Origin of the sequence: Pseudomonas sp. Pc102, from assembly GCF_018408275.1 — a bacterium.
Taxonomy (GTDB): Bacteria; Pseudomonadota; Gammaproteobacteria; order Pseudomonadales; family Pseudomonadaceae; genus Metapseudomonas; species Metapseudomonas tohonis.
In genome coordinates, this window is sequence record NZ_AP021905.1 from 5640689 (window position 1) to 5697302 (window position 56614).

Annotated in this window: 51 protein-coding genes and 1 pseudogene (2 of these 52 cut by a window edge); 23 read left to right on the forward strand and 29 right to left on the reverse strand. The window is 67.1% G+C overall.

Going from position 1 to position 56614, the window contains the following annotated elements:
* The 12 genes from deoD to PHLH3_RS25895 all read right to left on the reverse strand — a co-directional run.
* Positions 1–75 carry the start of a purine-nucleoside phosphorylase gene (deoD, locus tag PHLH3_RS25845; protein ID WP_213626308.1) on the reverse strand. The gene continues 639 nt to the left of window position 1, outside the view, so 75 of the gene's 714 nt are visible here — the first part of the coding sequence; it begins with the start codon at positions 73–75; its stop codon lies beyond the left edge, outside the window.
* Positions 76–1314: a phosphopentomutase gene (locus tag PHLH3_RS25850; RefSeq protein ID WP_213626309.1), complete on the reverse strand. Its 1239-nt coding sequence runs from the start codon at positions 1312–1314 to the stop codon at positions 76–78. It abuts the gene before it with no gap.
* A 9-nt stretch (positions 1315–1323) separates the two neighbouring features.
* On the reverse strand, positions 1324–1500 hold the full coding sequence (locus PHLH3_RS30535) for a hypothetical protein (RefSeq protein WP_244862942.1): 177 nt from the start codon (positions 1498–1500) through the stop codon (positions 1324–1326).
* Complete coding sequence (locus PHLH3_RS25855; RefSeq protein ID WP_244862943.1) at positions 1461–2630, reverse strand: thymidine phosphorylase; 1170 nt, start codon at positions 2628–2630, stop codon at positions 1461–1463. The genes PHLH3_RS30535 and PHLH3_RS25855 overlap by 40 nt, the downstream gene beginning before the upstream one ends.
* 1 nt (position 2631) lies before the next feature.
* Complete coding sequence (deoC, locus tag PHLH3_RS25860) at positions 2632–3411, reverse strand: deoxyribose-phosphate aldolase (protein ID WP_213626310.1); 780 nt, start codon at positions 3409–3411, stop codon at positions 2632–2634.
* Between the two features lie 53 nt (positions 3412–3464).
* Positions 3465–4727, reverse strand: coding sequence for a NupC/NupG family nucleoside CNT transporter (locus PHLH3_RS25865; RefSeq protein ID WP_213626311.1), 1263 nt, complete (start codon positions 4725–4727; stop codon positions 3465–3467).
* A 47-nt stretch (positions 4728–4774) separates the two neighbouring features.
* Entirely contained in the window at positions 4775–5188 is a 414-nt protein-coding gene (gene cdd / locus PHLH3_RS25870; RefSeq protein ID WP_173179212.1) for a cytidine deaminase, read from the reverse strand.
* Positions 5189–5268: 80 nt separating this feature from the next.
* A complete protein-coding gene (locus tag PHLH3_RS25875; protein WP_213626312.1) occupies positions 5269–6981 on the reverse strand; it encodes a bifunctional metallophosphatase/5'-nucleotidase in 1713 nt (570 codons plus the stop codon).
* A 20-nt stretch (positions 6982–7001) separates the two neighbouring features.
* Positions 7002–7640, reverse strand: a complete 639-nt coding sequence (locus PHLH3_RS25880; RefSeq protein WP_173179208.1) for a MotA/TolQ/ExbB proton channel family protein — start codon at positions 7638–7640, stop codon at positions 7002–7004.
* A 64-nt stretch (positions 7641–7704) separates the two neighbouring features.
* Positions 7705–10053 (reverse strand): TonB-dependent receptor, encoded by a 2349-nt coding sequence (locus PHLH3_RS25885; protein ID WP_213626313.1) that lies wholly within the window; start codon positions 10051–10053, stop codon positions 7705–7707.
* Between the two features lie 61 nt (positions 10054–10114).
* Positions 10115–10873, reverse strand: a complete 759-nt coding sequence (locus PHLH3_RS25890; RefSeq protein ID WP_213626314.1) for a TonB family protein — start codon at positions 10871–10873, stop codon at positions 10115–10117.
* Between the two features lie 4 nt (positions 10874–10877).
* A complete protein-coding gene (locus PHLH3_RS25895; protein ID WP_173179202.1) occupies positions 10878–11285 on the reverse strand; it encodes a biopolymer transporter ExbD in 408 nt (135 codons plus the stop codon).
* A 443-nt stretch (positions 11286–11728) separates the two neighbouring features.
* Here PHLH3_RS25895 and aphA point away from each other — a divergent pair, with 443 nt between their 5' ends.
* On the forward strand, positions 11729–12376 hold the full coding sequence (gene aphA / locus PHLH3_RS25900; RefSeq protein WP_213626315.1) for an acid phosphatase AphA: 648 nt from the start codon (positions 11729–11731) through the stop codon (positions 12374–12376).
* Here aphA and PHLH3_RS25905 read toward each other — a convergent pair.
* The 6 genes from PHLH3_RS25905 to PHLH3_RS25930 form a co-directional block, all read right to left on the reverse strand.
* Positions 12370–13266 carry a ChaN family lipoprotein gene (locus PHLH3_RS25905; RefSeq protein ID WP_213626316.1) on the reverse strand — a complete coding sequence of 299 codons (897 nt, stop codon included), beginning with the start codon at positions 13264–13266 and terminating at the stop codon, positions 12370–12372. The two genes, aphA and PHLH3_RS25905, sit on opposite strands and share 7 nt — an antisense overlap.
* Positions 13267–13287: 21 nt before the next feature.
* Entirely contained in the window at positions 13288–14055 is a 768-nt protein-coding gene (locus PHLH3_RS25910) for a heme ABC transporter ATP-binding protein (RefSeq protein ID WP_213626317.1), read from the reverse strand.
* Positions 14055–15092 (reverse strand): iron chelate uptake ABC transporter family permease subunit, encoded by a 1038-nt coding sequence (locus PHLH3_RS25915; RefSeq protein WP_213626318.1) that lies wholly within the window; start codon positions 15090–15092, stop codon positions 14055–14057. The genes PHLH3_RS25910 and PHLH3_RS25915 overlap by 1 nt, the downstream gene beginning before the upstream one ends.
* Positions 15089–15988, reverse strand: coding sequence for an ABC transporter substrate-binding protein (locus tag PHLH3_RS25920; protein WP_213626319.1), 900 nt, complete (start codon positions 15986–15988; stop codon positions 15089–15091). Before PHLH3_RS25920 ends, PHLH3_RS25915 begins: the two co-directional genes overlap by 4 nt.
* An 86-nt stretch (positions 15989–16074) precedes the next feature.
* Positions 16075–17139 (reverse strand): ChuX/HutX family heme-like substrate-binding protein, encoded by a 1065-nt coding sequence (locus PHLH3_RS25925; RefSeq protein WP_213626320.1) that lies wholly within the window; start codon positions 17137–17139, stop codon positions 16075–16077.
* A gap of 19 nt (positions 17140–17158) precedes the next feature.
* Positions 17159–17797 (reverse strand): energy transducer TonB, encoded by a 639-nt coding sequence (locus PHLH3_RS25930; protein ID WP_213626321.1) that lies wholly within the window; start codon positions 17795–17797, stop codon positions 17159–17161.
* Positions 17798–18119: 322 nt separating this feature from the next.
* Between PHLH3_RS25930 and PHLH3_RS25935 the strand changes: the two genes are divergently transcribed.
* Together PHLH3_RS25935 and PHLH3_RS25940 are read left to right on the forward strand one after the other, a co-directional pair.
* A complete protein-coding gene (locus tag PHLH3_RS25935) occupies positions 18120–20312 on the forward strand; it encodes a TonB-dependent hemoglobin/transferrin/lactoferrin family receptor (RefSeq protein ID WP_173179186.1) in 2193 nt (730 codons plus the stop codon).
* Positions 20313–20392: 80 nt separating this feature from the next.
* Positions 20393–20710, forward strand: a complete 318-nt coding sequence (locus PHLH3_RS25940) for a Rieske (2Fe-2S) protein (RefSeq protein ID WP_213626322.1) — start codon at positions 20393–20395, stop codon at positions 20708–20710.
* Here PHLH3_RS25940 and sfsA read toward each other — a convergent pair.
* Together sfsA and PHLH3_RS25950 are read right to left on the reverse strand one after the other, a co-directional pair.
* A complete protein-coding gene (sfsA, locus tag PHLH3_RS25945) occupies positions 20707–21414 on the reverse strand; it encodes a DNA/RNA nuclease SfsA (RefSeq protein WP_213626323.1) in 708 nt (235 codons plus the stop codon). The two genes, PHLH3_RS25940 and sfsA, sit on opposite strands and share 4 nt — an antisense overlap.
* On the reverse strand, positions 21411–22592 hold the full coding sequence (locus PHLH3_RS25950) for a pyridoxal phosphate-dependent aminotransferase (protein ID WP_213626324.1): 1182 nt from the start codon (positions 22590–22592) through the stop codon (positions 21411–21413). Before PHLH3_RS25950 ends, sfsA begins: the two co-directional genes overlap by 4 nt.
* A gap of 192 nt (positions 22593–22784) precedes the next feature.
* Here PHLH3_RS25950 and dksA point away from each other — a divergent pair, with 192 nt between their 5' ends.
* The 11 genes and pseudogenes from dksA to pgi all read left to right on the forward strand — a co-directional run bounded on the left by dksA (position 22785) and on the right by pgi (position 35373).
* Positions 22785–23228: an RNA polymerase-binding protein DksA gene (dksA, locus tag PHLH3_RS25955; protein WP_173179178.1), complete on the forward strand. Its 444-nt coding sequence runs from the start codon at positions 22785–22787 to the stop codon at positions 23226–23228.
* A gap of 54 nt (positions 23229–23282) precedes the next feature.
* The gene (gene gluQRS / locus PHLH3_RS25960; protein ID WP_173179176.1) at positions 23283–24170 is read left to right on the forward strand and encodes a tRNA glutamyl-Q(34) synthetase GluQRS; all 888 of its coding nucleotides are present in this window, start codon (positions 23283–23285) and stop codon (positions 24168–24170) included.
* A 71-nt stretch (positions 24171–24241) separates the two neighbouring features.
* Positions 24242–24418, forward strand: coding sequence for a hypothetical protein (locus tag PHLH3_RS25965; RefSeq protein ID WP_003095129.1), 177 nt, complete (start codon positions 24242–24244; stop codon positions 24416–24418).
* Positions 24402–27356 (forward strand): sensor histidine kinase, encoded by a 2955-nt coding sequence (locus tag PHLH3_RS25970; RefSeq protein ID WP_213626325.1) that lies wholly within the window; start codon positions 24402–24404, stop codon positions 27354–27356. Before PHLH3_RS25965 ends, PHLH3_RS25970 begins: the two co-directional genes overlap by 17 nt.
* 23 nt (positions 27357–27379) lie before the next feature.
* Positions 27380–28804 carry a sigma-54 dependent transcriptional regulator gene (locus PHLH3_RS25975; RefSeq protein WP_213626326.1) on the forward strand — a complete coding sequence of 475 codons (1425 nt, stop codon included), beginning with the start codon at positions 27380–27382 and terminating at the stop codon, positions 28802–28804.
* Positions 28805–29487: 683 nt separating this feature from the next.
* Positions 29488–30887: pseudogene (locus PHLH3_RS25980) on the forward strand (polynucleotide adenylyltransferase PcnB).
* A 2-nt stretch (positions 30888–30889) separates the two neighbouring features.
* Positions 30890–31402, forward strand: coding sequence for a 2-amino-4-hydroxy-6-hydroxymethyldihydropteridine diphosphokinase (gene folK / locus PHLH3_RS25985; protein ID WP_213626327.1), 513 nt, complete (start codon positions 30890–30892; stop codon positions 31400–31402).
* 103 nt (positions 31403–31505) lie between these two features.
* Positions 31506–32306, forward strand: a complete 801-nt coding sequence (gene panB, locus PHLH3_RS25990; protein WP_173179166.1) for a 3-methyl-2-oxobutanoate hydroxymethyltransferase — start codon at positions 31506–31508, stop codon at positions 32304–32306.
* Positions 32303–33163, forward strand: coding sequence for a pantoate--beta-alanine ligase (gene panC, locus PHLH3_RS25995; RefSeq protein ID WP_213626328.1), 861 nt, complete (start codon positions 32303–32305; stop codon positions 33161–33163). Before panB ends, panC begins: the two co-directional genes overlap by 4 nt.
* Before the next feature lie 82 nt (positions 33164–33245).
* Positions 33246–33626 carry an aspartate 1-decarboxylase gene (panD, locus tag PHLH3_RS26000; protein ID WP_003457244.1) on the forward strand — a complete coding sequence of 127 codons (381 nt, stop codon included), beginning with the start codon at positions 33246–33248 and terminating at the stop codon, positions 33624–33626.
* An 82-nt stretch (positions 33627–33708) separates the two neighbouring features.
* Entirely contained in the window at positions 33709–35373 is a 1665-nt protein-coding gene (pgi, locus tag PHLH3_RS26005; RefSeq protein ID WP_111260147.1) for a glucose-6-phosphate isomerase, read from the forward strand.
* A gap of 48 nt (positions 35374–35421) precedes the next feature.
* Here the strand turns inward: pgi and PHLH3_RS26010 are convergent, their stop codons facing one another.
* Positions 35422–36411: a helix-turn-helix domain-containing protein gene (locus PHLH3_RS26010; RefSeq protein WP_213626329.1), complete on the reverse strand. Its 990-nt coding sequence runs from the start codon at positions 36409–36411 to the stop codon at positions 35422–35424.
* A 122-nt stretch (positions 36412–36533) separates the two neighbouring features.
* On the opposite strand from PHLH3_RS26010, the gene PHLH3_RS26015 reads away from it, so the two are divergent.
* The 9 genes from PHLH3_RS26015 (at position 36534) to PHLH3_RS26055 (ending at position 48397) form a co-directional block, all read left to right on the forward strand.
* Positions 36534–37619, forward strand: coding sequence for a DJ-1/PfpI family protein (locus PHLH3_RS26015; RefSeq protein WP_213626330.1), 1086 nt, complete (start codon positions 36534–36536; stop codon positions 37617–37619).
* 107 nt (positions 37620–37726) lie between these two features.
* Entirely contained in the window at positions 37727–39664 is a 1938-nt protein-coding gene (gene acs, locus PHLH3_RS26020) for an acetate--CoA ligase (protein WP_173179158.1), read from the forward strand.
* Positions 39665–39741: 77 nt separating this feature from the next.
* Positions 39742–40617, forward strand: coding sequence for an oxygenase MpaB family protein (locus PHLH3_RS26025; RefSeq protein ID WP_213626331.1), 876 nt, complete (start codon positions 39742–39744; stop codon positions 40615–40617).
* An 88-nt stretch (positions 40618–40705) separates the two neighbouring features.
* On the forward strand, positions 40706–41887 hold the full coding sequence (locus PHLH3_RS26030) for an acetyl-CoA C-acetyltransferase (RefSeq protein WP_213626332.1): 1182 nt from the start codon (positions 40706–40708) through the stop codon (positions 41885–41887).
* 143 nt (positions 41888–42030) lie between these two features.
* Positions 42031–43050, forward strand: a complete 1020-nt coding sequence (locus PHLH3_RS26035) for a class I SAM-dependent methyltransferase (RefSeq protein ID WP_213626333.1) — start codon at positions 42031–42033, stop codon at positions 43048–43050.
* A gap of 100 nt (positions 43051–43150) precedes the next feature.
* Positions 43151–46096 (forward strand): DUF748 domain-containing protein, encoded by a 2946-nt coding sequence (locus tag PHLH3_RS26040; RefSeq protein WP_213626334.1) that lies wholly within the window; start codon positions 43151–43153, stop codon positions 46094–46096.
* Between the two features lie 127 nt (positions 46097–46223).
* Complete coding sequence (locus PHLH3_RS26045) at positions 46224–46547, forward strand: DUF2845 domain-containing protein (protein WP_111260155.1); 324 nt, start codon at positions 46224–46226, stop codon at positions 46545–46547.
* Between the two features lie 61 nt (positions 46548–46608).
* Positions 46609–46905, forward strand: a complete 297-nt coding sequence (locus PHLH3_RS26050; RefSeq protein WP_111260156.1) for a DUF2845 domain-containing protein — start codon at positions 46609–46611, stop codon at positions 46903–46905.
* Positions 46906–46942: 37 nt separating this feature from the next.
* Entirely contained in the window at positions 46943–48397 is a 1455-nt protein-coding gene (locus tag PHLH3_RS26055) for a rhomboid family intramembrane serine protease (RefSeq protein WP_213626335.1), read from the forward strand.
* 82 nt (positions 48398–48479) lie between these two features.
* Here PHLH3_RS26055 and PHLH3_RS26060 read toward each other — a convergent pair whose 3' ends face one another.
* The 8 genes from PHLH3_RS26060 to infB all read right to left on the reverse strand — a co-directional run.
* Positions 48480–48677 carry a CsbD family protein gene (locus PHLH3_RS26060; protein ID WP_021217892.1) on the reverse strand — a complete coding sequence of 66 codons (198 nt, stop codon included), beginning with the start codon at positions 48675–48677 and terminating at the stop codon, positions 48480–48482.
* A 57-nt stretch (positions 48678–48734) separates the two neighbouring features.
* Positions 48735–49088 (reverse strand): BON domain-containing protein, encoded by a 354-nt coding sequence (locus PHLH3_RS26065; protein ID WP_173178960.1) that lies wholly within the window; start codon positions 49086–49088, stop codon positions 48735–48737.
* A gap of 200 nt (positions 49089–49288) precedes the next feature.
* Positions 49289–50701 carry a hypothetical protein gene (locus PHLH3_RS26070; RefSeq protein WP_213626336.1) on the reverse strand — a complete coding sequence of 471 codons (1413 nt, stop codon included), beginning with the start codon at positions 50699–50701 and terminating at the stop codon, positions 49289–49291.
* A 98-nt stretch (positions 50702–50799) separates the two neighbouring features.
* Complete coding sequence (pnp, locus tag PHLH3_RS26075) at positions 50800–52908, reverse strand: polyribonucleotide nucleotidyltransferase (RefSeq protein WP_213626337.1); 2109 nt, start codon at positions 52906–52908, stop codon at positions 50800–50802.
* A gap of 168 nt (positions 52909–53076) precedes the next feature.
* Positions 53077–53346, reverse strand: a complete 270-nt coding sequence (gene rpsO, locus PHLH3_RS26080; RefSeq protein ID WP_111260160.1) for a 30S ribosomal protein S15 — start codon at positions 53344–53346, stop codon at positions 53077–53079.
* Between the two features lie 93 nt (positions 53347–53439).
* Entirely contained in the window at positions 53440–54357 is a 918-nt protein-coding gene (gene truB, locus PHLH3_RS26085) for a tRNA pseudouridine(55) synthase TruB (RefSeq protein WP_213626338.1), read from the reverse strand.
* Positions 54358–54359: 2 nt separating this feature from the next.
* Complete coding sequence (gene rbfA / locus PHLH3_RS26090) at positions 54360–54749, reverse strand: 30S ribosome-binding factor RbfA (protein WP_173178968.1); 390 nt, start codon at positions 54747–54749, stop codon at positions 54360–54362.
* 108 nt (positions 54750–54857) lie between these two features.
* A protein-coding gene (gene infB, locus PHLH3_RS26095; protein WP_111260163.1) for a translation initiation factor IF-2 crosses the window boundary here: on the reverse strand, positions 54858–56614 show its 3' portion. It continues 766 nt past the right edge of the window; the window shows 1757 of its 2523 coding nt (coding positions 767–2523); its start codon lies off the right edge, out of view; it ends in the stop codon at positions 54858–54860.

A 56614-nucleotide genomic window follows, 5' to 3' on the forward strand; every position in this document is an offset into this window, starting at 1 on the left:
CCGCAGCGGGTCGCCCGGCATCAGTACGGTTTCGGCGAAGTCGCCCGCCAGGGCGGTGATATGGGGAGTGGCCATCTAGGGATTTCCGGATTCAGGGTTGAGGAAGGACTCGCCGTGGGTGCAGGCCGGCAGGTCGAAGAAGCGGGCCAGGCTCTGGCCGATGTCGGCGAAGCTGCCGCGCTCGCCCAGGCTGCCGGGCGTGATGCCGGCACCGAAGGCCAGCACCGGGACGTGCTCGCGCGTATGGTCGCTGCCCGGCCAGCTCGGGTCGCAGCCATGGTCGGCGGTGAGCACCAGCACATCGCTCGCCTGCATCGCCGCCAGCAGCTCCGGCAGGCGGCGGTCGAAGGCTTCCAGCGCCAGCGCGTAGCCGGCGATGTCGCGGCGGTGGCCGAAGAGCATGTCGAAATCGACGAAGTTGGCGAACACCAGGCTGCGCTCCGGCGCTTCGGCCAGGGCCTGCAAGGTCGCCTCGAACAGCGCCTCGTTGCCATCGCCCTTGTACAGTCGGCTGATGCCCCGGTGGGCGAAGATGTCGCCGATCTTGCCCACCGCGAACACCTGGCCGCCCGCCTCCACCAGCCGGTCCAGCAGGGTCGGCGCGGGTGGCGGCACGGCGTAGTCGCGGCGGTTGCCGGTACGGCGGAAATCGAGGGCACGGGTGCCGACGAAGGGTCGCGCGATCACCCGCCCGATGTTCCAGTCATCGCACAGCTCGCGGGCGATCTCGCACACCTCGTAAAGCCGCTCCAGGCCGAACGCCTCCTCGTGGGCGGCGATCTGGAACACGCTGTCCGCCGAGGTGTAGCAGATGGGCTTGCCGCTCTGCAGGTGCGCCTCGCCCAGTTCTTCGAGAATGGTGGTGCCCGAGGCGTGGCAGTTGCCGAGGATGCCCGGCAGGCCGGCGCGCTCGATCAGCGCATCCAGCAGCTCGGGCGCGAAGCTGTTCTCCTTCTCGGCGAAATAGCCCCAGTCGAACAGCACCGGCACACCGGCCATCTCCCAGTGGCCGGACGGCGTGTCCTTGCCACTGGACAGCTCGCGGGCATGGCCGTGGGCGCCGATGGCGGGCGCCCCGGGATCGAAGCCCGGTGGGTAAGCGCCCGCGCTGGCCGCCGCCGCATGGCCCAGCCCCAGCCTCTCCAGGTTTGGCAGGCGCAAGGGGCCGCGGCGCAGCGGACCGTCCGCCTCGCCCCGGGCGCAGGCCTCGGCGATGTGCAGCAGGGTGTTGGCACCCTGGTCGCCGAAGCGCCCGGCATCGGCAGTGGCGCCAATGCCGAAGGAGTCGAGGACCAGCAACAAGGCTCTGCCCATGGCCCGCTCCTAGTAACGCCGGCCGATCAGCTCGGCGACACTCGCCTCGCCGTCGCCCAGCCGATAGGCCGCACGCAGGGCCGCCGCCGCACGCTCGGCGCTGGCGGCATCCCGCGCATGCACCAGCCCCAGCGGCTGCTCATCCCCTACCCGCTCACCGGGCAGCGCCAGCGCGCTGAAGCCCACGGCCGGGTCGACCTCATCCTCCGGGCGCTTGCGCCCTCCCCCAGGGCGACCACCGCGAGCCCGACGGCGCGGGTATCCACCGCCTGGACGATGCCGCCGCGTTCGGCGTGCACCGGGTGCACCACCGGCGCCCAGGGCAGGTGGCGCCAGGGCTCGCGATGCAGGCCACGGGGGCCGCCCAGGGCATCCACCATCTGGTTGAAGCGCTGCAACGCAGCACCGTCGCGCCAGGCCTGCAGCAGGTGCGCACGGGCCTGGGCGCAGTCCTCGGCCAGCCCGGCCGCCACCAGGGTTTCCTCGGCCAGCACCAGGGTCACTTCCCACAGGCGCGGGCTGCGTACCTCGCCCTTGAGCAGGGCCAAAGCTTCCTCCACCTCCAGGGCGTTGCCGGCACTGCGGGCCAGCGGCTGGTTCATATCGGAGATCACCGCGCGGGTGCGCACGCCGGCGCCATTGGCCACCGCCACCAGGCTGCGCGCCAGCAGGTCGGCCTGCTGCGGGTCGCTCATGAAGGCGCCGTTGCCGCTCTTCACGTCCATGATCAGCACATCGAGCCCGGCCGCGAGCTTCTTCGCCAGGATGGACGCGGTGATCAGGTCCACCGACTCCACCGTGCCGGTGACATCGCGGATGCCATACAGGCGCTTGTCGGCCGGCGCCAGGTCGGCGGTCTGGCCGATGATGGCGCAGCCCACCTCCGCCACCACCGTGCGCAGGCGCTCGGGGTCAGGCCGGGTGCAATAGCCGGGGATGCTTTCCAGCTTGTCCAGGGTGCCGCCGGTGTGCCCCAGGCCGCGCCCGGAGATCATCGGCACGTAGCAGCCGCAGGCCGCCAGCAGCGGCGCCAGCACCAGGCTCACCAGGTCGCCCACGCCACCGGTGGAGTGCTTGTCCACCACCGGGCCGGGCAGCTTCCACTCCAGCACCTGGCCGGAATCGCGCATGGCGGTGGTGAGGGCGATGCGCTCCTCCAGGCTCATGCCCTTGAGCAGCACCGCCATGGCGAAGGCCGCCACCTGGCCCTCGCTGAGGCTGGAATCGCTGATGCCTTCGACGAAGCGGCGGATATCCTCACCCGCCAGCTCCAGCCCATCGCGCTTGCGGCGAATCACTTCCTGCGCCAGCCACATATCAGTAACCCTCCGGCGCGGCAGCGGGCTCGGCCTGGCCGAGCACCCGCAGCAAGTCGCCGAGCAGGCTGGAGGCACCGAGGCGCAGATGCCGGGCATCCACCCAGCCCAGCCCCAGCTCACCGGCCGCCAGCTCGATGTAGCAGCGCGCATCGGCCAGGGTACGAAGGCCTCCCGCTGGTTTGAAACCCACGCGGCCTCCCGTCTCGCGGATCGCCCCGAGCATCAGCGCAGCCGCCTCGGGCGTGGCATTGACCGCCACCTTGCCGGTGCTGGTCTTGATGAAATCCGCCCCGGCCGCGATGGCGTCACGGCTGGCCTGGCGGATCAGCGCCAGGTCGCCCAGCTCGCCGGTCTCGAGGATCACCTTGAGCAGCACCCGCTCACCGCACGCGGCCTTGCAGGCGGCGACCATCTCGCGGCCGCGCTCGGCATCGCCGGCCAGCAGCGCGCGGTAGGGGTAGACCAGGTCCACCTCGTCCACGCCATCGAGCACCGCCGCAGCGGTCTCGCGCACGGCGGCGGCGATGTCATCGGCGCCCTGGGGGAAGTTGGTCACGGTGGCGATGCGCAGGTCACCGGCGCCCAGCGCCTCCAAGGTACGGCGGGCGAAGCCGATGAAGCGCGGGTAGATGCACAGCGCTGCCACTCGCCCCTCGGGGGTCAGGGCGCGCCGGCACAGCGCGGCGATGGCCGCCTCGTCGTCATCGTCGTTGAGCGAAGTCAGGTCCAGCAGGCCGATGGCCATCCGGGCCAGTTCGGTATCCGTCAATTGCGTCATTCGGAACATTTCCCCAGGGGCGCGGATTCCGGCGCCCCATTGCAGTGATTCGATCAGAGCGAAACGAACAGTCCGGCCAGAGCCGCACTCATCAGGTTAGCCAGGGTGCCGGCGATCATCGCGCGAACCCCGAGTCGGGCCAGGTCCTTGCGCCGGTTGGGCGCCATCACCCCCATGCCGCCCAGCAGGATGCCGATGGAGGACAGGTTGGCGAAGCCGCACAGGGCGAAGGTGACGATCACCTGGGTGTGGGCGCTGAGCACCTCGACACCGGCGGCCGACGCCTGGATCGGATTGATGTAGCGGGCGAAGTCGACATAGGCGACGAACTCGTTGAGCACGATCTTCTGCCCGATGAAGCCGCCGGCCTGGATCGCCTCCGCCCAGGGCACGCCGAGCAGCCAGGCCACCGGGGCGAAGGCGTAGCCCAAGAGCAGCTGCAGGGTGACGCCGGGGTAGCCGACGAAGCCGCCGAGCCAGCCCATCAGGCTGTTGAGCACCGCCACCAGGGCGATGAACACCAGCAGCATGGCCCCCACGTTCAGCGCCAGCTGCAGGCCGCTGGAGGCACCGGCGGCGGCGGCGTCGAGCACGTTGGCCGGGCGGTCGTCGGCGTAGCCTTCGATCAGGTCCGGGCGGTCCTGGGGCGTCTCACTCTCGGGCTCCATCAACTTGGCCATGAGCATGCCGCCGGGCGCCGACATCAGGCTCGCGGCGATCAGGTACTTGAGATCAACGCCGAGGCTGGCGTAGCCGATCATCACCGAGCCGGCGGTGGAGGCCAGGCCGCAGACCATCACCGAGAACAGCTCGGAGCGGGTCATGTGCGGGATGTAGGGGCGCACCACCAGCGGCGCCTCGGTCTGGCCGAGGAAGATATTGGCGGTGGCCGAGAGCGACTCGGTGCGGCTGGTGCCCATGGCGCGCTGCAGGGCGCCACCGATCACCGAAATGATCACGTCCATGATGCGCAGGTAGTAGAGCACCGCGATGAAGGCGCTGAAGAACACGATCACCGGCAGCACCTTGATGGCGAAGACGAAGCCGCCGCCACCGAACAGATCGAACATCTTCGTGCTGTTGAGACCGCCGAAGAGGAAGTCGATGCCCTTGGTCGCACTGTCCTCCAGGCTGCTGACCACATGGGACATGGCCGCCAGGGAGTTCTGCCCCCAGGGCACGTAGAGGACGAAGGCGGCGAAGCCCGCCTGCAGCACGAAGGCCGTGCCGACGGTGCGCAGGTTGATGGCGCTGCGCTTGGAGGACAACAGGTACGCGATTACCAGCAACATCAGGATGCCGAGCATGCCGATCATGAAATGGATTCCCCGGAAGAAGGTGCGTCGTTGTTCTTGTCGTTGTTCTAGAGGGCGAAGGCGCCGGGCAGCAGCTCGTCGACGCGCCACAGGCGGGTCGACCCCGGGTCGCTGCCGCAGCAGATCACCGGGCAGTCGGCCTCCATCAGCTCGCTGATCACCTGTCGGCAGGCGCCGCAGGGACTGATCACCGGCACTTGCGGGGCGAACACCAGCAAGGCCTTGAAGCTGCGCGGCGCATGGCCCTGGCTGATGGCGGCGAACAACGCGCTGCGCTCGGCGCAGTTGGTCAGCCCGTAGGAGCCGTTTTCCACGTTGCAGCCGAGGACCACCTGGCCGTCATGGGTGAGCAGCGCCGCCCCGACGGGGAATCGGGAATAGGGGCTGTAGGTCCGTGCCGCAGCCTCGATGGCCTGGGGCAACAACCGCTCGCACAGAGCGGATCGAGCAACATCGTTCATGGGTACCGTCCGGGACTCTGGGTCGCCTTCTTTATGGCTATCGGGCGCCCGTCATGCGGGCGCCTCCTTGTCGCAAACCGCTATTCCCGCTGACTGACCGCAACCTCCACACGGCGGATACGCCCCGCGCCCTCGGCCTCGCCCGCCGGCGTGCCGGCCTGGTCCCGGGCCACCAGGTAGTCGATCAGCGCGTCCAGGTCGGAGATGCCGCTGTCGCGGTGCTCCGTCCCTTCGCGGAACAGGCTGAAGCCGTCGCCGCCCTCCGCCAGGAAGGCGTTGGACACCACGCGATAGCGCCCATCCGCCAGCACCGGCTGGCCGTCCAGGCGCAGGCTGTCGACCAGCACGCGCTGCCCGGCCGGCCTGCCCGCATCCCACTGGTAGGTGAAGGACGAGGAAACCTGCAGCGGTGTGAAGCCATCCCCGCCCCGCCACTGCTGTTCCAGCAGCGCCACCAGCTGGGTGCCGCTCAGGGTCAGCAGGTGCAGGGTGTTGTTGAAGGGCTGCGAGCCGGCCACCTGGGAGTAGCTGACCGTCTCCAGCCCCGGCTCCAGTGCCAGGTCGCCACGGATGCCGCCGGGATTCATCAGCGCAAGCTGTGCGCCCTGCGAGCGGGTCGCGGCGAGCTGCGCATCGGCGATCAGGTCGCCCATGGCCGACTCGCCCGCCTCGTTCATTTCGCGACGCACCTCGGGGGCCGCCAGGCGGGCGATGGGCCGCGCCAGCACCACGGCGCTGCGCGCCTCGATCTCGCCCTGCAGCGCGGCGAGCTTCTCGTCCGGCGCATAGCGCGCCGGGTCGGCCAGCAGATTGCGGGCCTCGACGCCGGTCACCTCGTGCGTGCCCGGCGTCACCTCCAGGGTGAGCTGGGTCAGCAGGTGGCCGTAGGAGGCGCCCTGGGTCACCGGCAGCCTGCCCACCCGGCACAGGTAGCCCTGGTGGCTGTGGGCGCTGATCAGCAGGTCCACCGCCGGGTCCAGGCGCTTGGCGACCTCGACGATGTCCCCACCCAGTTGCTGGCAGGCGGGCGCATCGAAGGGCTCCGGCGTGCTGCCGCCCTGGTGCACCACGGCGACGATGGCGTTGGCACCGGCAGCCTTGATCTCGGGGATCAGCGCGTTGATCGAGTCGGCCTCGTCGCGCACCTCCAGCCCGGCCAGGCCACTGGGGCGGACCACGCTGGCGACGTCCCGCAGGATGGCGGCGACGAAGGCCACCTTGACCCCCTTCACCTCCTCGATGCGATAGGCCGGCAGCAGCGGCTTGCCGCTGGCGCTGTCCACCAGGTTGGCGGCCAGGTAGTCGAACCCGGCCCCCTCGTACTCACCCCGGAAGCGGCAGGCCTTGTCCGGGCGCGGCGACTCGCAGCCGCCGTTGATCTGCCGCAGCAGCTCGGTCTTGCCCAGGTCCAGCTCATGGTTGCCCACGGCGGTGAAGCGCAGGCCCATGGCCTTGAGCGCCTCCAGGCTGGGTTCGTCGGCCCACATGGCGGAGATCGGCGGGCTGCCGCCCACCAGGTCGCCGGCGCCGATGAACAGCAGCTGCGGGTCCTGCTTGCGCAGCTCCGCCAGCATGCCGCCGAGCGTGGCGATGCCGCCGGCGTTCACCGAGAGCGTCTTGCCGGGGTTGGCCGGGTCCGGGTAGCGGTAACTGCTGCCCTGGATGTAGCCGTGGAAATCGTTGATCGCCACCAGATTCACCGCCACCGGCTGCGCGGCTTCCTGCCCGCAACCGGCCAGGCCGGCGAGCAGGAGGACGCCCAGCATGCGGCTGCGGGCAAGGGAACGGGACATGCGTGACTCCCCTGCGCGCATCAGGCCGGCTGCAGCTGGCCGCTGGCGACCGGCGCCGCCGTGCGGACCACGGTACCCATGCCGGCGCGCAGCAGGAGGATCTTCAGGTGGTCGGTGATGCGCTCGACGCGGTCCTGGAAGTGGTTGTGGAAGATCATCGCGACCAGGGCGATGGCGATGCCCAGCGCAGTGGCGAACAGCGCGGTACCGATGCCCTTGGACACTTCGCCCGGGTCGGATACGCCGGCCTCGGCCAGGGCACGGAAGGTGTCGATGATGCCGAGGATGGTGCCCAGCAGGCCCAGCAGCGGCGCCGCGGTGACCACGGTCTCGAGGATCCACAGGCCGTGCATCAGCTTGCCGCGGGTGGCGATGTAGATGGATTCGCTGAGGTCTTCGAGATCCTTGTGCGAGGTGACCGCGCCCTTCTGCTCGAACAGCTGGTCGATCATCTCCAGCGGCAGGCTGCGGCGGCCATTGAGCGCGGCCGGCAGCTCGTCGATGCCGTGCATGCTCGGCACCAGCGCCGCTTCCAGCTTCACCGCCTGGCGCAAGCTGTAGGCGAAGAAGATGCCGCGCTCCACGGCGATGAAGGCCGCCAGGGCGGCGGCGCCGTACATCACGTAGAAGGTGATGTCGTGCAGCAGATCCATATTCATGTGGTACCTCCAGCGAACTCAGGTGTGCCGGAGGGCCCGAAGGCCCTGCGGACTTCGGGGTGGATTAGAAGGAGCCTTCGAAGCTGACCGAAACGGTGCGTTCCTCGCCGATGGTGTAGTACGGCGAGCTGCCGAACGCCGAGGCACTGCCCTGCGAGTAGGTCACGGCGTTGAACTGGGTGGTGCGTACGCCGGAGAGGTATTCCTTGTCGAACAGGTTGTTCACCGACAGGCGCACGGCCGCGCTCTTGAGCGCCGTGCCCTGCACCGGCAGGTGCACGCCCAGGTTGAGGTCGGCGATGGCGTAGTCGGGGATGCTTTCGTCGTTGGTCAGGTCGCCGTACTGGCGGCTGACGTACTTGCCGACGATGTTCCCGTAGTACAGGCCGTCGTCGTAGCCCAAGCTCAGGTTGAGCATGTTCTTCGGCACGCCGGCGACGGTCTTGCCCTCGGTGGGCAGGTCCACGCCGCGGTAGCGCACGCTGTCCTTCTGCTCGGCCTCGGTATAGGTGTAGGAGGCGTAGTAGTTGAAGTTGTGCGGCAGCAGGCCGCTCCACTCCAGCTCCAGGCCCTGGTTGACCACGTTGCCGACGTTGAGCATCACGTAGTCGCCGGCCTCGTCGCGGCTGGAGACCTGGCGGTTCTCGAAGGTCAGGTAGAACAGGGTGGCGCTGAGGGCCATGTCCTCGACCGCGTAGCGCCAGCCGAACTCATGGTTCCAGCTCAGTTCGGGTTCGAGGCTGATGGAGTCGCCCTTGTTGTAGAGCACGTAGTTCGGCGGCGTGCGCATGTTGCGGGTGAGGTTGTAGAAGACCTGGTTCTCGTCGTCGAGCAGGTACTGGGCGCTGAAGCTCGGCAGCAGCTCGTGGTAGGTCTTGTTGCGCTTCTCTTTCTTCTCGGTGAGGCTGCCGCGGTTGTCGCCCTTGCGCTCGGAGTAGTCATAGGCGATGCCGGCGGTCAGGGTCAGGTCCGGGGTCACCGACCAGACGTCCTGGGCGAACAGCTTGTGCGCCGGGGTCACGGTGAAGTAGTTGCGACCCTGGATCACGTTGCCGTTGGCGTCGCGCGCCTGCTCGGAGTCGTGGTAGCCGGCCCAGATATCCACCGGCTTGCCATCGGGCGTGAGGGGCACGAAGGGCTGGGTCTGGCGCTGGCGGGCGCGCTCGTACCAGTAGCCGGTGCTGAAGCTGTGCTCGTCGTTGATGTCCCACTTGATGCTGGTGTTGATGCCGGGGCGCCAGGTCTCGGTGATCGAGGGCCGGTAGTAGAGGCCGCTGTTGGGCGTGCCGTCGGCGTTCAACTGGCCCGATGTCGGCAGGTTGCCCAGGTCGTAGTTGCCACCGGTGTTGCTGGTGCCGCGGTTCAGCGAGTAGGGACCGGTGAAGCTGCCGAAGCTGCCGCCGTTGGCCCAGTAGTAGTAGGGCGCCACGGTGAGCAGCACGTCGTCACGCAGTTGGAAGCGGCCGGTCAGCGAGGCGGTGACGTTCTCGAAGGGGTTGCGCATCAGCACCGAGTAGCCGGTGCCGCGGGTCACGCCGTTCACCGAGCTGCCGCTCCCGGTCATGATCTTGCCGTTGCTGTTGAAGCGCGGGTCGTCCAGGTAGTCGAAGTCGCGGCCGTAGGTCTTGAATTGGGCCTTGCTGGGGTTCGAGTAGTTGTAGTTTTCCTGCTTGTGGTAGTTGATCACCGCATTCAGGGAGTTGCCTTCGCCATCCTCGAACAGGCTGTTGAGGGTGACCTTGTCGGCACGCAGCACGCCTTCGCCGCGCCACTTGTCCCCCTCGGTGTGGGACGCCGAGATGTAGTTGCTGAAGCCGTTGTATTGGCCGGTGTTCAGGCGCACGAAGGTCTTGCGCAGGTTGTTGCTGCCGAGGGTCTGCTTGCCGAAGACGCCGAAGTCCTTCTCGGGACGCAGGGTCACCAGGCCGATGTTGCCGCCGGAGGAGCCGATGTGCGGCGCGTCGATCTCGGAAGACCCCTGGGTGGCGAACACTTCGCCGAGGTTCTCCGGGTCGCCCAGAAGGTTCGGGTAGAGGTTGTAGTTGCCCGAATCGTTCACCGGGATGCCATCGAGGGAAACGCCGACCTGATCGGAGTTCATCCCGCGCATGGTGAAGTTGAAACCGCTGAGGCCGCTGGAGTCGTCGCTGGAGACGTTGACCCCTGGCGTGTACTTGAGCTTGTCGATGGCGTTGCCGGTGGCGGTCATCTTCTCCAGGGCTTCCTTGGTCACGGTAGAACGCGACTTCGGCGCGCTCTCCACCACCATCTGGCCATTGCCCAGGTTCTGCCCGGTGACCTTCACCTTGCCCACGTCAACGGAACTGCCGGACTCGTCAGCCGCCAGGGCCGCCATCGTCCATCCCCCCAGGCCAGCGGCCAGGAACATTGCAAATAACTTATTAAACTTCACGGACCAAACTCCTCGATAAAAAGGAACGCCTTCGTTTATTTGATTAGTTATGGGTACTTGATCACTCGACGTTGTAACTAAAGGTCGCGGTAAATCGCTGTTTGTCTTTTCCCTGGAAGGCTTCGCTCGGGAACGGCGAAACTTTTTCCAATCGACGCAAACTTGTTTGTGCAGCCTTGTTCAGCAACATGTTCGTTGCCTTGCTTTCAATGCCCGCATCCAGGACATTCCCCACTCGGTCCACCAACAGCCAGACCACCACGTTGCCTTCGGGGCGCTGCAACGACGCCTCGCGACCACGCGGGTATTGCTTGTACTTCTCCAACTCCTTGCGCAGGGCGGCGGTGTACACGCCCTCCAGTGCCGCGCTGTCGACGCGCGGCTGCGGCGGTGCCACCGGCACGCTTACCGGGGCCGGCGCGGGCGTCGGGGCCGGTGCGGCCTTGGCCACCACGGGCGGCGCGGGCTTGGGCTCCTGCTTGACCACCTGCGGCCTGGGCTTCTCGACCTGCTTCACCACAGGCTTGGGCACCGGCTTGGGAACGGGCTTGGGCTTCGGCGGCTCGATCACCACCGGCTCCTCGACCTCGGGTTCGGGCAGCGGCTCGGGTTCCGGCGGCGGCGCTTCCACCAGGGGTTCCGGCTCGGGTGGAGGCGGCAGGAAGTCGGCCGGGTCCACCAGCGCGACTTCCACGGCGCTGTCGTCGTACCTGGGTTTCATCTGCAGGCTCTGCGAACTGGCGGAATAAACGAATACGAGCAGCAGGCAAGCCGCCGGCACACACGCAATGAACTTGCGAGTTCTATAGATAGGAAACATGGCGTCAGGATTTGCGCGTGGCGATGGAAACGGAAGAGAAGCCATTGCCCTTGAGCAGGTCCATCACCGCCACCAGGCGTTTCACTTCCACGCCCTGGTCGCTGTTGATGATGATGACCAACTTCTCGGCCGAACTTTCCAGCGACTTCAATTGTTCGACCAGCAGGTTCTCGCTCACATCCTGGCCATCGAGTTGCAGCTTCTCGTCAAGCCCCAGGGTGATCACCGCCTTGTTCTGCGGTTTCAGTTGCTGGGCATGGGCAGCCGTCGGCAACTGGGTCTTGATGCCCACGGCGGGAATCACGTTGAGACTCACCAGCACGAAAAACACCAGCAGGAACATCATCACATCGATCATCGGGATGATCTCGATGTGGGCCTTCTTCTTCTTCGCAACGTCCCAGCTACGCATGAGGACACAACCTCCCACAGTCATCAGCGAAGGGCGGCCGCAACCTGCCCTCATTTGATCCTGACCATCAACGCAGGATTGGCGCGAATGATGGCGAGTTCATGTAACGCTTTGATGACAGCACGGAGCGTGCCAGAAACTGACTTCACAATCAGTATTGAAATAAGCGTTTGATTTGCATGGCCCGCAGCAGAGGCTCCTGGCCGCTGAGTGTCGATCAGGTCAAACCTGTGGATGCCCCAATCTGGCGACTTCCAGGAAAAGCCCGCACCAAGTTGTCTCAACAGACAGGATCAGACGGACATCGTCCGACAATTTATCAACCTGTCATCTCCGTCAGGTTTCATGAGGGCCGCCGCAGCCGGCGCCGGAAGCCCTTCCGGGCCCGTGGCGGCATGCCGGTTGCTAGCCAACCGACGAGCAACCCATCGACGGAGTACGCAATGCGCAAGACGATCCACGCCCTGGCCCTGGCCGTAGCGACAACCCTCCCTGCCGCCTTGCTGGCGGGGGAAATACTGCCTTCGGAGGTGCACTGGGTTTCGGTCGAGGAGATAGGCGAGAGCCTGTCGGGGCGCACGCCCATCAGCGTCGGTTTCGATATCGACGACACGCTGCTGTTTTCCAGCCCCTGCTTCTACCACGGCAAGCAGAAGTACTCGCCAGGCAGCGACGCCTACCTGCACGACATGCGCTTCTGGCAGGAAACCAACGGCGGTTGCGACCGCTACTCGCTGCCCAAGGAGGTCGGGCGCAGGCTGATCGAGCTGCACCAGGCCCGCGGCGACCGTATCTTCTTCATCACCGGCCGGCCGAGCACGCCCGGGGAGAAGCTCAGCGAGATCCTCCAGCAGACCTTCGCCATCAAGGCGATGAACCCGGTGATCTTCTCGTCCGGCCCGGAGAAGGCCGCATTCATCCGCCAGCAGGGCATCGCGCTCTACTACGGCGATTCGGACAGCGACATCCGCTCGGCGCGGGACGCCGGCATCCGTGGCGTGCGGGTGATGCGCGCCGCCTCCTCGACCAACCAGCCGCTACCGGAGAACGGCGCGCTGGGCGAGGAAGTGATCATCGACTCGGATCACTGAGCCGCCTTCATCTGCTCGCGCAGCTCGGCGCAGTGATCCCTGGCCGGCAGCGCGGCGGTGTACCAGACGTAGTCGGCACTCCCCGGCTCCACGGTCTTGCCGGCCTCGGCGAGGATCAACACCGCACTGCCCTCCCCCGCACCGAGATCGGCCAGGTGCAGCGGCACGCCCAGGTCGCGGCGTACGTGGAAGGCCCCGGCGAACAGCAGCGCCGGTTGCGGGGCGGCCACCAGGCGCTCGGCCATGCGCCGGTCGCGTTGCTGCTGCACGGCGAGCATGGCCGGGAACTGGTTCTCCGGCAGCAGACCGCAATGGGACTCGCGGATCTGTTCGCGCAGGGCGTCCTGGACGGTGGCCGTGGTCGAAGCCCGGCCACTCAATGCCGGCTGCTCGCCATAGATGCGCATGATCTCGCTGCGATCCAGGTTCGCCGCCAGCAGCGGGTAAGGCCGGGGCAGCGCATGACGGACGATCGGGCCGTACAGCGCCCAGTCCCAGTTCTTCTGCCAGGCCAGCGCACTTTCCAGCTCACCTTCGCCGGCGCCGGAACGGATGCGTGCGTGCACCGCATCCACCTTGGCCTGCTGGTCGGGGTTGAGCATCTCCAGCAGCAGGCTGCCCTGGCTGCGGCGGCTCTCAAGTGCCTGCAGGAGCCAGAGCTGCAGGGCATGGTGGTCGGGGTTGTCGTGCTGCTCGCCGACCAGCACGCGCGGCGCCTCGGCGAGGCGGTCGAGCAATTGCCTGGGGCTCAGGGTCTCGCCACTGCGCAGGTCGCGGATGACACCGAGATCGGCATGCTGGCGGGCCTCCGGGCTCTGCCACTGCGGCAAGGGCGGGGCGGACTGGCAAGCCGCCAGGGAAGCGATGACGAGCAGTAGAAGCAGGCGCATGGATGGACTCCTCGGGTTCGTTCAGCGCGCGACGATCAGTGGATGCCCGCGTTCCGGGTGGCGCTGCACCAGCACGTCGAGGCCGAACACGGCCTTCAGCGGCTCGGGTTGCAGCACTTCCTCGGGCGTGCCCAGCACATGGGGGCGCCCGTCGCAGAGCAGCAGCAGGCGGTCGCAGTAGCGCGCCGCCAGGTTCAGGTCATGGAGGATCACCAGCACCGCCGCGCCGCGCCCGGCGAAATCACGCACCGCTTGCAGGGTGGTGTGCTGGTGCAGGGGGTCGAGCATCGAGGTGGGCTCGTCCAGCAGCAGGTTCTGCCCCTGGGCGCCCGGCCACAGTTGCGCCAGCACCCGCGCCAGGTGCACGCGCTGGCGCTCGCCGCCGGACAGCGCGAGGTAGCTGCGCCCGGCCAGGTGCGCGGCATCGGCCGCCTCCAGGGCCTCACGGATGATCTCGGCATCCCGCACCCGCCCCGTCGCGTGGGGCAGGCGCCCCATGCCGACCACTTCCTCGACACGGAAGCCGAAGCTCAGGGTGGAGCTCTGCGGCAGCACTGCCAGGCGCTGGGCGCGCTGCGGGCCGGTCCATTCGGCGAGCGGGCGGCTCTCCAGGCCGACATGGCCGGCGGCCAGGGCCAGCTCGCCGCTCAATGCGCCGAGCAGGGTGCTCTTGCCCGCGCCGTTGGGGCCGAGCACACCGAGCACCTCGCCAGGGCGCAGCTCCAGGTCCACGCCCGCCAGCACCACGGTGCTGCCACGGTGCACTTCCAGCTGTTCGACACGCAGCATCAGTGACGCCCCCGTAGCAGCAGATAAAGGAAGAAGGGCGCGCCGATCAGCGCGGTGACGATGCCGATGGGCATCTCCGCCGGCGCCAGCACCAGGCGCGCGGCCAGGTCGGCGAACAGCAGCAGGCTGGCACCGGCCAGTGCCGAGGCCGGCAGCAGGACGCGGTGGTCCGGGCCCGCGACCAGGCGCACCAGGTGCGGCACCACCAGGCCGATGAAGCCGATCAGGCCCGCAGCGGCCACCGCGGCGCCGACGCCCAGCGCCGTGCACAGCACCAGCTCGCGCTTGAGCTTCTCCACCTCGAAGCCCAGGTGACGCGCTTCGGACTCGCCCAGCAGCAGCGCGTTGAGGGCCCTGGCCCGACGCGGCAACCACAGCGCCACCGCCCCGGTGATCAGCAGCAGCGGCCACAGCCGTGCATAGCTGGCACCATTGAGGCTGCCCAGGTTCCAGAAGGTCAGGGTGCGCAGGGTGGCGTCATCCGCGAGGTAGGTGAACAGGCCGATGCAGGCGAAGGCCAGGGCGTTGAGGGCGATGCCGGCGAGCAGCATGGTCACCACGCTGGTCTGCCCGTCGCGACGGCCGAGGCGGTAGACCAGCGCCGTCACCCCCAGGCCACCGGCGAAGGCGCAGGCGGACAGCAGGTAGGGTGCGATGTTCTCCGACAGCCCGCCGATGGCCGCGCCACCGACGATGGCCACCGCCGCGCCCAGGGCCGCACCGCTGGACACGCCGACCAGGCCGGGGTCCGCCAGCGGGTTGCGGAACAGGCCCTGCATGGCCACGCCGGACAGCGCCAGAACCGCGCCGACGGCGAGGCCCAGCAGGGTGCGCGGCAGGCGGATCTGCCCGAGGATCAGCTCGGCCTGTTCCAGGCCTTCGGGTGCGAGCGGCATACCCGCCAGGCGCAGGGCGGCACGCAGGGTGTCGCCCAGGGGCAGGCTCACCGGGCCGAGGGCCAGGGACAGCCAGAGGGCGAGCGCGAGCAAGGCACCCAGGACGATGAACAGGGGGCGCGAATGTACAGCTGGGGTCATGGCTGGTTCTGGCTATTGGCGATCAGGGCCGGTGCCTGAGGATAAAAGCCCGCGGACAGCGCGGCCACCCCATCCGGCAGGCGCGGGCCGAGGCCGCCGACCAGCAGGGTCGGGTCCAGCGGCAGCAGGCGGCCCTGCTTGCCGGCGCGGGTCATGGCCAGCGCGGGGTTCTGCTTGAGCAGTGCGGCCTTGGCTTCCTCACCCTCCAGGCGGCGGTCGGCGAACACCACCACGTCCGGGTCCAGCGCCGCCAGTGCCTCGCTGGAGATGGCCTTGTAGCCAAGGTGATCGGTGATGTTCCGGCCACCGGCCTGCTCGATGATCCAGGCGGCGGCGGTGTCCTTGCCGGCGGCCATGGGGCTGCTGCCGGCATGGCCGAGCAGCAGCAGGACGCGCGGCGCCTCGTGGGTGCGCCGGGTCTCGGCGACCCACCTGGCCTGCCGCTCGAAGCGCTGGCTGTAGTCGGCGAAGACTCGCCGGGCGCGGGCCTCGTCGCCCAGCAGGCCGCCGATCAGCCCGAGATTCTTCTCCAGCACCGGCAGCTCGGCCCTGGACGGCAGCGACTCGATGCGCACACCGGCGGCCTTGACCTGTTCGATCACCGGCGGCGGACCCATTTCCTCAGTGCCCAGCAGCAGGTCCGGGCGCAGCGAGAGGATGCCCTCGGCGGCCAGCTGACGCTGGTAGCCGATGCTCGGCAGCGACTTCAGCGAGGCGGGGTGGAGGCTGGTGGTGTCGACGCCCACCAACTTGCTCTCGCCACCCAGCAGCACCACCCATTCGCTGAGGGAGCCCCCAGCGCTCACCCAGCGTTGCGGCAACGGATCGGCGGCCAGCGCCGCATGGTTCAGGAACAGACCGGCGCACAGGCCGGCAAGGGAAACAGCGACACGCATCCAGGGACTCCTCGGGATTCAGGCGGAACGACGCCCCGGCATCGGCGGGGCGTCGCGGTGATCGGTGCGGTGCGACCGACCTGGCGTCAGAGCGCCGGGGCGCTCTCGGCCAGGGCGCGCCAGTCCTCACGCTCGGGGATGCCCGGCTTGCGCGCGCCGAACAGTTGCAGCACCAGCTCGCCCTCGGCATCGAAGGCTTCCCAGCTGGTGATCACGCCGTCGCTGCTGGGCTTGCGCACGCGCCACAGCTCGGTCACGCCCGGGGTCTTCAGGTGCAGGTTGAACTCGGGGTCGAGCACGTTGAACCAGGTGTCCATCCATTTCAGGTTCTGCACCGGGCCGCTGTGGATCTGGATGCAATGGCGGTTGCCGACGAACACCATGATGGGGATCTGCTTCTCGCCCGCCGCCTCCAGCAGGCGCGGCAGTTCGGCGGTGTCCAGCTGCTCGGCCCACTCGCTGCCGGCCAGGCGCAGGGCCTGGGTGCGGGCCGCGCCATGCTTCTTCAGCAGGGCGAAGAAGTGGTGGGTGTCCTTGAGGGCGGACCAGCCTTCACGCAGCCCGGCGACGTCGATCTCGGCATCGGGTTTGACCGGCTCGGCGACGGGCAGCGGCTGCAGGTCCAGCTCGGCGCTCTGCTCCTCGGCACGGAAGCGCTCCACCAGCGGCGCCCAGGCGGCGACTTCGCTGCGCTCGGTGAGGAACACCTTGTGCACGGCCACGCCCTGCCTGTCGAAGATCTGGATGCTGCGCTGGGTGCCGCGCGGGGTTTCCTCGGCCACGGCGAACACGCTGGACCAGCCACCGAGGAACAGGCGCAGGTCGATGTCGGCGGACACCACCAGGCCCATCTGCCCGTTGGCCATCACCGACACCTCGCGGTACACGCCCTTGCGCTCGTGCACGCAATGCTCGTTGCGGGTCAGCGCCATGATGTGGCCCAGCTCGCCCAGGGCGGGCAGCAGGGTCGCCCACTCGGGGCGCAGGCGCACGGTGTCGACGCCCAGGCGGCTCGCGGTGAGCTCGCCCTCGCTCACGGCCAGCCGCTCGGCGGCGTCGCGGGCACGCAGGCGCGGCTCTTCGCCACGCAGGTCCTGCCAGGCCCGGTAGAGCGCAGGGGCGGAAGTGGCGGTCTGGGTCTCGGCAGTCATGGGTCTCACTCCTTCAGGATCAACGGCTCGCCGTAAGGGCGAATTCAATGGGTATTCTCACGCGGCTCGGCACCGGCTCGCCGTCCTGGACCTCAGGACGGAAGCGCCAGCTGGCGACCGCCTTCATGGCCGCTTCGTCGAGGCTCTCGATGCCCGACGAGCGCAGCAACTTCATGTCACGCAACCCGCCGCGCTCATCCAGGCGCACCTCCACCAGGACCACGCCCTGCTGGTTGCGTCGGCGCGCCTGGGCCGGGTAGATCGGCGGCCTGGGCGGAACGAGGAAGGACGGCTGGTCACTGACCACCTCGGCCTTCGGCAGCCTGGCGGCGACGGCGACCGGCTGGCTCGCCAGCGCCGGCGGGGCTGTGCTGGGCGCCGGCGCTGCGGCCTTCGCCACGCTCGGCGCGGTGCCGGGCCGAGGTTGCGGGCGCGGCTGCGGCCTGGGCTCGCTGCGGACGAGCTTGGCGACGGGCGCTTCCGGGCTCGCCTGGCGCGGCTTGACGGCAACGGGCCTGGCTTCCACGACGGGGCTGCTCTTCGGTTCCACCTTGCGGGGCGGCGGTGCCGCGAGCACCACCGGCTCGGCCGCGGCCGCTGCAGGCTCGACGAGACCGACCAGGTGCACCACCTCCGCCCGGGGCTCTCCCTGGGCCATGGCCGGCTCCGCCCGCAGGTCGTGCAGGAGCCATGCGAGCCCCGCATGCGCGACGAGCGACAGGGCGAGGCAAAGTGGAAGACGTGGCATTTTCCGCCCCAATTATCTAAATGCAAATCCATTTGATAATTGTTTGCATTTGTCTGTCAACGTCATTATGTTTTGCGCCGATGCCAATCTGCGATCACCAGAGAGGCCGGCGAAAAGCGATGGTCGGGATGACCCTCCGCAAAGGCACCCGTGGCATGACGCCCGTGGCTGGTAGCCACCCCAGAAGTGCCTGGCCGGTCCCTGGTTGCGCCTTGAACCCGGGAGTCCATCCATGCCGCTTCGCCCCCCCTTCGCCCGCCGCCCCTGGCTGGCCCTGCTGCTCCTGTCGCCCTCCATCGCCCTGGCGGCGGAAAGGACCGCGACCCAGTTCGACACCGTCACCGTGACCGCCACCCGTAGCGAGCAGACCCTCGATGAAGTGCCGAACACGGTGTCGGTGATGACCGAACGCGAGATCGACCAGAAGAACGTGAAGAACATCCAGGACCTGGTGCGCTACGAGCCGGGCGTGTCGGTCGGCGGGACAGGCAGCCGCTTCGGCCTGTCCGGCTTCACCATCCGGGGCATCGGCGGCAACCGCGTGCTGACGCAGGTGGACGGCGTGAGCATGCCGGATACCTTCTCCTTCGGCGGCTTCCTCAGTGCGCAGCGCGACTACGTGGACCCGGACACCCTCAAGCAGGTGGAGATCATCCGCGGCCCGGCCAGCTCGCTGTACGGCAGCGATGCCATCGGCGGTGCGGTGAGCTTCCTCACCAAGGATGCGGCGGACTACCTGGACGAAGGCGATGACGCCTACGCCCGCCTGAAGACCGGCTACGACGGCTCCGACGACAGCTGGCTGCGCAGCACCACCCTCGCCGCCCGCCAGGGCGACCTCGACGGCCTGGTGCACATCGGCCGCCGTACCGGCCAGGCCCTGGATACCCAGGGTGGCACCGGCGGTATCGGCGCGACCCGCGAGAAAGCCAACCCGCTCGACTACACCACCGACAACCTGCTCACCAAGCTCGGCTGGAACTACGCCGAGGGCCAGCGCCTGCAGCTGACCTACGAGCGCTACCAGGACGACACCGACACCCGGGTGCTGAGCAACTACAGCAACACCGCCACCATCCGCACCCAGGACGCGCGCGACAGCGTGGACCGCGAACGCTATTCGCTGCTGCACACCCTGCAACTGGACAGCCCGCTGGCGGACAACCTGCAGAACCAGCTCAGCTACCAGGACAGCCAGACCCGCCAGCGCACCTACGAGAACCGTGTCGTCAGCGGCTCACCTCGCTTGCGCACCCGCGACTCCCATTACGAGGAGAAGCTCTGGGTGCTCAACACCAAGCTGGACAAGTCCTTCAGCATCGCCGACAGCCAGCACACCCTGGTCTACGGCACCGACCTCAAGCGCCTGAAGAACGCCGACCTGCGCGAAGGCGGCGAGACCGTCATCGCCACCGGGGTCAACACACCGGTGCTGCCGACCAGCGACTTCCCGGACCCGACCACCAGCGAGTACGCGGCCTTCATCCAGGACAACATCGAGATCGGCCGCTGGACCCTGCTGCCGGGCCTGCGCTACGACTACTACGCGATGAAGCCCCACGCCACCACGCGTTACCTCAACAGCCAGGCGACCGACGCCAGCCCGAGCGACTTCACCGACTCGGCCGTATCGCCCAAGTTCGGCGTGACCTACCAGGTCGACGACCAGCACAGCGTCTACGGCCAGTACGCCGCCGGCTTCCGCGCCCCGCAGGCGATCGAGATCTTCGGCGAGTTCGTCAACCCGGGCATGTACCGCACCCTGGCCAACACCAACCTCAAGGCCGAGACCAGCGACAGCTTCGAACTGGGCCTGCGCGGCAAGTACGAGATCGGCAGCTTCGGCGCCGCGCTGTTCTACAACCGCTACGACGACTTCATCGAGCAGGTGTCCCGCCCCTCCAGCGTGCCGGGCTTCCCCTTCGGCGAGTTCCAGTACGTCAACCGCGACCGGGTGACCATCCGCGGCTTCGAGGCCAAGGGCGAGCTCTTTCTCGACAAGCTCGGCATGCCGGCCGGCTGGCGCGCCATGAGCTCGGTCGCCTACGCACGCGGCAAGGACGAGGGCACCGGCCAGCCGATCAACAGCGTCGACCCGCTCAAGGGCGTCTTCGGCCTGGGTTATGCGCAGCCCAACGGCAAGTTCGGCGGTGACCTGAGCTGGACGCTGGTGGCGGCCAAGGAGCGCATCGATCGCACCCAGACCGCCGGCCAGTACCAGCCCTCGGGCTACGGCCTGCTGGACCTGAACGGCTGGTGGCAGGTCACCGAGGCGTTCTCGGTCAACGCCGGCCTGTTCAACCTCACCGACAAGGACTACTGGCAGTGGGGCGATGTGCGCGGGCTGACCGAGAACAGCCCCAGCCTGCAGCGCTACACCCAGCCCGGCCGCCATGCGGCGGTCAACCTGATCTGGGAGATCTGAGCCTTTTCAGCGCAGGGACGCGCACCCTCTTGGCAATCCACGGCGGCACGGGATAATGCCCGCCTGCCGTGGAGACGCCGATGATCCTGCTATGCCGCCCCGACGAGTTGGCCGAAGGCCAGAGCCGGGGCTTTCTGATCGATGACCTGAAGCTGCTGCTGGTGCGCCGGGAGGGCCGGGTCCATGCCTATGAAAACCGCTGCCCACACCGGGGCATTCCCCTGGAATGGCAGCCGGACCGTTTCCTCGACGACAGCGGCAGCCTGATCCAGTGCGCCACCCACGGTGCGCTGTTTCTCATCGACTCGGGTGAGTGCGTGGCCGGGCCTTGCGCCGGGGAGTCCCTGCGACCGCTCGACTGCCGCGAGGACGATCGCGGCATCTGGCTGCTCGCCTAACCGATCACCTCGAGCCTGCGCAGCAGCGCCAAGCCCTCGGGACTGACCTCGGCGCCATAGGCGAGCACCTCCACCCCGGCGGCCTTGGCGTCGGCCAGGGCGGCGGCATAAGCGGGGTCGATCTCCACCGCTGCGCGCACGGCGTCGATACCGGAAAGGTTGACGCAGTAGAACTGCACCGCGCGCATGCCCTGGCGCGCCAGCGCCGCCAGCTCGCGCAGGTGCTTGCTGCCACGCACGGTGACGGCGTCGGGGAAGGCCGCCACGGCGGAGCCGTCGAAGCCCAGGGTCACGCTCTTCACCTCCACGAACACCTCGCCGCTCGGGTAGTCCAGGCGGAAGTCGGCACGGCTGTTCTCCACGCCGTAGGCGACCTCGCGCTTGAGTGCGGTGAAGCCGGCCAGCTCGGGGATGAGCCCGGCACGCAGGGCTTCCTCGACCAGGGCGTTGGCCCGCGCGGTGTTCACACAGGCCAGCCGGCCCTGGGGCGTCTCGGTGATTTCCCAGGTGCCGGGGAGCTTGCGCCTGGGATCGTTGGAGCGGCTGAACCATACGCGGCACCCTTCGCTCATGCAGTTGAGCATCGAGCCGGTGTTTGGGCAGTGGATGGTCAACTGCTCGCCGTCGAGGGTCTCGATGTCGGCGAGGAAGCGCTTGTAGCGGCGCAGCAGTCGGGCCTGCTCCAGGGGCGGGTCGAATCTCATCCCGCCAGCGCCGCCCAGGTCTTGAGCCCGCGGGCGATGCGCTTCACCGCTTCCTCCAGGCTCGGCAGGCTCTGGGTGTAGGCGAAGCGCACGTGCTGGTTGGCCAGGTGGCGCCCGAAATCCAGGCCGGGGGTGAAGGCCACGTGCTCGGTCTCGATGAAGTGCCGGCAGAAGGCGTAGGCGTCCTGGGTGAAGGCGGAAACATCCGCATATAAATAGAAGGCACCTTCGGGCTCGACCGCGATGCGGAAGCCAAGCTCGCGCAGGGCTGGCAGCAAGTAGTCGCGACGGCGGGCGAACTCGGTGCGGCGCTGTTCGAGTATCGCCAGGGTGTCGGGCTCGAAGCAGGCCAGCGCGGCGTGCTGGGCCATGGAGGGAGCGCTGATGTAGAGGTTCTGCGCGAGCTTCTCCAGCTCGGGCACCGCATCAGGGGGCGCCACCAGCCAGCCGAGGCGCCAGCCGGTCATGCCGAAGTACTTGGAGAAGCTGTTGAGCACGAAGGCGTCGTCATCCACCTCCAGCACGCTGGCGGCATCCACGCCGTAGGTGAGGCCGTGGTAGATCTCGTCGACCACCAGGTGGCCACCTTTGGCCTTCAGCGCGGCGGAGAGGCCGGCCAGTTCGTCACGGCCCAGCAGCGTGCCGGTGGGGTTGGCGGGCGAGGCGACCAGGGCCCCCACGCTGTCGCCATCCCAGTAGCGCTCCACCAGGTTCGGCGTGAGCTGGTAGCGGCTCTCGGGGCCGACCGGCACCAGTTGCGCGGCGCCCTCGACCAGGCGCAGGAAGTGGCGGTTGCAAGGGTAGCCCGGGTCGGCGAGCAGCCAGTGGCGGCCCGGGTCGACCAGCAGGCTGGCGGCCAGCAACAAAGCGCCCGAACCGCCGGGAGTAATCAGGATGCGTTCGGGGTCGATATCCAGGTCGTAGCGATCGCCGTAGAACCCGGAGATGGCACTGCGCAGCTGGGGCAGGCCGCGCGCGGCCGTATAGCGCGTGTGGCCGGCGGCCAGGGCGGCCTGCCCGGCCTGGACGATGGGGGCGGCGGTGCTGAAGTCCGGCTCGCCGATCTCCAGGTGGATGACGTCGTGCCCCTGCGCCTGCAACTCGTTGGCGCGGGCCAGCAGGGCCATCACGTGGAAGGGTTCTATGGCACGGCTGCGTGCACTGTATGACTGGGCCATCGGCCTTCCTTTATTAACGCAAAGAGCGGATTCTACCGAATGGTCCGGGAAGGCTGCAGCAACCACGATAACTGGGAGTAGCGTGCCCGGAGTCGATCTGGTAAGTTCGCCCGCTTGCAGTCGCAGGGCCGGGTTACCGGCGATGGACCAGAACCTGCGCAATGGATTAGAGAAAGTGAGAGGCGGCCATTCATGCCCACCAAAGCAAAGCAACAGAGCAGCCAACTGATCCGTGGTTTCGAGCCTTACCAGGAAACCAAGGGTGAGGAGTACATGAGCGACCGCATGCGCGCTCACTTCACCAGCATCCTCAACAAGTGGAAGCTCGAACTGATGGAGGAAGTGGATCGTACCGTGCACCACATGCAGGACGAAGCCGCCAACTTCCCCGACCCGGCCGACCGCGCCAGCCAGGAAGAAGAGTTCAGCCTGGAACTGCGTGCACGCGATCGCGAGCGCAAGCTGATCAAGAAGATCGACGAGACCCTGCAACTGATCGAAGACAACGACTACGGCTGGTGCGACTCCTGCGGCGTCGAGATCGGTATCCGTCGTCTCGAGGCACGCCCCACCGCCACGCTCTGCATCGACTGCAAGACGCTGGCGGAGATCAAGGAAAAGCAACTCGGTTCCTGATCCCAGAACGGGGCGCTACGGCGCCCCGTTTCGTTTCTGCAGGCCCGCACTCCAATGAGTTCTCCCACCTACATCGGCCGCTTCGCCCCGACGCCCAGCGGCTTTCTGCATTTCGGCTCCCTCGTCGCCGCCCTCGCCTCCTACCTCGATGCCCGCTCGGTCGGTGGCCGCTGGCTGCTGCGCATGGAGGACCTCGACCCGCCGCGCGAGGTACCCGGCGCCCAGGACGCGATCCTGCGCACCCTGGAAACCTACGGCTTCGAGTGGGACGGCGAATGCGTGCGCCAGAGCGATCGCCACGATGCCTACGCCCAGGTGCTCGACCGCCTCTTCGACCAGGGCCTGGCCTACGCCTGCACCTGTTCGCGCAAGCAGCTCGAAGGCCACCAGGGGGTCTACCCCGGTTTCTGCCGCAATGCGCTGCACCCCCGGCATGACGCCGCGATCCGCCTGCGCGTGCCGGAGCTGATCTACGGTTTCACCGACCGCGTGCAGGGCGAGTTCCGCCAGCACCTGGGGCGCGAGGTGGGCGACTTCGTCATCCGCCGTCGCGACGGTCTCTACGCCTACCAGCTGGCCGTGGTGCTGGATGACGCCTGGCAAGGCATGACCGATGTGGTGCGCGGCGCCGACCTGCTCGACTCCACGCCGCGCCAGCTCTACCTGCAGGAACTGCTGGGGCTGCCGCAGCCGCGCTACCTGCACGTGCCGCTGATCATCCAGCCCGACGGGCACAAGCTGGGCAAGTCCTATCGTTCCCCGCCGCTGCCAGCCGACCAGGCCGGCCCGCTGCTCGACCGCGCCCTGCGTGCACTCGGCCAGCGCCCACCGGCGCAACTCGCCGACGCCACCCCGCGCGTGGTGCTCGACTGGGGCATCGCCAACTGGGACGCCACGCGCATCCCCGGCAGCCGCACACTGGCCGAAGCGCAGCTGCGCTAGGGGCCATCTCTCCCCTCGCACCCGCACCGGTCATTCGCTACCATCGCCGCACTCCCGATGCGAGATGCGGCATGTATATCTACCGACTGGTTCTGCTCCTGGTGGTGGGGATCTATCTGTTTTCCCCGGCCATCATGGACTGGTGGATCGACCCCAATGGGGCCTGGTACCGCCCCTACCTGCTCTGGCTGATCCTGATCGTGGTCACTTTCATCCTCCAGAGCCAACGCGATGCTGACGAGCTTTAGCCTGAGCCAGCTGATCCTCATCAGCGCGGCTTACCTGTTCACCCTGTTCGGCGTCGCCTGGCTCAGCGATCGCGGCTTCGTGCCTCGGCGCATCGTCCGCCACCCGCTGACCTACACCCTGTCGCTGGGCGTCTACGCCAGCGCCTGGGCCTTCTATGGCACGGTCGGGCTGGCCTACCAGTACGGCTACGGCTTCCTCGCCAGCTACCTGGGAATTTCCGGCGCCTTCCTCCTCGCGCCGGTGCTGCTCTACCCCATCCTGCGCATCACCCGCACCTACCAGCTGTCCTCGCTGGCGGACCTCTTCGCCTTCCGCTTCCGCAGCACCTGGGCCGGCTCGCTGACCACGCTGTTCATGCTCGTGGGCGTGCTGCCGCTGCTGGCGCTGCAGATCCAGGCGGTGGCGGACTCCATCGGCATCCTCACCCGCGAGCCGGTGCACGACCGCGTTGCCCTGGGCTTCTGCGCACTGATCACGCTGTTCACCATCCTCTTCGGCGCGCGCCACATCGCCACCCGGGAAAAGCACGAGGGCCTGGTGTTCGCCATCGCCTTCGAGTCGCTGGTCAAGCTCACCGCCCTGGGGGGCATCGGCCTCTATGCGCTCTATGGCGTGTTCGGCGGCCCCCATGAGCTGGAGCTGTGGCTGCTGCAGAACCAGGCGGCGCTCTCCACCCTGCACACCCCGCTGCAGGAAGGACCGTGGCGCACGCTGCTGCTGGTGTTCTTCGCCTCGGCCATCGTGATGCCGCACATGTACCACATGACCTTCACCGAGAACCTCAACCCCCGCGCCATGGTCAGCGCCAGCTGGGGCCTGCCGCTGTTCCTGCTGCTGATGAGCCTGGCGGTGCCGCTGATCCTGTGGGCCGGCCTCAAGCTCGGCGCCACCACCAACCCGGAATACTTCACCCTGGGCCTGGGCATCGCCGTGAACAGCGACGCCCTGGCCCTGCTCGCCTATGTCGGCGGGCTGTCGGCGGCCAGCGGCCTGATCATCGTGCTGACCCTGGCGCTGTCGGGCATGGCGCTGAACCACCTGGTGCTGCCGCTGTACCAGCCGCCGTCGGAAGGCAACATCTACCGCTGGCTGAAATGGACGCGCCGGGCGCTGATCGTCGCCATCATCATGGCCGGCTACGGCTTCTATCTATTGCTGGGTGCCGAGCAGGATCTTTCCAACCTGGGCATCGTCGCCTTCGTCGCCACCCTGCAGTTCCTTCCCGGCGCGCTGTCGGTCCTCTACTGGCCGACCGCCAACAGCCGAGGCTTCATCGCCGGCCTGCTGGCGGGCATCGGCGTCTGGCTGTTCAGCATGCTGCTGCCGCTGGTGGGCAACCTGCAGGGCATCTACCTGCCGCTGTTCAACGCCATCTACGTGCTCGACGACACCAGCTGGCACATCGCGGCGATCGCCTCCCTGGCGGCCAACGTGCTGGTCTTCACCCTGGTCTCGCTGTTCACCGACGCCAGCGCCGAGGAACGCGGCGCCGCCGAAGCCTGCGCGGTGGACAACGTGCGCCGCCCGCAGCGCCGCGAGCTGGTGGCCGGCTCGCCCCAGGAGTTCTCCGCGCAACTGGCCAAGCCGCTGGGTGCGAAGACCGCACAGAAGGAAGTGGAGCAGGCCCTGCGCGACCTGCACCTGCCCTTCGACGAGCGCCGCCCCTATGCGCTGCGCCGCCTGCGTGACCGCATCGAGGCCAACCTCTCGGGGCTGATGGGGCCGAGCGTGGCCCAGGACATGGTCGAGACCTTCCTGCCCTACAAGTCCGGCAGCGAGAGCTACGTCACCGAGGACATCCACTTCATCGAGAGCCGCCTGGAGGACTACCACTCGCGCCTCACGGGCCTGGCCGCCGAGCTGGACGCCCTGCGCCGCTACCACCGCCAGACGCTGCAGGAACTGCCGATGGGCGTGTGCTCGCTGGCCAAGGACCAGGAGATCCTCATGTGGAACCGCGCCATGGAGGAACTCACCGATATCCCCGCCCAGCGCGTGGTGGGCTCGCGACTCTCGGCCATCAGCGAACCCTGGAAGGGACTGCTGGAAAGCTTCATCAACCTGCCCGACGAACACCTGCACAAGCAGCGTCTGCAACTGGAAGGCCAGGCACGCTCGCTGAACCTGCACAAGGCCGCCATCGACGAGCCCCTCGCCCCGGGTAACACTGGCCTGGTGCTGCTGGTGGAAGACGTTACCGACACCCAGTTGCTGGAAGACAAGCTGGTGCACTCCGAGCGCCTGGCCTCCATCGGCCGCCTCGCCGCCGGTGTCGCCCACGAGATCGGCAACCCCATCACCGGCATCGCCTGCCTGGCGCAGAACCTGCGCGAGGAGCGCGAGGGCGACGGCGAGCTGACCGAGATCAGCAGCCAGATCCTGGAGCAGACCAAGCGCGTGTCACGCATCGTCCAGTCGCTGATGAGCTTCGCCCATGCCGGCGGCCGCCAGCAGGCCACCGAGCCGGTGTGCCTGGCCGACGTGACCCAGGACGCCATCGGCCTGCTGTCGCTGAACAAGCGCAGCGTCGACGTGGAGTTCTTCAACCTCTGCGATCCGGAGCACGTCGCCGAGGGCGATCCGCAACGCCTCGCCCAGGTACTGATCAACCTGCTTTCCAACGCCAGGGATGCATCACCGCCCGGCAGCGCGATACGCGTGCGGAGCGAAATCTCCGATCACGCGGTCGACCTTGTGGTGGAGGACGAAGGAAGCGGGATTCCCAAGGCGATCATGGACCGCCTGTTCGAACCCTTCTTCACCACCAAGGACCCGGGCAAGGGGACCGGCCTGGGCCTCGCGCTGGTCTATTCGATCGTGGAAGAGCATTATGGCCACATCACCATCGAAAGCCCGGCCGACCCCGAGCAACAGCGCGGCACCCGAATCCGGGTGACGTTGCCGCGATTTGTCGAAGCGACGTCCGCTGTGATCTGAGACCGTCGAGAGAGCTGAATTTAATGCCACATATTCTCATCGTCGAAGACGAAACCATTATCCGTTCTGCCTTGCGCCGCCTGCTTGAACGCAACCAGTACCAGGTCAGCGAAGCTGGCTCCGTCCAGGAAGCCCAGGAGCGCTACAGCATCCCCGGCTTCGACCTGATCGTCAGCGACCTGCGCCTGCCCGGCGCCCCGGGCACCGAGCTGATCAAGCTCGCCCAGGGCACCCCGGTCCTGATCATGACCAGCTACGCCAGCCTGCGCTCGGCGGTCGACTCGATGAAGATGGGCGCGGTGGACTACATCGCCAAGCCCTTCGACCACGACGAGATGCTCCAGGCCGTGGCGCGCATCCTCAAGGAGCGCCAGGAAGGCAAGGGCGCCCCGGCCGAACGCAGCGGCAACTCGCGCGGCACCGAAAAGGCCGCATCGGGTGGTGCTGCCGCCGACGGCGAAATCGGCATCATCGGTTCCTGCGCCTCGATGCAGGAGCTCTACAGCAAGATCCGCAAGGTCTCGCCCACCGACTCCACCGTGCTGATCCAGGGCGAATCCGGCACCGGCAAGGAGCTGGTCGCCCGCGCCCTGCACAATCTCTCCCGCCGCGCCAAGGCCCCGCTGATCTCGGTCAACTGCGCCGCGATCCCGGAAACCCTCATCGAATCCGAGCTCTTCGGCCACGAGAAAGGTGCGTTCACCGGCGCCAGCGCCGGGCGTGCCGGCCTGGTCGAGGCGGCCGATGGCGGCACCCTGTTCCTCGACGAGATCGGCGAACTGCCGCTCGAAGCCCAGGCGCGCCTGCTGCGCGTGCTGCAGGAAGGCGAGATACGCCGTGTCGGTTCCGTGCAGTCGCAGAAGGTCGATGTACGCCTGATCGCCGCGACCCACCGCGACCTGAAAACCCTGGCCAAGACCGGCCAGTTCCGTGAAGACCTCTACTACCGTCTCCACGTGATTTCCCTGAAGCTGCCCGCCCTGCGCGAGCGCGGCAACGACGTGATCGAAATCGCCCGTGCCTTCCTCGCCCGCCAGTGCACCCGCATGGGCCGTGAAGACCTGCGCTTCGCCCACGACGCCGAACAGGCCATCCGCCATTACCCCTGGCCGGGTAACGTGCGCGAACTGGAGAACGCCATCGAGCGTGCGGTGATCCTCTGCGAAAGCCCGGATATCTCGGCCGACCTGCTGGGCATCGACATCGAGCTGGATGACCTGGACGACGAGGACTTCCTCGACACCCCGGTCCAGACGGCCAGCAACAGCCACGAGCCCACGGAAGACCTGTCACTGGAGGACTACTTCCAGCACTTCGTGCTCGAGCACCAGGATCACATGACCGAAACCGAGCTTGCCCGAAAACTGGGCATCAGCCGCAAGTGCCTGTGGGAGCGCCGCCAGCGCCTCGGAATCCCGCGCCGCAAGTCGGGGGCCGCGACCTCCTGAGGGCGCGAGCCCGGTGACAGAGCGGTGCGGACGGAGTTCCCCGCTTTGTTACCGCGTTAATCTCTCGTAACAAAAGCCGGGTCTTAAGGTAACGAAAGCCCGGCTTTTTTGTACCCGCCCACCAACCCCGAATCGCCGCAAACCCTTGATTTACAAGGAATCACAAAAGTTGGCACGGCATCTGCTTTATCTCTGGCACAACAACAATAACAAACGTGTAACCCCACAATAAGAACAAGACGTACCGACTCCAGCACAACAAAAACAAAACCGCGGAGGCGCAGCTAACTGATTCTTTTGGAGAGGAGTTGCCTTTGGGGCCCGCCCCACGACCAGGCTGAGAACAATAAAACTGTCATGAGACAGCGCCTGAACTGGTTGGATCACGGAATGATCATGGCACCGTCAGCGTCCAAAGCAATCCGTTTGCTATTGACCCTCGATTCGAGGGCATTTCCAGAGGCCACGAACCTGCTGGAACGGGTCGAACAACAAAAACACCAAGCCCGACACAACAATAAAAACAAAGCACGCACCAATTTGGGGGGGAGCTTCGGCTCCCCCAGTAGCTTTGACACACCCCCGCCGCTTCCTTCACCATCTCCCGACCCAGTGCTAGAATCCGCGTCCATCGTGCGGTCTTGTCCAATTCTGGCCGTCCATTCCGCAAAACAGTGCATCCCATGCTGAAGAAGCTGATCCAGTCTTTTCGCTCTCCCCTGCGCCGCTCCCAGCATCCCCGCAGCACACCCGAAGTATTGAGCAATCGCCAGCACTCGCTGGAACGTGCGGATATCAGCCGCAATGCCGTCAATGTGGTCGAGCGCCTGCAGAAGGCCGGCTACCAGGCCTACCTGGTCGGTGGCTGCGTGCGTGACCTGCTGCTGAACCTGGAGCCCAAGGACTTCGACGTGGCCACCAGCGCCACGCCCGAACAGGTCCGCGCCGAATTCCGCAACGCCCGGGTCATCGGCCGTCGCTTCAAGCTGGTCCACGTGCATTTCGGCCGCGAGATCATCGAGACCGCGACCTTCCGTGCCAATCACCCCAGGGTGCCGACGAGGAAGACAGCAACCAGTCCTCGCGCAACGAGAGCGGCCGCATCCTGCGGGACAACGTCTACGGCAACCAGGAAGAAGACGCGCAGCGCCGCGACTTCACCATGAACGCCCTCTACTACGACCCGGTCACCGAGCGCATCCTCGACTACGCCCACGGCGTGCACGACATCCGCAACCGCCTGATCCGCCTGATCGGCGACCCCGAGCAGCGCTACCTCGAAGACCCGGTGCGCATGCTTCGCGCCGTGCGCTTCGCCGCCAAGCTCGACTTCGAGATCGAGAAACACAGCGCCGCCCCCATCCGCCGCCTGGCGCCGATGCTGCGCGACATCCCGTCTGCCCGCCTGTTCGACGAGATCCTCAAGCTGTTCCTCGGAGGCAAGGCCGAGCGCACCTTCGAGCTGCTGCTGGAATACGACCTGTTCGCCCCGCTGTTCCCGGCCGCTGCGGCGTCCCTGGAACGCGACCCGGAATACGCCGGCGCCCTGATCCGCCAGGCCCTGGCCAACACCGACGAGCGCATCCGCCTGGGCAAGCCGGTCACCCCCGCCTTCCTCTTCGCCGCGCTGCTCTGGCCGGCCCTGCCCATCCGTGCGGCCCTGCTGCAGGAAAAGGGCATGCCGCCGATCCCGGCCATCCAGGAAGCGGCCCACGGGCTGATCCTCGAGCAGTGCCAGCGCACCGCCATTCCCAAGCGCTTCACCATCCCGATCCGCGAGATCTGGGACATGCAGGAACGCCTGCCGCGCCGCAGCGGCAAGCGCGCCGACCTGCTGCTGGAGAACCCGCGCTTCCGCGCCGGCTACGACTTCCTCCTGCTGCGCGAAAGCGCGGGCGAGGAAACCGACGGCCTGGGCGACTGGTGGACCGACTACCAGGACGCCAGCGACAGCGAGCGCCGCGCCATGATCCGCGACCTCAGCGGCAAGGACGATGGCGGCGGTGCACCGCGCAAGCGTCGTCGTGGCGGCAGCCGTCGCAAGCGCGGCCCGCGTGAAGGTTCGGCTCCCGCCAGCGAGTGATGATGGAACGTATCTATATAGGGCTCGGCAGCAACCTCGCCGAGCCTGCCGCGCAACTGGCCAGCGCCCTGCAGGCCATGGCCGCGCTGCCTCGCACCCGCCTGGCTGCCGTCTCCTCGCTCTATGCGAGCGACCCGCTCGGCCCGCCCGGGCAACCCCGCTACGCCAACGCCGTGGCCGCCCTGGACTCCGAACTCGCGCCCCTGGAACTGCTCGACGGCCTGCAGGCGATAGAACTCGCCCAGGGCCGTGTGCGCAAGGACGAGCGCTGGGGCCCACGCACCCTCGACCTGGACATCCTGCTGTTCGGCGAGCACGCGATCGACCTGCCGCGCCTGCAGGTCCCGCACTACCACATGCACGCCCGCGCCTTCGTCCTCTATCCCCTCGCGGAGATAGCCGGAGACCACCTCAGGCTGCCGGACGGCCGTGCCCTGCGGGCCCTTCTCGATGCCTGTCCCTTCGAGGGGCTGGAGGTCACGGGGGCCCTTCCGGGCATGGCGGTAACGCCGTAACAGATCGGTAACACCTGCAATTGACACCATGCCCCACCATCGGGACTATAAGCGTCCCGTTGCCCCGTGCCGGTGCAGAATCGGTACCGATGAGGACGTTTTCATGCCTGATGTGACCCTGACCACCCTTCAAGAGCTGAAGCAGAAAGGCGAGAAGATCGCCATGCTCACAGCCTATGACGCCACCTTCGCCCAGGCCGCGAGCCAGGCAGGTGCCGATGTCCTGCTGGTGGGCGACTCCCTTGGCATGGTCCTGCAAGGCCATGACAGCACCCTGCCGGTGAGCGTCGCCGACATGGCGTACCACACCGCCGCCGTGAAGCGCGGCAACCAGGGCGCGCTGATCATCGCCGACCTGCCGTTCATGGCCTACGCCACCCTGGAACAGACCTTCGCCAACAGCGCCGCCCTGATGCAGGCCGGCGCCCACATGGTGAAGCTGGAAGGCGCCGCCTGGCTGGCCGAGCCCATCCGCCTGCTGGCAGAACGCGGCATCCCGGTATGCGCGCACCTGGGCCTCACCCCGCAAGCGGTGAACATCCTCGGTGGCTACAAGGTGCAGGGCCGCCAGGAAGCCCAGGCCCGCCAGCTGCGCGCCGACGCCATGGCCCTGGAGCAGGCCGGCGCCGCCATGCTGCTGCTCGAATGCGTCCCCAGCGAACTCGCCGCCGAGATCACCCAGTCGGTGAAGATCCCGGTCATCGGCATCGGTGCCGGCAGCGCCACCGATGGCCAGGTGCTGGTCATGCACGACATGCTCGGCCTGTCCCTCACCGGTCGCGCGCCCAAGTTCGTGAAGAACTTCATGGAAGGCCAGGCCAGCATCCAGGCCGCCATGGCCGCCTACGTGAAGGCCGTCAAGGACGTCACCTTCCCTGCCGCCGAACACGGATTCTCCGCATGATCACCGTCAAGACCGTTCGCGAGCTGCGCGCCGCCGTGGCTCGCGCTCGCGGCGAAGGCAAGCGCATCGGCCTGGTGCCGACCATGGGCAACCTCCACGCCGGCCACGCCGCGCTGGTGGAGAAAGCCGCACAGCGCGCCGACTTCGTCGTCACCAGCATCTTCGTCAACCCGCTGCAGTTCGGCCCCAGCGAAGACCTGGCCAAGTACCCCCGCACCCTGCAGGCCGACCAGGAGAAACTGGTCGCCGCCGGCTGCCACCTGCTGTTCCACCCGGACGTCGAGGAGATGTACCCCGACGGCATGGCCGACCAGACCCGTGTCAGCGTGCCCCTGGTCTCCGAAGGGCTCTGCGGCGCCAGCCGTCCGGGTCACTTCGAAGGCGTCGCCACCGTGGTCAGCAAGCTGTTCAACATGGTCCAGCCGGACCTCGCCCTGTTCGGCGAGAAGGACTTCCAGCAACTCGCGGTGATCCGCAAGCTGGTCCGCGACCTCAACCTGCCGATCCAGGTCATGGGCGAGGCCACGGTTCGCGCCGAGGACGGCCTGGCCCTCTCCTCGCGCAACGGCTACCTGGACGAACAACAACGCGCCGCAGCGCCCGCCCTGTACCGCACCCTCAAGCAACTGGCCGACTCCGTGAACGCCGGTCGCGACGACTTCGCCACCCTGGAAGCCCAGGGCCGCGACGCGCTCGAGAAGGCCGGTTTCCGCCCCGACTACCTGGAAATCCGTGAGGCCACCAGCCTGCGCCCGGCGCGCCCCGGCGACCAGGACCTGGTGATCCTGGCCGCGGCCTACATGGGCAGCACCCGGCTGATCGACAACCTCGCCTTCACCCTCCACGGAAAGGCCTGAAACCCTCGCCCGGCAAGGCTTGCCCGCCCCTCGGGGTTCGGGCAAACTCTGCCGCCGCCAGCGCCCAGACAAGGAAAACGCCATGCACGCCATCATGCTCAAGGCCAAACTGCACCGCGCCGAAGTCACCCACGCGGTGCTCGACTACGAAGGCTCCTGCGCCATCGACGGTGAATGGCTGGACCTCGCCGGCATCCGCGAGTACGAACAGATCCAGATCTACAACGTCGACAACGGCGAGCGCTTCACCACCTACGCCATCCGTGGCGAAAACGGCTCGCGCATGATCTCGGTCAACGGCGCCGCCGCGCACAAGGCCAAAGTAGGCGACCGGGTCATCATCTGCGCCTACGCCCATTACAGCGAAGCCGAGCTGGCCAACTTCAAGCCGCGCATGCTCTACATGGCACCCGGCAACGAGCTGAGCCACACCAGCAACGCCATACCGGTCCAGGTCGCCTGAACCCTGACCCGCTAGACTGAAAGCCCGGAACACTCCGGGCTTTTTCGTGTTCATAACCAAGTTGATTGCTTGAAGGCACGCCATGAACCACCACCTCAATCCCCTCGACGTCACCCAACTGCCCAGCTGGGGCGCGCTGTCCGCGCACCGCGAGGAGCTGGCCGGCTTCAAGATGCGCCAGGCCTTCCAGGAAGACGGCGAGCGCTTCAAGCGCTTCACCCTCAGCGCCTGCGGCCTGCTGCTGGACTTCTCCAAGAACCTGATCCGCGAAGACACCCTGGCCCTGCTGGTGAAGCTGGCCGAGGAAGCCCAGCTCGGCGAAGCCATCAAGGCCATGTTCCAGGGCGAGGTGATCAACGCCTCCGAGCGTCGCCCCGTGCTGCACACCGCGCTGCGCCGTCCCATCGGCGACAAGGTGCGGGTGGACGGCAAGGACGTCATGCCCGAGGTGCACCGCGTGTTGCACCAGATGACCGAGCTGGTGGGCTACGTGCACAACGGACTGTGGCGTGGCTACACCGAGAAACCCATCACCGACGTGGTCAACATCGGCATCGGCGGCTCCTTCCTCGGTCCGCAGCTGGTTTCCGAAGCGCTGCTGCCCTTCGCCCAGAAAGGCGTGCGCTGCCACTACCTGGCCAACATCGACGGCAGCGAATTCCGCGAGCTGGCCTGCAAGCTCAACGCCGAGACCACGTTGTTCATCGTCTCCAGCAAATCCTTCGGCACCCTGGAAACCCTGAAGAACGCCCAGGCCGCCCGCGCCTGGTACCTGGCCCAGGGCGGCAGCGAGGAAGAGCTCTACCGCCACTTCATCGCCGTTTCCAGCAACAAGGAAGCGGCCATGGCCTTCGGCATCCGCGAGGAAAACATCTTCCCGATGTGGGACTGGGTGGGCGGCCGCTACTCGCTGTGGTCGGCCATCGGCCTGCCGATCGCCATGTCCATCGGCATCTCCAACTTCAAGGAGCTGCTGTCCGGCGCCTACAGCATGGACCAGCACTTCCAGACCGCGTCCTTCGAGCGCAACATCCCGGTGATCCTGGCCCTGCTGGGCGTCTGGTACGGCGACTTCTGGGGCGCCCGCAGCCACGCGATCCTGCCCTACGACTACTACCTGCGTAACTTCACCGACCACCTGCAGCAGCTGGACATGGAATCCAACGGCAAGACCGTGCGCCAGGACGGCAGCCCGATCACCGCCGGTACCGGCCCGGTGATCTGGGGCGGCGTCGGCTGCAACGGCCAGCACGCCTACCACCAGTTGCTGCACCAGGGCAGCCACCTGATCCCCGCGGACTTCATCGTCCCGGTCTCCAGCTACAACCCGGTCGCCGACCACCACCAGTGGCTGTTCGCCAACTGCCTGTCGCAGAGCCAGGCGATGATGCTCGGCAAGTCCCGCGAGGAAGCTGAGAACGAGCTGCGCGCCAAGGGCCTGGACGAAGCCGAGGTGCAGCGCCTGGCACCGCACAAGGTGATCCCCGGCAACCGCCCCAGCAACACCCTGGTGATGGAACGCATCAGCCCCCGTCGCCTGGGCGCGCTGATCGCCATGTACGAACACAAGGTCTACGTGCAGAGCGTGCTCTGGGGCATCAACGCCTTCGACCAGTGGGGCGTGGAACTGGGCAAGGAACTGGGCAAGGGCGTCTACTCGCGCATCGTCGGCAGCGAGGAAACCCCGGCCGAAGACGGCTCCACCCAGGGCCTGATCGACTTCTTCCGCGGCCGTCACCGCGGCTGAGGCCGTCGCCGCACCCGGCCCCGGGTGCGGCGCCTTCCCTCCTCGCCGCTAGCGGCAGAAGCGCTGGCGGTACTCGCTCGGCGTCACTCCCAATCCCTGCACGAACGCCCTCCTGAGGTTGTATTCGTTGATGAAGCCGGTGCGCTGCGCCGTGCGCTTGAGCGATGCCGCCCCGTCCTCCAGCAACCGGCAGGCCGCCTCCAGGCGCATCTGGAACAACAGGCGCGCCGGGCCGACCCCCAACTCCTCCTTGCAGTGCCGGTGCAGGGTGCGAGACGAGACCGCGACGGCCGCCGCCATCGCCTCGATATCCAGGTCCTCCTGCAGGTGCTCGCGCAACCACGCCGAAAGCCGCTCCACCAGCCCACCCGGAGGGGCCTGCTGGGCCAGCAACTCGGCGCTGAACTGACGCTGCCCGCCCGGCCGTCGCAGGTACACCACCAAGCCTCGGGCCACCTGCAGGGACACCTCGCGCCCCAGGTCCTCCTCCACCAGGCTCAGGCACAGGTCGATGCCCGCCGTGACACCCGCCGAGCTGTAGAAGGAGCCGTCGCGCACGAACAGCGCGTCCTCCAGTACCCGCGTTCGCGGTAGCAAGCGCTGCAACAGCGACGCATAGCGCCAGTGGGTGACCACCTGGCGCCCCTCCAGCAGCCCGGCGCGGGCAAGCAGGAAGGCACCGGTGCACACCGAGCAGCAGCGCCGCGCCACACCGGCTGCCGCCACCAGCCAGGCGGCGAGCGCGGCCGAACCCATCGCCCGCTGCACGCCATGGCCGCCGGCCACCAGCAGGGTGCTGCCCACCAGCTCGTCCACGGGTGGCAGCGCCTCGGCCTGCAGCTGCAAGCCGGTGGAGGAGCTCACCAGGCCCGGCTCAAGCGCCACGGTACGCAGGCGGTAGGGGCGCATCGCGGCCGCCGGCAACTGCTCGCCCGCGGCCGCGAAGACCTCGGCGGGGCCGGTGGCATCGAGCAGTTGGAAATCGGTGAAGACCAGCAGCACCACGAGATGCGGCGCCGGTTCGTCGGCAATGGTCATGGGCACCTCGCGGGCCATCGCAGCGCTGAGAAGAATTGGCGGATTTTCATCCATGCCTGTCATTCGCGCCAGAGACGGGTGCCTCACACTGGGCCAGCTCCCCATCGACAAGGACCCTTTCCATGATCCGCCTCGCCTGGCTACTGCTCGCCGGCCTCACCCTTGGCCACATCCTGCCCTCGCTCGCCGATGAGGACCCCGACCGGCTCCCCGCCTACCAGCAGCGCTTCGACCGCGAGCGCCCGCTGGTGGCGGTGATCGGCGAGAACGGCATGACCGAGCTGGTGGACTACGTCATCCCCTACGGGTTGCTTTCCCGGTCCGGGGTCGCCGAGGTCGTCGCGCTCTCCACGCGCCCCGGGGCGATGCGGATGATGCCGGCGCTGCGCCTGCTGGCCGATGCCGATATCGACGCATTCGACCGCCGCCACCCCGAAGGCGCCGACTACGTGATCGTGCCGGCGGTGCACCACAGCGACGACCCGACGCTGCTGCGCTGGGTCAGGCAGCAGGCCGACAAGGGCGCGACCCTCGTCGCCATCTGCGACGGCGTGCTGGTGCTCGGCAACGCCGGGGTGCTCCAGGGGCGCCGCGCCACCGGCCACTGGTATTCGCGCAGCCAGCGCGAAAGCGACTTCCCCGACACCCGCTGGGTGGATGACCGCCGCTACCTGGCAGACGGCAAGGTAATCACCACGGCGGGAGTCAGCGCCGCCCTGCCCGCCACCCTGGCCCTGGTGGAGGCCATCGGCGGCCGCGACAAGGCACGGGCGCTGGCAGGAGAAGTCGGCCAGCCGGGCTGGTCGTCACGGCATGACGGCACCGGCTTCCAGCTCGGAGCAAGTGGCTACCTGACGGCCGCCGGCAACCTCCTCGCCTTCTGGAGGCACGAGGAACTGGGCCTGCCTGTGCAGCCGGGCGTGGACGAGATGGCCCTGGCCCTGCGCGCCGACGCCTGGTCGCGGACGTTCCGCTCCGAGGCGCTCGCCCTGGCCGAGACGGCCGAGCCGATCCGCACCCGCAACGGCCTGGTCCTGCTGCCCGAGCCCGTGCAGGGGCACCCGGGCATCACCCGCCTGGCCGAGGACGACGCACCACTGGCCCAGCTCTTCGACAGCACCCTGGCGGCCATCGCCGACCGCCACGGCCCGGACACCGCCGACCTGGTGGCGCGCCAGCTGGAATACGCGCCAGGCCTGAACGAATGATTCCACAGGGGGTTCAAACGCCTTGCGAAGCCGCCACTTGAACCGAGCAACTGCTTGGGTGCACCCTAGCCGGCACCGCGGTAACACAAGAACAAGGACCCCGCCTCATGTACGAAATCAGCCTTCATGCCGTGCCCGATGAGGTGCGCAAGCGCGCCTTCATCGACAACGATGCCTACCTGCGTCTCTACCAGCAGTCCGTGGACAACCCCGAGGAGTTCTGGAGCGAGCAGGCCACGGCGTTCCTCGACTGGTTCAAGCCCTGGGACCGGCTGCACAGCAGCGACCTGCGCCAGGGCCAGGCCGAGTGGTTCAAGGGCGGCAAGCTCAACGTCAGCTACAACTGCATCGACCGTCACCTGGAGAAACGCGCCGAACAGGTCGCCATCATCTGGGAAGGCGACAACCCCACCGAGTCCGCGCAGATCACCTACCGCAAGCTGCACCAGCATGTCTGCCGCCTGGCCAACGTGCTCAAGGCGCGGGGGGTGAAGAAGGGTGATCGCGTGTGCATCTACATGCCGATGATCCCCGAGGCGGCCTACGCCATGCTCGCCTGCTCGCGCATCGGCGCCGTGCATTCGGTGGTGTTCGGCGGCTTCTCCCCCGACGCCCTGCGTGACCGCATCCTCGACGCCGACTGCCGCGCGGTGATCACCGCCGACGAGGGCGTGCGCGGCGGCAAGTACGTGCCCCTGAAGCAGAACGTCGACAAGGCGCTGAAGGACTGCCCGGACGTCTCCACCGTTGTCGTGGTCGAGCGCACCCAGGGCGAGATCGCCTGGGTCGAGGGCCGCGACATCTGGTACCACGAGGCCCTGCGCGGCGCCTCGGACGAGTGCGCACCGGAATGGATGGACGCCGAGGACCCGCTGTTCATCCTCTACACCTCCGGCTCGACCGGCAAACCCAAGGGCGTGCTGCACACCACCGGCGGCTACCTGCTGGGCGCGGCGATGACCCACAAGTACGTCTTCGACTACCACGAGGGCGACATCTACTGGTGCACCGCCGATGTCGGCTGGGTCACCGGCCACAGCTACATCGTCTACGGTCCCCTGGCCAACGCCGCCACCACCCTGATGTTCGAGGGCGTGCCCAGCTACCCCGACGCCTCGCGCTTCTGGCAGGTGATCGACAAGCACCAGGTGAACATCTTCTACACCGCCCCCACCGCCCTGCGCGCCCTGATGCGCGAAGGCGACGCGGCCGTGCGCAGCACCTCGCGCGCCAGCCTGCGCCTGCTCGGCAGCGTCGGCGAGCCGATCAACCCGGAAGCCTGGGAGTGGTATTTCCACGTCGTCGGCGAGAAGCGCTGCCCCATCGTCGACACCTGGTGGCAGACCGAGACCGGCAGCATCCTCATCACCCCGCTGCCCGGTGCCACGGCACTCAAGCCCGGCTCGGCCACCCGCCCCTTCTTCGGCGTGCAACCGGTGCTGCTGGACGAACAGGGCAAGGAAATCGAGGGCGCGGGCTCCGGCGTGCTCGCCATCAAATCAAGCTGGCCGAGCCAGATTCGCAGCGTCTACGGCGACCACAAGCGGATGATCGAAACCTACTTCTCCGCCTACCCCGGCTACTACTTCACCGGCGACGGCGCACGCCGCGACGAGGACGGCTACTACTGGATCACCGGCCGCGTCGATGACGTGATCAACGTCTCCGGCCATCGCATCGGCACCGCCGAGGTGGAGAGCGCCCTGGTGCTGCACGACGACGTGGCCGAGGCCGCCGTGGTCGGCTACCCGCACGACGTGAAGGGCCAGGGCATCTATGCCTTCGTCACCACCATGAAGGGCGTGGAGGCCAGCGACGAACTGAAGAAGGAACTGCTGGCCCTGGTCGGCAAGGAAATCGGCAGCTTCGCCAAGCCCGACCTGATGCAATGGGCCCCCGGCCTGCCGAAGACCCGCTCGGGCAAGATCATGCGCCGCATCCTGCGCAAGATCGCCTGCAACGAGCTGGACAGCCTGGGCGACACCTCCACCCTGGCCGACCCCTCGGTGGTCGACAGCCTCATCGACAAGCGCTTGAACCAGTAGTTAAAGCTTGAAGTCGGGAGCTGGAAGCCGGAAGAATCACCAGGCGCCAGCTCCCGGCCTGCCTCGAACGCCTGACGATGGAACTCCTACGTACCCGCATCGAAAGCCAGATACTCAGCCTCACCGGTGCCTCCCTCGGGCAGATCGACCTGGAGAACCCCAAGGGCGATCCCGGCCTGTTCGGCCCGGACTCCATGGCCTGGAAGGTTCATGGCGACTTCACTTCGATGATGATCGGTGGCATCAGCGCGCTGCTGTTGCAGATGTTGCACCCCCTCGCCCTGGCCGGCGTGTGGGACCACTCGAACTTCCGCCAGGACATGCTCGGTCGCCTGCGCCGCACCAGCCTGTTCATCTCCGGCACCACCTACGGCAACACCCGCGATGCCGAATGGCTGATCGACAAGGTGCGCACCATCCACCTGCAGGTGGTCGGCAGCGCGCCGGACGGCCGCCCCTATTCGGCCAGCGACCCGGACCTGCTCACCTGGGTGCACGTCGCCGAGGTCAGCAGCTTCCTCGGGGCCTACCTGCGCCACCTCGACCCGGCGATGCCCGGCGCCGACCAGGACCGCTACTACGAGGAAATCGCCCTGGTGGCCGAACGCCTGGGTGCCCGCAACGTACCCAAGTCGCGCCAGGCCGTCGCCGACTACCTGGAGGCCATGCGCCCGCAGATGCTCTGCGACGAGCGCACCCTCGAAGTGGTGCGCCTGCTGCGCGATGCCCCAGCGCCCAGTGCCCTGGCCAAGCCCTTCGGCAACCTGATGATGCAGGCCGGCATCGAGCTGCTGCCCACCTGGGCCATGACGATGCTCGGCCTGCGCCTGCCCGACTGGCAGCGCCCTCTGATCCGCGCCGGCGTACAGCGCACAGCACCGATGCTGCGCTGGGCCCTGCGCAACGGCGCCTCCAGTCGCGCACGCCGGCGCATGGGCCTGCCCACCCGCTGAGTGGCTGGCCGGTCACTCGGCCCTGTGCGACCATCGCCTACTTTCCGGTCATGACCTGAACCGAACCCCAGCCTCGAGGACAGAAACCATGCAAGACGTCGTCATAGTCGCCGCCACCCGCACCGCCGTCGGCAGCTTCCAAGGCTCGCTGGCCAACATCCCCGCCCCCGAGCTGGGCACCGCGGTGATCCGCCAGCTGCTGGCCCAGACCGGCCTCGACGGCGCCCAGGTGGACGAGGTCATCCTCGGCCAGGTGCTCACCGCAGGTTCCGGCCAGAACCCCGCGCGCCAGGCCGCCATCCTCGCCGGCCTGCCCAACGCCGTGCCGGCCATGACCCTGAACAAGGTCTGCGGCTCCGGCCTCAAGGCCCTGCACCTGGCGGCCCAGGCGATTCGCTGCGGCGACGCCGAGGTGATCATCGCCGGCGGCCAGGAAAGCATGAGCCTCGCCCCCTACGTCATGCCCGGCGCCCGCACCGGCCTGCGCATGGGCCACGCCAAGCTGGTCGACACCATGATCCAGGACGGCCTGTGGGACGCCTTCAACGACTACCACATGGGCATCACCGCGGAGAACCTGGTGGAGAAGTACGGCATCAGCCGTGAAGCCCAGGACGCCTTCGCCGCCGCCTCCCAGCAGAAGGCCTGCGCGGCCATCGAAGCCGGGCGCTTCAAGGACGAGATCACCCCCATCCTGATCCCGCAGAAGAAGGGCGAGCCCGTCGCCTTCGCCACCGACGAGCAGCCCCGCGCCGGCACCACCGCCGAATCCCTGGCCAAGCTCAAGCCGGCGTTCAAGAAGGACGGCAGCGTCACCGCCGGCAACGCCTCCAGCCTCAACGACGGCGCCGCCGCCGTGCTGCTGATGAGCGCCGAAAAAGCCAAGGCCCTGGGCCTGCCGGTGCTGGCGCGCATCGCCGCCTACGCCAACGCCGGCGTCGACCCGGCGATCATGGGCATCGGCCCGGTCTCGGCCACCAGGCGCTGCCTGGAAAAGGCCGGCTGGAACCTCGGCGAGCTGGACCTGATCGAAGCCAACGAAGCCTTCGCGGCCCAGGCCCTGTCCGTGGGCCAGGAGCTGGGCTGGGATGCCGATAAGGTCAACGTCAACGGCGGCGCCATCGCCATCGGCCACCCCATCGGCGCCTCCGGCTGCCGCGTACTGGTGACCCTGCTGCACGAGATGATCAAGCGCGATGCGAAGAAGGGCCTGGCGACCCTGTGCATCGGCGGCGGCCAGGGCGTGGCGCTGGCGATCGAGCGCTTTTAATGGGTTCCCGCGTGCGCGGGAATGACGGTGCGTGAGGGACGTCCCGCGCACCTCGTCACCCTCGCGAACGCTGGGGGCCACTGAACAGCCCCGCCCGCTTTGCTAAACTGCGCGACCTTTCCTGTACCTGCGAGACGCCGCGCATGCCTTCCAACCTCCCCCAGGCGCTGCGCGCCGCACTCGATGCCCGCCAGCCCCTGCTCGCCGAACTGCATGCGCAAGGCACCGACTGCTATCGCCTGTTCCACGGCAGCCAGGAAGGCGCCTCCGGCCTGACCATCGACCGCTACGGCCCGCAACTGCTGGTGCAGAGCTTCCACCAGACGCTGCAACGGGACGAGCTGCTGCAAGCCGTCGCACAGGTGCAGGAACAACTCGGCGAGCCACTGCTGCCGGTCTACAACGACCGCTCCCAGGGCAACTCGCGCATCGATCGCAGCGACCCCGTATACCAGGCCGAGCCGGACGCACTGGTCGACCTCGTCGGCCACGAGTGGGGCCTGAACTACCGGGTACGCGGCCGTCATCCCGGCCAGGACCCACTGCTCTTCCTCGACCTGCGCAACGCCCGCGGCTGGGTAAAGCGCCACGCTGCCGGCACGTCGGTGCTCAACCTCTTCGCCTACACCTGTGGCGTCGGCCTGGCTGCCGCAGCGGGCGGGGCCAGCGAGGTGTGGAACCTCGACTTCGCCGAGGGCAACCTGGCCGTCGGCCGCGAAAACGCTGCGCTCAACCCCGGGCTCACGCCCATGCGCTTCGTGCAATCGGACTACTTCCCCGCCATCCGCCAGCTCGCCGGCCAGCCCATCGCCCGCCGCCACGGGCAGAAATTGCCCAGCTACCCGCGCCTGGAACAGCGCCGCTTCGACCTGGTGTTCCTCGACCCGCCGGCCTGGGCCAAGAGCGCCTTCGGCACCGTCGACCTGCTGCGCGACTACCAGAGCCTGCTCAAGCCGGCGATCCAGGCCACTGCCGAAGACGGCACGCTGATCTGCTGCAACAACCTGGCGAAGGTGGACATCGAGGACTGGCGCGAGCAGGTGCTGCGCTGCGCCAGCAAGCTCGGCCGACCGGTGCGGGAGTGGGAACAGCTACCGTCGGCGAGCGACTTCCCCTCCCTCGATGGGCGCCCGCCGCTGAAGACCCTGGTGCTGCATTTCTGAAGCGAGAACCGCCCAACGAAACCACCCGCAACCGTCTGTCGGAACCTTGCGGCCGTGCCATACTCCAAGCCACCTCCGCCGGGATAGTCGACGCCTCACCATGCACAAAGGATTGAAACGCGCCATCAGCGCCTTGCTGATCGTCATCGCCCTCTACAGCCTGCTCGGCTTCCTGATCATCCCCGGGGTCGCCCTGCGCGTGGTCAACCAGCAACTGGCCCAGTATGCGAAGGTCCCCGCACGGCTCGAGCGCATCCAGCTCAACCCCTTCAGCCTCGAGCTAACCCTCTGGGGGCTGCACATCGGCGAGGCGGGCAAGGAGCAGATCGGCTTCCAGCGCCTGCACGCCAACCTGCAGCTCGACAGCCTGTGGACCGGGGCCCTGCACCTGGCCGAGGTGGAGCTGGAGAAGTCCACCACCGAAGTGCTGTTCGCCAAGGACGGCACGCTCAACCTGAGCCAGCTGTTCCAGGTCCCGCCCAGCGAACCCAAGGCCGAGGAGCCCGCCAGCGACCCGTTCCCGCTGCGCATCGACAGCGTGCGCCTGGTCGAAGGCGGCCTGCACTTCCAGGACCTGCGCCCGAGCGACGCCATCGAGTTCGTCTACGACTCGCTGAACCTCGAACTGAAGAACCTCAGCACCCTTCGCGACGACAACACCGACATGCTGCTGGTCGCCACCGGCCCCTATGGCGGCCGCATCGACTGGCAGGGCAGCCTGAGCCTGGTGCCCTTCACCTCCAAGGGCGAGCTCAAGGTCACCGACGGCAACATGAAGGCCTTCTGGCCCTATGTGCGCGACGCAGTGCCCCTGGCGCTGGAGAAGGGCACCATCAGCCTCGCCACCCAGTACCACCTGAGCCTGGCCAAGGGCACCGAACTGAAGCTGGAGCAGACCGCGATCAAGGTCGCGCCCTTCGCCATCAAGGCCCCGGACGGGCGCCCACTGGTCAACCTTGAGAGCCTGGAAGTCAGCGAGAGCTCGCTGGACCTCGCCAAGCAGCAGGTGGTGGTCGGCAAGATCCGCAGCCAGAACCTGGAGACCTGGGCCGCCCGCGAAGCCGATGGCCAGCTGGACTGGCAGAAGCTGTTCGCTGGCGACGCCAAGGCCCCGGCGAAGGAGACCCGGCAAGAACCGGCAGCGAAGGACGCGAAAGCCGCCGAGCCCGCCCCGGACGCCCAGCCGGCCCAAGCCAGGCAGGAAGCCCCCAGCAAGCCCTGGCAGGTGCTGCTGCGCGACACCCAGCTGCGCGGCTACAAGGTGCACCTGGCCGACCGCGTGCCGAAGAGCCCCGTGCAGATCGACGTCGGCCCGCTGAACCTCGACCTCAAGGACTTCGACAGCCTGGGCGAGTCGCCCTTCCAGCTGGCGGTGGACACCGGCCTCGGCAAGCAGGGCAAGCTCAAGGCCGAAGGCCAGGTGCAGCTCAAGCCGACCACCGCCAAGCTGAAAGTGGAGACCCGCGACATCGACCTGCGCGTGGCCCAGGCCTACATGGAGCCCTTCGTGCGCCTGGAGCTGCGCAGCGGCATGCTCGACAGCAACCTCGACGTCGCCCTGGCCGGCACCGAGCCCCTGGCACTGACCATCACCGGTCGCGCGCTGGTCAACCAGCTGCACACCCTGGACACGCTCAAGGAGCGCGACTTCGTCAAATGGCAGCAATTGCTGGTGGAGGGCTTGGCCTATCGCCATGGCGAGAGCCTGTCCATCGACAAGGTCGGCATCAACCAGCCCTACGCACGCTTCATCATCAACGAGGACCTGACCACCAACGCCAGCGACCTGGTGATCAAGCAGCCCGCCGCCCCGAACGCCAAGCCCGAGCCCGCCGGCAAGCCGCTGGACATCCATGTCGGCGCGGTGAGCATCAGCAACGGCTCGGCCAACTTCGCCGACTTCAGCCTGACCCCCAACTTCGCCACCGCCATCCAGCAGCTCAACGGAGAGATCGGCACCCTCGACACCCGCACCCGCACGCCGGCCACGGTCGACATCAAAGGCAAGGTCGACCGCTACGCCCCGGTCACCATCAAGGGCGGCCTGACCCCCTTCGACCCGCTGGAATCCCTGGACATCGCCACCAGCTTCAAGCGCGTCGAGCTGACCACCCTGACCCCCTACTCCGGCAAGTTCGCCGGCTACCGCATCCGCAAGGGCCGCCTCAACCTCGACCTGCACTACCAGATCGAGAAGGGCCAGTTGAAAGCGCAGAACCGCCTGGTGCTGGAACAGCTGCAACTGGGCGAGCAGGTCGACAGCCCGGATGCGGTGGACCTGCCGATCAAGCTGGCGGTGGCGCTGCTCAAGGACACCGAAGGCAAGATCGACATCGAGCTGCCGGTCGCCGGCAACCTCAAGGACCCGCAGTTCAGCGTCGCCCCCATCGTCTGGCAGACCCTGCGCAACCTGGTGCTGCGCGCAGCGCAGGCGCCGTTCAAGTTCGTCGCCGGGCTGGTGTCCGGTGGTGGCGACCAGGACCTCAGCAATGTCCCCTTCGCCGCCGGCAGCAGCGAGCTGTCCACCGATGCACAAGGCACCCTGGACACCCTCGCCGCCGCGCTCAAGGAGCGCCCGGCGCTGCGCCTGGAAGTCGAAGGCATGAGCGCCATGTCCAGCGACGGCCCGCTGCTCGCGGCCCAGCGCCTGGAGCGCGAATACCAGAACACCTACTACAAGATCGCCCAGCGCCGTGGCGACAAGGTGCCCGCCGAGCCGGCCCAGCTGGAAGTGCCGGAAGGCGAGAAGCCGCCGATGCTCGAAGGCATCTACCGCACCCGCCTCAAGCAGCAGCCGCCCGCCGAATGGAAGGACCTGGGCAGCGACGAGCGCATGGCGAAGATGCGCGAGGCGGTGATCGGCTCCTGGGCGCAGAGCGAGCTGCTGCTGCGCCAGCTGGCCCAGGCCCGCGCCGCCAATATCAAGGACTACCTGGTGGACCGTGGCGGCCTGCAGGACGAGCGCGTGTACATGCTCGACGTCAGCCTCGGCGAGGCGGACGCGGACGGCAAGGTCGACACCCCCCTGCAACTGGGCAGCGAATAGCTGCCCGGGCCCCTGGAATTCCCCTTCTTTCCATCTGTCCAAGCGGCTGTGTTGCACGAGTTTTCGTGCGGCACCCGGCCCTGCTGACAGCCGCGCCACGGCGGCGTAGGCTGAAATCCCAACCTGAATGACGGAAGCATTCGTGAAGATCCTCCCCCTGCTCGCCCTGCCCCTGCTCCTGGCCGCCGCATCCGCCCAGGCCTCCTCCACGCTGCGCTGCGAAGGCGGTGGCCTGATCAGCCAGGACGACAGCACCTCGCAGGTGCAACGCAAGTGCGGCGACCCCGCCAGTCGCTCCAGCCTGGGCTACCGCGAGAAGGTCGATCGCTACGGCAACACCAGCGAAGTGCTGGTGGAGGAGTGGGTCTACGGGCCGCGCAACGGCATGTACCAGTACCTGCGCTTCGAAGGGAACAAGCTGATCAAGATCGAGAGCAAGCGTGGCGACTGACAGCCACGAACCGGCAGTGCTAGGCTCTGCCACCCAATTTTCCCCGGACAGGATGCCCACCATGAAGAGACTGCTGTTTTCCCTGCTCGCGCTGCCGGCCCTGCTGCTGGCCCACGAAGCATCCGCCGCCACCTTCCGCTGCGGCAGCGCGCTGGTCAGCGAGGGCGATCGCGCCGTCGAGGTGCAGCGCAAGTGCGGCGACCCCGTCAGCCGCAACCTGATCGGCTACTCCGAAACCCGCAGCGGGCGCCAGGAGATGCAGGTGGAGGAATGGGTCTACGGGCCGGTCAACGGCATGTACTACTACCTGGACTTCATCGGTGGCCGCCTCAACTCGGTGGAAAGCAAACGCGACTGACCCTCCCTGAATCCGATCCGCGACAAGGACGTCCCGCTTGGTCATTCTCCCCGCCGAACATCCGCTGGACTGGAAACGTCCGCCCGTCATCACCCTGCTGCTGGTCATCCTCAACACGCTGATCTACCTCGCCTACCAAAGCGGTGACAGCGAACGCACCGAGGTCGCCACGCGGCTCTATCTCGACGGGGGCCTGCTCAACCGCGAACGCGCTCTGTTCATCGAGAGCCTGGCGCAACGCCATGAGCTGGACGCCGACGAACGCCACGGCATCGACGCCGCGCGCCGCCAGGACCTGGCCGGCTACGTGCTGCGCGACCTGGAGTTCGAGGACCAGTTGCACCGCTCCGCCGCCTACCAGGCCGACCCCGCCTGGCAGAAGGCACGCGCGGGCGCCGAGGCGGCCCGCGACCGCATCAGCAGCTACCGCTTCGGCTTCGTGCCCAAGCGCTTCACCGTCGAAGGCCTGTTCGGTGCGATGTTCCTGCACGGCAGCTTCGATCACCTGCTGGGCAACATGATTTTCCTGTTCATCTGCGGCTTCGCCCTGGAGCGGGCCCTGGGCCGCACCGCCTACCTGGCGCTCTACATCACCAGCGGCCTGGCCTCGCACCTGCTCTGGTGGGCCCTGGACCCGGGCTGGGTGCCCGGCATCGGCGCATCCGGCGCGGTCGCCGGCCTGATGGGCATGTACATCGGCGTGTACGGGCTGAGGAAGATCAACTTCTTCTACTGGCTGGGCCCGCTGATCGGCTACTTCAAGGCTCCCGCGCTGTGGATCCTGCCGATCTGGATGGGCAAGGAGCTCTATGGCCTGTTGCTGGCCAACGACCACGTCAACTACTACGCGCACCTGGGCGGGCTCGGTTTCGGCTTCCTCGGCACCTGGCTGCCCCGCCGCCTGGGCGGGCTCAAGGTGGACGAGCAGTACCTGGCCAAGGAGGACCCGGACGCGCCCTTCAAGCGCGAGCTGGCGGCACTCGACCAGTTGATCGGCCGCTTCGCCCTGGACCAGGTGCCGGCCCGTGGCCTGGACCTGCTGAGCCGCTACCCCGGCCGCCTCGAACTGCTCGAACGCCTCTACCCGGTGGCCAGGACCCGCAACGATGCGCCGTTGATGAGCGCCGTGCTCAAGCAGCTCTTCGCCCTGCCCAACCCGAACCTCGCCCACTCGCTGCTGTGCCGCCTGGCCGATGATGCCGGCGATGCGCAGAACCGCCTGTTGCAGCACCCGGCCATCCAGTTGCACCTGCTACAGGGCTTGCTGAAGGTCGGCGAAGGGCCGCGGGCATTGGCCCCGTGGCGTGCCCTCGGCCGTGCTGCAACGCCGCCGGCCCAGCTTCCCGGCCTCACCCTGATGCTGGCCAAGCAACTCGGCCAACGCCGGGACCTGCACGGCGTCGCCGAGCTGGCCAGCTTCATGCGCAAGGCCTTTCCCGAAGCCGAGCAGACGCACCAGTTGGGCCTGTACCAGCAACACCTGGCGCGCTGAACCTCTTCGCCCTCGAGCGCCACTGCATCGCCCAACGAAAAGCCCCGGGTGGCGGCCCGGGGCTTTTCGTCGATCGTCTGGATCAGAGCTTGCTGCTGAAGTCGCGCAGCTCGTCCTGGGCCTTTTCCTTGGTCCAGCCATAGCGTTCCTGCAGCTTGCCGACCAGATATTCGCTGTGGCCTTCGGCCACGTCGATGTCGTCGTCGGTGAGGTTGCCCCAGCGCTCCTTGAGACGGCCGCTGAGCTGCTTCCACTTGCCTTTGATGATGTCGGAATTCATGGCGCTCTCCTTCCTTCAAATGCCGGCCGCCCGATCATGGGCGACCGGCCACAGGGGTTACTCGGCGGATTTCAGGCCGTCGGCCGATACCGCGGTAACACCCTTGATGGTCTTGGCGGTGCTGATGGCCAGATCACGCTCGGCGTCACTGGCGACCACACCGGAGAGCGAAACGACGCCCTTGTTGGTTTCGACCTTGATGTCCAGGGCGCTGAGATTCTTGTCGGCCAGGAAGCTGGATTTCACTTTGCTGGTGATCCAGGTATCGGAAACGGCCTCTTCAGCCTTGTTCACGGTTTCGCTGGCAGCCAGCATGGTGGGCTGTGCAGCGAAGGCGGTGCCGGCCAGCGGCAGGCTCAGGGCGGTAGCGGCTACGGCAGCGAGGGTCCACTTGTTGAAAGACTGTTTCATGGTTGTTCTCCTATGTTCTACAGGTCTCTGCAGCGTTGTCCTGTCTGCAGTCACTGTAGATATCGCAAGGCCTGTGCCAAGCCGGAGAACAAAAATTAAACCTTATTTATCAATAAGTTAGAAAAACAAGCCAAGCGCGACCTACTTGCAGATTGCAATTTTCAGCCAAGCGGCACGTGCACTTTGCACGATCGATCCATTCAGTGGGACGCGAGCCGATCGAGCGTCGACTCCAGCGCCCCCACCTCCTCCAGAAGCGGAGAACCGGGGTAGCGCGCCCGGATATAGCCCAGCAGCTTGCGCGCCGGTTCCACCTGTCCCAGGCCCTCGGCGAAGCCGCGCGCGGCCAGGAGGTAGGCTCGAGGAATGAAGGGGTAGTCGGGGAAGCGCTGGTGCAGATTGCGCAGCAGGCTGAGCCCCTCGCGCACCTTGTGGCGATCGATCAGCGCGCCGGCGATACGCTCGCAGACCTGGGCATCCGCCGGCATGTAGTCGGCCTGCAGCTGGCGGGCATTGAGCAGGGCAGTGGCGCCGAGGGGAGCGTTCAGCCGCGCCGCCAGGGGCAGGTAGTGCTCGAGGTGCCGCAGGCAGCGCGAGCGGTCGTTGAGGCCGAACAGCAGCTGGTGGAAGCGCTCGTTGAGCTTGAGGTCGTCGGGATCGCGCTGCAGCGCCTGGGTCAGGGTTTCCAGCGCGGTGCCGCTCTGGCCCTCCTTGATGCGCACCTCGGCCTCGGCCAGGGCGCGGCGGCGTCGCCACTCTGCGGCAGGGAAGCCTTCCTGGGCGCCCTCCTCGGCGATGGCGAAGCCCAGGGCACCCTGATACTGGAAGACCGCATAGCCCATCATGCTGCACATCACCACGCCGAAATAACCGAACAGGAAGGCGGCGATGGGCAACAGCACCACACGGGGCAGCCCGTGGGAAAGCAGGTAGGTGACGTAGTCCGGCGACTGCCAGAGGGCGAAGAGGAAGATGCAGAGGATGAGGTAGCGCCAGCCCATGGCCTTGATCACCTCGCCCAGTTGTTCGGGACTCAGCGCCGCACCCAGCTCCTTGTTCAGCGCCAAGCGGATGATGCTGGCGGGCATCAGCAGCATCAGGCCGATATTCACAGCCCAGAACAGGGCTTCGCTCTGGAAGTCGGCGGCGAGCCAGAGCACGCCGAAGGCGACCAGGAACACCACCAGTTGCTTGATGAACAGCGAGAACCCCTCGCCGACGAAGGCAGTGGCCAGGCCGGGGGCCTCTCGCCCGCCTTCGCTGGCAGCCTCGATGACGCTGTGGAAGTACTTGGTGGCGATGCTGAACAGTGCGATCCAGAGAATGATCGAACGCGGCATGAACAGGCTGGCCAGGGCCAGAAGCCCGGCGAAGGCCAGGGGGCCGGTCTGCAGGCCGTAGAGGAAGAACTGGGGAATGCGCTCCCAGAAGGGCTGGGCGGTATTGGCTGCGCCGAGGAAATGCAGCGGCGCCCGGCACAGCGGGCAGGTCGGTGACTCATTGGGCTCGTCGGCATTGAGTGGAATGCAGCAATCGCCGAAGTGGCGCTCGCAGGGCGGGCAGTGCCAGGTGGCAGGCTGGGCCTGGTGGTACTTGCAGTAGGTCTTGTCCATGACCTGGCTTCCTTGGGTCGGATACTGGCGGCGCGCCATTTTCCGGGAAAAAAAAGAGGGCCCGCAAGGGGCCCTCTCTCATTTACCGTCGCCGGGGCTTAGACGCCCGAAGCTTCAGCCGCTTCCACGTCTTTCATGGAGAGCTTGATGCGGCCGCGGTTGTCCACGTCCAGCACCAGTACCTTCACTTCCTGGCCTTCCTGCAGGACGTCGGTGACCTTGTCGATGCGCTTGTCGCTGATCTGCGAAATGTGCACCAGGCCATCTTTGCCCGGGAGGATGTTGACGAAGGCGCCGAAGTCGACGATGCGCTCGACCTTGCCGACGTAGACCTTGCCGATCTCGGCTTCCGCGGTGATGCCCAGTACGCGCTGGCGCGCGGCCTCGGCAGCTTCCTTGGTTTCGCCGAAGATCTTCACGCTGCCATCGTCTTCGATGTCGATGGAGGCCTTGGTCTCTTCGCAGATGGAGCGGATGGTGGCGCCGCCCTTGCCGATGACGTCACGGATCTTGTCGGTGTCGATCTTCATCGCGATCATGGTCGGGGCGTTGGCCGACAGCTCGGTACGCGACTGGCCGATGACCTGGTTCATCTGGCCGAGGATGTTCAGGCGCGCTTCCAGAGCCTGCTCCAGGGCGATCTCCATGATCTCTTCGGTGATGCCGTTGATCTTGATGTCCATCTGCAGCGCGGTCACGCCCTTGGCGGTACCGGCTACCTTGAAGTCCATGTCACCCAGGTGGTCTTCGTCACCCAGGATGTCGGTCAGGACGGCGAACTTGTCACCTTCCTTCACCAGGCCCATGGCGATACCGGCTACCGGTGCCTTCATCGGCACACCGGCGTCCATCAGGGCCAGGGAGGCGCCGCAGACGGAAGCCATGGAGCTGGAGCCGTTGGATTCGGTGATTTCCGATACGACGCGGATGGTGTAGGGGAACTCGTCGCTCTTCGGCAGCATGGCTGCGACACCACGACGGGCCAGGCGGCCGTGACCGATCTCGCGACGGCCGGCGCTGCCCATGCGGCCGCACTCGCCCACGGAGAAGGGCGGGAAGTTGTAGTGCAGCATGAAGCCGTCTTTGCGCTCGCCTTCCAGGGTGTCCAGCAGCTGGGCATCGCGGGCGGTGCCGAGGGTGGCAACGACCAGGGCCTGGGTTTCGCCACGGGTGAACAGGGCGGAACCGTGGGTCTTGTCGAGGACGCCGACTTCGATCTTCAGCGGACGTACGGTGCGGGTGTCGCGACCGTCGATGCGCGGCTTGCCGTTGACGATGTTCTCGCGGACGGTGCGGTATTCCAAGAGGCCGAAGGCGTCCTTCACTTCACCGGCGGGGAACTGACCGGCTTCTTCGCCAGCGAAGCGGGCGACGACCTGGTCGCGCAGCTCGCCGAGGCGGTTGTAGCGGTCCTGCTTGATGGTGATGGTGTAGGCCTGGGAGATGGCTTCGCCGAACTCGGCCTTGATGGCACTGAGCAGGGCGGTGTTCTCGACCGGGGCGGTCCAGTTCCAGGTCGGCTTGCCGGCTTCGGCTGCGAATTCCTTGACGGCGTTGATCACGGCCTGGAATTCCTGGTGGGCGAACAGCACGCCACCGAGCATCTGGTCTTCGGTCAGTTCCTGGGCTTCGGACTCGACCATCAGCACGGCGTCCTGGGTACCGGCGACGACCATGTCCAGGCTGGAGGCCTTGAGCTGCTCGTAGTTGGGGTTCAGCAGGTAGCCGGTGCTCTCGTGGAAGGCCACGCGGGCGGCACCGATCGGGCCGGCGAAGGGAATGCCGGAGATGGCCAGGGCAGCGGAAGTACCGATCATCGCGGCGATATCAGGATCAGTCTTCTTGTTGGTGGAGACGACGGTGCAGATGACCTGCACTTCGTTGAGGAAACCTTCCGGGAACAGCGGGCGGATCGGACGGTCGATCAGGCGCGAGGTCAGGGTTTCCTTCTCGGAAGGACGGCCTTCACGCTTGAAGAAACCACCGGGGATGCGGCCGGCTGCGTAGGTTTTTTCCTGGTAGTGGACGGACAGCGGGAAGAAGCCCTTGCCCGGATCGGCCTGCTTGGCGCCGACCACGGTCACCAGCACGGTGACGTCTTCGTCCATGGTGACCAGAACGGCACCGGAAGCTTGACGGGCGATGCGGCCAGTCTCGAGGGTTACGGTCGATTGACCGAACTGGAATTTCTTGATTACCGGGTTCACGGTGTCTTTACCTTCTCTTTAGTTGCCTTTGGGGGAAATCTGCGGAAGGCACGGGAATCGGCCCGTCGTCCTCCTCGAAAAAAGCCTGAAGCTGGAAGCCAGAAGCTGGAGGCAGGGCCAAGGCCCCACTTCCAGCTTCCGACTTCCAGCTTCCAGCTCGAGTGCGTCTTAGCGACGCAGACCCAGACGACCGATCAGGGCGCTGTAACGAGTGGTGTCCTTACCCTTCAGGTAGTCCAGCAGCTTGCGGCGCTGGTTGACCATGCGGATCAGACCACGACGGGAGTGGTGGTCTTTGCCGTTGGCCTTGAAGTGATCCTGCAGCTTGTTGATGTTGGCGGTCAGCAGTGCAACTTGCACTTCCGGAGAACCGGTGTCGCCTTCAGCTTGCTTGTACTCGTTAACGATCTGGGCTTTCTCAGTAACGCTCAGTGCCATGATGGGCTTCCTCTGAGGTAATAGGCCGGGAACGAATCCCGTGTTTTAAAAAGGAGGAGTGACCGTGCCTATTAACAGCCATCCTCGAATCGGTCATTCCGACCGAATCAGTCGACGCGGCGCTACACGCCCGTCATCGCTCACTTCACCGATGCCGATGAAGCGACCGTTGTGATCCTGCACCCGCAGCATGCCGAACTTCGGCGCCTCGGGAGCCCTTACCGGCTGGCCATGCAACCAGTAATAGGCGCTGTGCTCGCTCAACTGGACCAGGGGCCAGTGTTCCAGGCCGCTGTCCTCGGGCAGGAGGAACCGGTCCAGTGCCTCGTTGCCGCCTTCGGCATGGGCTTTCTCCAGCTCTTCCAGGGTAATGGCCTGGGCCAGCGAGAAGGGGCCTGCCTGGGTACGACGCAGTTCCGCCACGTGCGCCCCGCATCCAAGCACCTGGCCAAGGTCTTCGACCAGGGTACGAATGTAGGTGCCTTTGCTGCAGGCCACGGCGAGTCTCGCCTGGGCGGACTCGAAGGCCAGCAATTCCAGGCGCGCAATAGTAACAGAACGCGCTTCGCGCTCCACTACCTCGCCCGCGCGTGCCAGCTTGTACAGCGGCTGGCCGTCTTTCTTCAGCGCCGAGTACATCGGGGGTATCTGCTTGATTTCGCCACGGAAATCAGCGAGACGGGCCTCGATATCGGCACGACCGACGGTCACCTCGCGACGCTCGAGGACTTCGCCTTCCGCATCCCCGGTGGTGGTGGTGACGCCGAGCTGGGCCAGGGTCTCGTAGCCCTTGTCGGCATCCAGCAGGTACTGGGAGAACTTGGTCGCCTCGCCGAAGCACAGCGGCAGCACGCCGGTGGCCAGGGGATCGAGGCTGCCGGTGTGGCCGGCCTTCTCGGCATTGAGCAGCCAGCGCACCTTCTGCAGGGCCTGGTTGGAACTCATGCCACGGGGCTTGTCGAGAATCAGGATGCCGCTGACGTTGCGGCGGATGCGCTTCACCTGGGCCACGGTTATTCCTCGCTGTCGCCCTGGTGCTTGCGATCCTCGGCCACGGCGCGCTCGATGAGCGCCGACAGCTCGACGCCGCGACGGATGCTGGCGTCGTAGTTGAAGTGCAGCTGCGGCACGGTGCGCAGCTTCATCGCACGGCCCAGCTGCATGCGCAGGAACCCGGCGGCATCGTTGAGGATGTCGGTGTTCTGCTTGATGACTTCGGCGTTGTCGTCCTGGCCCATCACGGTGATGAACACCTTGGCGTGGGACAGGTCACGGGCCACGTCGCAACCGGTGATGGTCACCAGGCCCAGGCGAGGGTCCTTGATTTCACGCTGGATCAGCAGTGCCAGCTCGCGCTGCATCTGATCGCCGATACGTTGGGTACGGCTGTATTCTTTTGCCATTTCCTGCTACCTGCACTCTCCCCCGGGCCTAGAAACCAGGGGGTTCAAAAGCGGCAAACGCCCGGCCGAGCGGAGGCTGGACCGGGCGTTGCGTATTGCAGCTCGCGCTTAGAGGCTGCGAGCCACTTGGACCTTCTCGAACACTTCGATCTTGTCGCCGACCTTGACGTCGTTGTAGCTCTTCACGCCGATACCGCACTCCATGCCGGCTCGCACCTCGGACACATCGTCCTTGAAGCGGCGCAGGGATTCCAGTTCGCCTTCGAAGATCACCACGTCGTCGCGCAGTACGCGGATCGGACGGTTGCGGTGGACCATGCCCTCGACAACCATGCAGCCCGCGATCGCGCCGAACTTCGGCGAGCGGAACACGTCGCGCACTTCGGCGATACCCAGGATGTTCTCCCGGACGTCGCTGCCGAGCATGCCGGACAGTGCTTTCTTAACGTCTTCGATGATGTCGTAGATGATGTTGTAGTAGCGCAGGTCCAGGCCTTCCTGCTCGACGATCTTCCGGGCGCCCGCATCGGCACGCACGTTGAAGCCGAACAGTACGGCGTTGGAGGCCAGCGCCAGGTTGGCGTCGCTCTCGGTGATGCCACCGACGCCGCCACCGACGACACGCACCTGCACTTCGTCGTTGCCGAGATCCGACAGCGCGCCCTGCAGGGCTTCCAGGGAACCACGGACATCGGACTTGAGGACGATGTTGAGCGTCTTCTTCTCGTCCTGGCCCATGTTCTCGAAGATGTTTTCCAGCTTGCCGGCATGCGCGCGGGCCAGCTTGACCTCGCGGAACTTGCCTTGGCGGAACAGGGCCACTTCACGGGCCTTCTTCTCGTCGCTGATCACGGTCAGCTCGTCACCCGCATCCGGGGTGCCGTCCAGGCCGAGGATCTCGACCGGGATGGAGGGACCGGCTTCCTTGATGGGCTTGCCGTTCTCGTCGAGCATGGCACGGACGCGACCGAAGTTGACGCCGCAGAGGACCATGTCGCCCTGGCGCAGGGTACCGTCCTGAACCAGTACGGTGGCCACCGGGCCGCGGCCCTTGTCCAGGCGGGACTCGACCACGACACCACGGCCGGGGGCCGACGGGGTGGCTTTGAGTTCCAGGACTTCGGCCTGCAGCAGCACGGCTTCCAGCAGCTCGTCGACACCGGTACCGACTTTCGCCGAGACGGGTACGAACTGGGTGTCGCCGCCCCACTCTTCCGGGATCACGTCACGACCGGCGAGGTCGTTCTTGATACGGTCGAGGTCAGCTTCGGGCTTGTCGATCTTGTTCACCGCGACCACGATCGGCACGCCAGCCGCTTTGGCGTGCTGAACGGCTTCTTCGGTCTGCGGCATCACGCCGTCGTCCGCCGCCACCACGAGGATGACGATATCGGTCGCCTTGGCACCACGGGCACGCATCGCGGTGAACGCGGCGTGGCCAGGGGTGTCGAGGAAGGTGACCATGCCACGGTCGGTTTCGACGTGGTAGGCACCGATGTGCTGGGTGATGCCACCGGCTTCGCCCGCGGCGACCTTGGCACGACGGATGTAGTCGAGCAGCGAGGTCTTGCCGTGGTCGACGTGGCCCATGACGGTCACGACCGGCGCGCGGTGGATGGCTTCACCTTCGAACTTCAGGGATTCGGCCAGTTGCTCTTCCAGTGCGTTCTCGCTGACCAGCTTGACCTTGTGGCCGAACTCTTCTGCGATCAGCTGGGCAGTTTCCTGGTCCAGCACCTGGTTGATGGTCACCGGGGTGCCCATCTTGAACATGAACTTGACGACTTCCGCGCCCTTGACGGTCATCTGCGCAGCCAGTTCGGCCACGGTGATGGTCTCGCCGATATTCACATCACGCACAATCG

What these genes read in the sequence shown, in the direction of transcription:
- PHLH3_RS25850 (WP_213626309.1), bottom strand. Translation starts at nt 1,314, where the DNA reads ATGGGCAGAGCCTTGTTGCTGGTCCTCGACTCCTTCGGCATTGGCGCC.
- PHLH3_RS25855 (WP_244862943.1), bottom strand. Translation starts at nt 2,630, where the DNA reads ATGTGGCTGGCGCAGGAAGTGATTCGCCGCAAGCGCGATGGGCTGGAG.
- deoC (WP_213626310.1), bottom strand. Translation starts at nt 3,411, where the DNA reads ATGACGCAATTGACGGATACCGAACTGGCCCGGATGGCCATCGGCCTG.
- PHLH3_RS25865 (WP_213626311.1), bottom strand. Translation starts at nt 4,727, where the DNA reads ATGATCGGCATGCTCGGCATCCTGATGTTGCTGGTAATCGCGTACCTG.
- cdd (WP_173179212.1), bottom strand. Translation starts at nt 5,188, where the DNA reads ATGAACGATGTTGCTCGATCCGCTCTGTGCGAGCGGTTGTTGCCCCAG.
- PHLH3_RS25875 (WP_213626312.1), bottom strand. Translation starts at nt 6,981, where the DNA reads ATGTCCCGTTCCCTTGCCCGCAGCCGCATGCTGGGCGTCCTCCTGCTC.
- PHLH3_RS25880 (WP_173179208.1), bottom strand. Translation starts at nt 7,640, where the DNA reads ATGAATATGGATCTGCTGCACGACATCACCTTCTACGTGATGTACGGC.
- PHLH3_RS25890 (WP_213626314.1), bottom strand. Translation starts at nt 10,873, where the DNA reads ATGTTTCCTATCTATAGAACTCGCAAGTTCATTGCGTGTGTGCCGGCG.
- PHLH3_RS25895 (WP_173179202.1), bottom strand. Translation starts at nt 11,285, where the DNA reads ATGCGTAGCTGGGACGTTGCGAAGAAGAAGAAGGCCCACATCGAGATC.
- aphA (WP_213626315.1), top strand. Translation starts at nt 11,729, where the DNA reads ATGCGCAAGACGATCCACGCCCTGGCCCTGGCCGTAGCGACAACCCTC.
- PHLH3_RS25905 (WP_213626316.1), bottom strand. Translation starts at nt 13,266, where the DNA reads ATGCGCCTGCTTCTACTGCTCGTCATCGCTTCCCTGGCGGCTTGCCAG.
- PHLH3_RS25910 (WP_213626317.1), bottom strand. Translation starts at nt 14,055, where the DNA reads ATGCTGCGTGTCGAACAGCTGGAAGTGCACCGTGGCAGCACCGTGGTG.
- PHLH3_RS25915 (WP_213626318.1), bottom strand. Translation starts at nt 15,092, where the DNA reads ATGACCCCAGCTGTACATTCGCGCCCCCTGTTCATCGTCCTGGGTGCC.
- PHLH3_RS25920 (WP_213626319.1), bottom strand. Translation starts at nt 15,988, where the DNA reads ATGCGTGTCGCTGTTTCCCTTGCCGGCCTGTGCGCCGGTCTGTTCCTG.
- PHLH3_RS25925 (WP_213626320.1), bottom strand. Translation starts at nt 17,139, where the DNA reads ATGACTGCCGAGACCCAGACCGCCACTTCCGCCCCTGCGCTCTACCGG.
- PHLH3_RS25930 (WP_213626321.1), bottom strand. Translation starts at nt 17,797, where the DNA reads ATGGCCCAGGGAGAGCCCCGGGCGGAGGTGGTGCACCTGGTCGGTCTC.
- PHLH3_RS25935 (WP_173179186.1), top strand. Translation starts at nt 18,120, where the DNA reads ATGCCGCTTCGCCCCCCCTTCGCCCGCCGCCCCTGGCTGGCCCTGCTG.
- PHLH3_RS25940 (WP_213626322.1), top strand. Translation starts at nt 20,393, where the DNA reads ATGATCCTGCTATGCCGCCCCGACGAGTTGGCCGAAGGCCAGAGCCGG.
- sfsA (WP_213626323.1), bottom strand. Translation starts at nt 21,414, where the DNA reads ATGAGATTCGACCCGCCCCTGGAGCAGGCCCGACTGCTGCGCCGCTAC.
- PHLH3_RS25950 (WP_213626324.1), bottom strand. Translation starts at nt 22,592, where the DNA reads ATGGCCCAGTCATACAGTGCACGCAGCCGTGCCATAGAACCCTTCCAC.
- dksA (WP_173179178.1), top strand. Translation starts at nt 22,785, where the DNA reads ATGCCCACCAAAGCAAAGCAACAGAGCAGCCAACTGATCCGTGGTTTC.
- gluQRS (WP_173179176.1), top strand. Translation starts at nt 23,283, where the DNA reads ATGAGTTCTCCCACCTACATCGGCCGCTTCGCCCCGACGCCCAGCGGC.
- PHLH3_RS25965 (WP_003095129.1), top strand. Translation starts at nt 24,242, where the DNA reads ATGTATATCTACCGACTGGTTCTGCTCCTGGTGGTGGGGATCTATCTG.
- PHLH3_RS25970 (WP_213626325.1), top strand. Translation starts at nt 24,402, where the DNA reads ATGCTGACGAGCTTTAGCCTGAGCCAGCTGATCCTCATCAGCGCGGCT.
- PHLH3_RS25975 (WP_213626326.1), top strand. Translation starts at nt 27,380, where the DNA reads ATGCCACATATTCTCATCGTCGAAGACGAAACCATTATCCGTTCTGCC.
- folK (WP_213626327.1), top strand. Translation starts at nt 30,890, where the DNA reads ATGGAACGTATCTATATAGGGCTCGGCAGCAACCTCGCCGAGCCTGCC.
- panB (WP_173179166.1), top strand. Translation starts at nt 31,506, where the DNA reads ATGCCTGATGTGACCCTGACCACCCTTCAAGAGCTGAAGCAGAAAGGC.
- panC (WP_213626328.1), top strand. Translation starts at nt 32,303, where the DNA reads ATGATCACCGTCAAGACCGTTCGCGAGCTGCGCGCCGCCGTGGCTCGC.
- panD (WP_003457244.1), top strand. Translation starts at nt 33,246, where the DNA reads ATGCACGCCATCATGCTCAAGGCCAAACTGCACCGCGCCGAAGTCACC.
- pgi (WP_111260147.1), top strand. Translation starts at nt 33,709, where the DNA reads ATGAACCACCACCTCAATCCCCTCGACGTCACCCAACTGCCCAGCTGG.
- PHLH3_RS26010 (WP_213626329.1), bottom strand. Translation starts at nt 36,411, where the DNA reads ATGACCATTGCCGACGAACCGGCGCCGCATCTCGTGGTGCTGCTGGTC.
- PHLH3_RS26015 (WP_213626330.1), top strand. Translation starts at nt 36,534, where the DNA reads ATGATCCGCCTCGCCTGGCTACTGCTCGCCGGCCTCACCCTTGGCCAC.
- acs (WP_173179158.1), top strand. Translation starts at nt 37,727, where the DNA reads ATGTACGAAATCAGCCTTCATGCCGTGCCCGATGAGGTGCGCAAGCGC.
- PHLH3_RS26025 (WP_213626331.1), top strand. Translation starts at nt 39,742, where the DNA reads ATGGAACTCCTACGTACCCGCATCGAAAGCCAGATACTCAGCCTCACC.
- PHLH3_RS26030 (WP_213626332.1), top strand. Translation starts at nt 40,706, where the DNA reads ATGCAAGACGTCGTCATAGTCGCCGCCACCCGCACCGCCGTCGGCAGC.
- PHLH3_RS26035 (WP_213626333.1), top strand. Translation starts at nt 42,031, where the DNA reads ATGCCTTCCAACCTCCCCCAGGCGCTGCGCGCCGCACTCGATGCCCGC.
- PHLH3_RS26040 (WP_213626334.1), top strand. Translation starts at nt 43,151, where the DNA reads ATGCACAAAGGATTGAAACGCGCCATCAGCGCCTTGCTGATCGTCATC.
- PHLH3_RS26045 (WP_111260155.1), top strand. Translation starts at nt 46,224, where the DNA reads ATGACGGAAGCATTCGTGAAGATCCTCCCCCTGCTCGCCCTGCCCCTG.
- PHLH3_RS26050 (WP_111260156.1), top strand. Translation starts at nt 46,609, where the DNA reads ATGAAGAGACTGCTGTTTTCCCTGCTCGCGCTGCCGGCCCTGCTGCTG.
- PHLH3_RS26060 (WP_021217892.1), bottom strand. Translation starts at nt 48,677, where the DNA reads ATGAATTCCGACATCATCAAAGGCAAGTGGAAGCAGCTCAGCGGCCGT.
- PHLH3_RS26065 (WP_173178960.1), bottom strand. Translation starts at nt 49,088, where the DNA reads ATGAAACAGTCTTTCAACAAGTGGACCCTCGCTGCCGTAGCCGCTACC.
- PHLH3_RS26070 (WP_213626336.1), bottom strand. Translation starts at nt 50,701, where the DNA reads ATGGACAAGACCTACTGCAAGTACCACCAGGCCCAGCCTGCCACCTGG.
- rpsO (WP_111260160.1), bottom strand. Translation starts at nt 53,346, where the DNA reads ATGGCACTGAGCGTTACTGAGAAAGCCCAGATCGTTAACGAGTACAAG.
- rbfA (WP_173178968.1), bottom strand. Translation starts at nt 54,749, where the DNA reads ATGGCAAAAGAATACAGCCGTACCCAACGTATCGGCGATCAGATGCAG.